General features: G+C 57.9%; 49 protein-coding genes and 1 riboswitch. Of the genes, 32 read left to right on the top strand and 17 right to left on the bottom strand.

Features of this window, described 5'->3' with window-relative positions; all coding sequences use genetic code 11:
* Positions 1-24: 24 nt before the first annotated feature.
* The gene (ettA, locus tag DW171_RS00250; protein ID WP_055251458.1) at positions 25-1,704 is read left to right on the top strand and encodes an energy-dependent translational throttle protein EttA; all 1,680 of its coding nucleotides are present in this window, start codon (positions 25-27) and stop codon (positions 1,702-1,704) included.
* 214 nt (positions 1,705-1,918) lie between these two features.
* On the opposite strand, the gene DW171_RS00245 is transcribed toward ettA, so the two are convergent.
* Together DW171_RS00245 and DW171_RS00240 are read right to left on the bottom strand one after the other, a co-directional pair.
* Positions 1,919-3,220 (bottom strand): hypothetical protein, encoded by a 1,302-nt coding sequence (locus DW171_RS00245; protein ID WP_118270137.1) that lies wholly within the window; start codon positions 3,218-3,220, stop codon positions 1,919-1,921.
* 136 nt (positions 3,221-3,356) lie between these two features.
* Positions 3,357-4,310: a hypothetical protein gene (locus tag DW171_RS00240; protein WP_118270136.1), complete on the bottom strand. Its 954-nt coding sequence runs from the start codon at positions 4,308-4,310 to the stop codon at positions 3,357-3,359.
* 493 nt (positions 4,311-4,803) lie between these two features.
* Here DW171_RS00240 and DW171_RS00230 point away from each other — a divergent pair, with 493 nt between their 5' ends.
* The 9 genes from DW171_RS00230 (at position 4,804) to DW171_RS00190 (ending at position 15,712) form a co-directional block, all read left to right on the top strand.
* Entirely contained in the window at positions 4,804-5,085 is a 282-nt protein-coding gene (locus tag DW171_RS00230) for a DUF2087 domain-containing protein (protein WP_055251466.1), read from the top strand.
* A complete protein-coding gene (locus tag DW171_RS00225) occupies positions 5,063-6,247 on the top strand; it encodes an MFS transporter (protein WP_118270135.1) in 1,185 nt (394 codons plus the stop codon). Before DW171_RS00230 ends, DW171_RS00225 begins: the two co-directional genes overlap by 23 nt.
* 7 nt (positions 6,248-6,254) lie before the next feature.
* Complete coding sequence (locus DW171_RS00220) at positions 6,255-7,094, top strand: hypothetical protein (RefSeq protein ID WP_147345491.1); 840 nt, start codon at positions 6,255-6,257, stop codon at positions 7,092-7,094.
* Between the two features lie 57 nt (positions 7,095-7,151).
* Complete coding sequence (locus tag DW171_RS00215) at positions 7,152-8,576, top strand: radical SAM protein (protein WP_118270134.1); 1,425 nt, start codon at positions 7,152-7,154, stop codon at positions 8,574-8,576.
* Positions 8,577-8,888: 312 nt separating this feature from the next.
* Entirely contained in the window at positions 8,889-10,889 is a 2,001-nt protein-coding gene (locus DW171_RS00210; RefSeq protein ID WP_117855750.1) for an NAD(+) synthase, read from the top strand.
* A gap of 117 nt (positions 10,890-11,006) precedes the next feature.
* The gene (locus DW171_RS00205; protein WP_006234344.1) at positions 11,007-12,170 is read left to right on the top strand and encodes a pyridoxal phosphate-dependent aminotransferase; all 1,164 of its coding nucleotides are present in this window, start codon (positions 11,007-11,009) and stop codon (positions 12,168-12,170) included.
* A 200-nt stretch (positions 12,171-12,370) separates the two neighbouring features.
* Positions 12,371-13,321: an L-lactate dehydrogenase gene (locus DW171_RS00200; RefSeq protein WP_118270133.1), complete on the top strand. Its 951-nt coding sequence runs from the start codon at positions 12,371-12,373 to the stop codon at positions 13,319-13,321.
* 114 nt (positions 13,322-13,435) lie between these two features.
* A complete protein-coding gene (locus tag DW171_RS00195) occupies positions 13,436-14,596 on the top strand; it encodes a DUF2974 domain-containing protein (RefSeq protein ID WP_118270132.1) in 1,161 nt (386 codons plus the stop codon).
* Positions 14,597-14,707: 111 nt separating this feature from the next.
* Positions 14,708-15,712, top strand: a complete 1,005-nt coding sequence (locus DW171_RS00190; RefSeq protein WP_022094136.1) for a nucleoid-associated protein — start codon at positions 14,708-14,710, stop codon at positions 15,710-15,712.
* A gap of 245 nt (positions 15,713-15,957) precedes the next feature.
* On the opposite strand, the gene dapD is transcribed toward DW171_RS00190, so the two are convergent.
* From dapD to dapA, 3 genes are read right to left on the bottom strand one after another with little or no spacing between them, the layout of a single operon-like run.
* Positions 15,958-16,677 carry a 2,3,4,5-tetrahydropyridine-2,6-dicarboxylate N-acetyltransferase gene (gene dapD / locus DW171_RS00185; RefSeq protein WP_118094523.1) on the bottom strand — a complete coding sequence of 240 codons (720 nt, stop codon included), beginning with the start codon at positions 16,675-16,677 and terminating at the stop codon, positions 15,958-15,960.
* Positions 16,678-16,716: 39 nt separating this feature from the next.
* Complete coding sequence (dapB, locus tag DW171_RS00180; RefSeq protein WP_233503837.1) at positions 16,717-17,457, bottom strand: 4-hydroxy-tetrahydrodipicolinate reductase; 741 nt, start codon at positions 17,455-17,457, stop codon at positions 16,717-16,719.
* Positions 17,450-19,759, bottom strand: coding sequence for a 4-hydroxy-tetrahydrodipicolinate synthase (gene dapA / locus DW171_RS10270; RefSeq protein ID WP_118270131.1), 2,310 nt, complete (start codon positions 19,757-19,759; stop codon positions 17,450-17,452). Before dapA ends, dapB begins: the two co-directional genes overlap by 8 nt.
* A 65-nt stretch (positions 19,760-19,824) precedes the next feature.
* Positions 19,825-19,993: riboswitch (Lysine riboswitch) on the bottom strand.
* Positions 19,994-20,138: 145 nt separating this feature from the next.
* Between dapA and DW171_RS00170 the strand changes: the two genes are divergently transcribed.
* The 7 genes from DW171_RS00170 (at position 20,139) to DW171_RS00140 (ending at position 24,912) form a co-directional block, all read left to right on the top strand.
* Positions 20,139-21,326 (top strand): N-acetyldiaminopimelate deacetylase, encoded by a 1,188-nt coding sequence (locus tag DW171_RS00170; protein ID WP_117779278.1) that lies wholly within the window; start codon positions 20,139-20,141, stop codon positions 21,324-21,326.
* Between the two features lie 102 nt (positions 21,327-21,428).
* On the top strand, positions 21,429-21,710 hold the full coding sequence (locus DW171_RS00165; RefSeq protein WP_117635415.1) for a type II toxin-antitoxin system RelE/ParE family toxin: 282 nt from the start codon (positions 21,429-21,431) through the stop codon (positions 21,708-21,710).
* A complete protein-coding gene (locus DW171_RS00160) occupies positions 21,682-22,023 on the top strand; it encodes a HigA family addiction module antitoxin (protein ID WP_117770129.1) in 342 nt (113 codons plus the stop codon). The genes DW171_RS00165 and DW171_RS00160 overlap by 29 nt, the downstream gene beginning before the upstream one ends.
* Before the next feature lie 24 nt (positions 22,024-22,047).
* Positions 22,048-22,371 (top strand): hypothetical protein, encoded by a 324-nt coding sequence (locus DW171_RS00155; protein WP_147343550.1) that lies wholly within the window; start codon positions 22,048-22,050, stop codon positions 22,369-22,371.
* A 164-nt stretch (positions 22,372-22,535) separates the two neighbouring features.
* The gene (locus DW171_RS00150) at positions 22,536-22,979 is read left to right on the top strand and encodes an FxLYD domain-containing protein (RefSeq protein ID WP_117637493.1); all 444 of its coding nucleotides are present in this window, start codon (positions 22,536-22,538) and stop codon (positions 22,977-22,979) included.
* Positions 22,980-23,011: 32 nt separating this feature from the next.
* Positions 23,012-23,434, top strand: coding sequence for an XRE family transcriptional regulator (locus DW171_RS00145; RefSeq protein WP_117637494.1), 423 nt, complete (start codon positions 23,012-23,014; stop codon positions 23,432-23,434).
* A 98-nt stretch (positions 23,435-23,532) separates the two neighbouring features.
* On the top strand, positions 23,533-24,912 hold the full coding sequence (locus DW171_RS00140) for a protein kinase (protein WP_158549329.1): 1,380 nt from the start codon (positions 23,533-23,535) through the stop codon (positions 24,910-24,912).
* 37 nt (positions 24,913-24,949) lie between these two features.
* Here the strand turns inward: DW171_RS00140 and DW171_RS00135 are convergent, their stop codons facing one another.
* Positions 24,950-26,083 (bottom strand): glucosaminidase domain-containing protein, encoded by a 1,134-nt coding sequence (locus DW171_RS00135; protein ID WP_117776421.1) that lies wholly within the window; start codon positions 26,081-26,083, stop codon positions 24,950-24,952.
* Between the two features lie 393 nt (positions 26,084-26,476).
* Between DW171_RS00135 and DW171_RS00130 the strand changes: the two genes are divergently transcribed.
* Both DW171_RS00130 and DW171_RS00125 read left to right on the top strand, forming a co-directional pair.
* Positions 26,477-27,733, top strand: a complete 1,257-nt coding sequence (locus tag DW171_RS00130; RefSeq protein ID WP_118270130.1) for an ATP-grasp domain-containing protein — start codon at positions 26,477-26,479, stop codon at positions 27,731-27,733.
* 84 nt (positions 27,734-27,817) lie between these two features.
* Positions 27,818-28,564 (top strand): aspartate/glutamate racemase family protein, encoded by a 747-nt coding sequence (locus tag DW171_RS00125; protein WP_233539053.1) that lies wholly within the window; start codon positions 27,818-27,820, stop codon positions 28,562-28,564.
* 125 nt (positions 28,565-28,689) lie between these two features.
* On the opposite strand, the gene DW171_RS00120 is transcribed toward DW171_RS00125, so the two are convergent.
* The 5 genes from DW171_RS00120 to DW171_RS00100 all read right to left on the bottom strand — a co-directional run bounded on the left by DW171_RS00120 (position 28,690) and on the right by DW171_RS00100 (position 35,513).
* On the bottom strand, positions 28,690-29,436 hold the full coding sequence (locus DW171_RS00120; RefSeq protein ID WP_118270128.1) for an energy-coupling factor transporter transmembrane protein EcfT: 747 nt from the start codon (positions 29,434-29,436) through the stop codon (positions 28,690-28,692).
* Positions 29,429-31,180, bottom strand: coding sequence for an ABC transporter ATP-binding protein (locus DW171_RS00115; protein ID WP_118270127.1), 1,752 nt, complete (start codon positions 31,178-31,180; stop codon positions 29,429-29,431). Before DW171_RS00115 ends, DW171_RS00120 begins: the two co-directional genes overlap by 8 nt.
* Before the next feature lie 212 nt (positions 31,181-31,392).
* Entirely contained in the window at positions 31,393-31,965 is a 573-nt protein-coding gene (locus DW171_RS00110) for a hypothetical protein (RefSeq protein ID WP_117803827.1), read from the bottom strand.
* Positions 31,966-32,382: 417 nt separating this feature from the next.
* Positions 32,383-34,185, bottom strand: a complete 1,803-nt coding sequence (locus DW171_RS00105; protein WP_158565508.1) for a C69 family dipeptidase — start codon at positions 34,183-34,185, stop codon at positions 32,383-32,385.
* A 410-nt stretch (positions 34,186-34,595) separates the two neighbouring features.
* Positions 34,596-35,513, bottom strand: coding sequence for a diacylglycerol kinase family protein (locus DW171_RS00100; RefSeq protein ID WP_117817808.1), 918 nt, complete (start codon positions 35,511-35,513; stop codon positions 34,596-34,598).
* A gap of 98 nt (positions 35,514-35,611) precedes the next feature.
* Between DW171_RS00100 and rnd the strand changes: the two genes are divergently transcribed.
* The 10 genes from rnd (at position 35,612) to DW171_RS00050 (ending at position 44,803) form a co-directional block, all read left to right on the top strand.
* Positions 35,612-36,745 (top strand): ribonuclease D, encoded by a 1,134-nt coding sequence (gene rnd, locus DW171_RS00095; protein WP_118270125.1) that lies wholly within the window; start codon positions 35,612-35,614, stop codon positions 36,743-36,745.
* Positions 36,746-36,983: 238 nt separating this feature from the next.
* A complete protein-coding gene (locus tag DW171_RS00090; protein ID WP_117800356.1) occupies positions 36,984-37,688 on the top strand; it encodes a zinc metallopeptidase in 705 nt (234 codons plus the stop codon).
* 115 nt (positions 37,689-37,803) lie between these two features.
* Positions 37,804-39,255 carry an exodeoxyribonuclease VII large subunit gene (gene xseA / locus DW171_RS00085; RefSeq protein ID WP_369832244.1) on the top strand — a complete coding sequence of 484 codons (1,452 nt, stop codon included), beginning with the start codon at positions 37,804-37,806 and terminating at the stop codon, positions 39,253-39,255.
* Positions 39,256-39,297: 42 nt separating this feature from the next.
* Positions 39,298-39,564, top strand: a complete 267-nt coding sequence (gene xseB, locus DW171_RS00080) for an exodeoxyribonuclease VII small subunit (RefSeq protein WP_006234311.1) — start codon at positions 39,298-39,300, stop codon at positions 39,562-39,564.
* Between the two features lie 49 nt (positions 39,565-39,613).
* Positions 39,614-39,949 carry a histidine triad nucleotide-binding protein gene (locus DW171_RS00075; protein WP_035137921.1) on the top strand — a complete coding sequence of 112 codons (336 nt, stop codon included), beginning with the start codon at positions 39,614-39,616 and terminating at the stop codon, positions 39,947-39,949.
* A gap of 41 nt (positions 39,950-39,990) precedes the next feature.
* Positions 39,991-40,881: a LysR family transcriptional regulator gene (locus tag DW171_RS00070; protein WP_118270124.1), complete on the top strand. Its 891-nt coding sequence runs from the start codon at positions 39,991-39,993 to the stop codon at positions 40,879-40,881.
* A gap of 119 nt (positions 40,882-41,000) precedes the next feature.
* Positions 41,001-41,432: an MFS transporter gene (locus DW171_RS00065; protein WP_118270123.1), complete on the top strand. Its 432-nt coding sequence runs from the start codon at positions 41,001-41,003 to the stop codon at positions 41,430-41,432.
* 75 nt (positions 41,433-41,507) lie between these two features.
* A complete protein-coding gene (locus DW171_RS00060) occupies positions 41,508-42,161 on the top strand; it encodes a hypothetical protein (RefSeq protein WP_147357328.1) in 654 nt (217 codons plus the stop codon).
* Positions 42,162-42,281: 120 nt separating this feature from the next.
* On the top strand, positions 42,282-43,460 hold the full coding sequence (locus DW171_RS00055) for an acetate/propionate family kinase (protein WP_118270121.1): 1,179 nt from the start codon (positions 42,282-42,284) through the stop codon (positions 43,458-43,460).
* 164 nt (positions 43,461-43,624) lie between these two features.
* Positions 43,625-44,803, top strand: a complete 1,179-nt coding sequence (locus DW171_RS00050; protein WP_118270120.1) for an acetate/propionate family kinase — start codon at positions 43,625-43,627, stop codon at positions 44,801-44,803.
* Between the two features lie 348 nt (positions 44,804-45,151).
* Here DW171_RS00050 and pta read toward each other — a convergent pair whose 3' ends face one another.
* A complete protein-coding gene (gene pta, locus DW171_RS00045) occupies positions 45,152-46,132 on the bottom strand; it encodes a phosphate acetyltransferase (protein ID WP_089573084.1) in 981 nt (326 codons plus the stop codon).
* A gap of 231 nt (positions 46,133-46,363) precedes the next feature.
* Between pta and glf the strand changes: the two genes are divergently transcribed.
* Together glf and DW171_RS00035 are read left to right on the top strand one after the other, a co-directional pair.
* Positions 46,364-47,566: a UDP-galactopyranose mutase gene (gene glf, locus DW171_RS00040; protein WP_117817796.1), complete on the top strand. Its 1,203-nt coding sequence runs from the start codon at positions 46,364-46,366 to the stop codon at positions 47,564-47,566.
* Positions 47,559-48,590, top strand: a complete 1,032-nt coding sequence (locus DW171_RS00035) for a glycosyltransferase family 2 protein (RefSeq protein ID WP_118270119.1) — start codon at positions 47,559-47,561, stop codon at positions 48,588-48,590. Before glf ends, DW171_RS00035 begins: the two co-directional genes overlap by 8 nt.
* A gap of 360 nt (positions 48,591-48,950) precedes the next feature.
* Here the strand turns inward: DW171_RS00035 and DW171_RS00030 are convergent, their stop codons facing one another.
* The 3 genes from DW171_RS00030 to DW171_RS00020 form a co-directional block, all read right to left on the bottom strand.
* Positions 48,951-49,952 (bottom strand): P1 family peptidase, encoded by a 1,002-nt coding sequence (locus tag DW171_RS00030; RefSeq protein WP_118270118.1) that lies wholly within the window; start codon positions 49,950-49,952, stop codon positions 48,951-48,953.
* A gap of 100 nt (positions 49,953-50,052) precedes the next feature.
* Entirely contained in the window at positions 50,053-50,634 is a 582-nt protein-coding gene (locus DW171_RS00025) for a nucleoside triphosphate pyrophosphatase (RefSeq protein ID WP_118270117.1), read from the bottom strand.
* A complete protein-coding gene (locus tag DW171_RS00020) occupies positions 50,631-51,173 on the bottom strand; it encodes a DJ-1 family glyoxalase III (RefSeq protein ID WP_118270116.1) in 543 nt (180 codons plus the stop codon). The genes DW171_RS00025 and DW171_RS00020 overlap by 4 nt, the downstream gene beginning before the upstream one ends.
* Positions 51,174-51,359: 186 nt before the next feature.
* On the opposite strand from DW171_RS00020, the gene DW171_RS00015 reads away from it, so the two are divergent.
* Positions 51,360-53,078, top strand: coding sequence for a zinc ribbon domain-containing protein (locus tag DW171_RS00015; RefSeq protein WP_147357327.1), 1,719 nt, complete (start codon positions 51,360-51,362; stop codon positions 53,076-53,078).
* Positions 53,079-53,272: 194 nt separating this feature from the next.
* Here the strand turns inward: DW171_RS00015 and rlmD are convergent, their stop codons facing one another.
* Complete coding sequence (gene rlmD, locus DW171_RS00010; protein ID WP_118270114.1) at positions 53,273-54,601, bottom strand: 23S rRNA (uracil(1939)-C(5))-methyltransferase RlmD; 1,329 nt, start codon at positions 54,599-54,601, stop codon at positions 53,273-53,275.
* Positions 54,602-54,699: 98 nt separating this feature from the next.
* Positions 54,700-57,096: a polyphosphate kinase 1 gene (ppk1, locus tag DW171_RS00005; RefSeq protein WP_118270113.1), complete on the bottom strand. Its 2,397-nt coding sequence runs from the start codon at positions 57,094-57,096 to the stop codon at positions 54,700-54,702.
* Between the last annotated feature and the right edge of the window lie 575 nt (positions 57,097-57,671).

Genomic DNA, 57,671 nt, shown 5'->3' with positions numbered 1-57,671 from the left:
AGGTAGAAAGGATAAAATAGGCAAATGGCGGAGTTTATCTACCAGATGTATCAGGCTCGTAAGGCCCATGGCGACAAGGTGATTCTTGACGACGTGACCCTGAGCTTCTATCCCGGTGCCAAGATCGGCGTCGTGGGCCCCAACGGCATGGGCAAGTCGACCCTGCTCAAGATCATGGCCGGTATCGAGGAGGTCTCCAACGGCGATGCAAGGCTTACCCCCGGCTACACCGTGGGCATCCTGCAGCAGGAGCCGCCGCTCGATGACGACAAGACCGTCATCGAGAACGTGCGCATGGCGTTTGGCGATATGATCGCCAAGGTCGATCGCTTCAACAAGATCGGCGAGGAGATGTGCGACCCGGACTGCGACATGGACGCCCTCATGGCCGAGATGGGCAAGCTTCAGGACGAGATCGATGCCGCCGATGGCTGGGATATCGATTCCAAGCTCGGCCAGGCCATGGACGCCCTGCAGCTGCCCGATTCCGACATGCCGGTTAACGTGCTCTCTGGCGGCGAGCGCCGCCGCGTGGCCCTGTGCAAGCTGCTGCTCGAGGCTCCCGACCTGCTGCTGCTCGACGAGCCCACGAACCATCTGGACGCCGAGTCGATCCTGTGGCTCGAGCACTTCCTGCACAACTACCAGGGTGCAGTGCTGGCCGTCACACACGATCGCTACTTCCTGGATAACGTTGCCGAGTGGATCTGCGAGGTCGACCGCGGTCACCTCTATCCCTACAAGGGCAACTACTCCACGTATCTGGAGACCAAGGCCGCGCGTATCGAGGCTCAGGGCAACCGCGATGCCAAGCTCGCCAAGCGCATGGAGGCCGAGCTCGAGTGGGTGCGCAGCTCGCCCAAGGCTCGTCAGGCCAAGAACAAGGCCCGTCTGGCTCGCTACGAGGAGATGGAGGCCGAGGCCCGCGCAAGCCAGAAGCTCGACTGGACCGATATCCGCATTCCCGTTGGACCGCGTTTGGGTAACAAGGTGCTCGAGGCCCATCACCTGCACAAGGAATTCGACGGTCGCGTGCTCATCGACGACCTTTCTTTCACCCTGCCGCGTAACGGCATCGTGGGCGTCATCGGCCCCAACGGTGTGGGCAAGACTACGCTCTTCAAGACCATCGTGGGCCTGGAGCCGCTGACTTCGGGCGAGCTCGAGGTGGGCGAGACCGTCAAGATCTCCTATGTCGATCAGAACCGTTCTGGCATCGACCCCGACAAGAACCTGTGGGAGGTCGTCTCGGATGGTCTGGACCACATGATGGTCGGCGAGACCGAGGTCCCCAGCCGCGCGTACGTGGCGAGCTTTGGCTTTAAGGGCCAGGACCAGCAGAAGCGCGCTGGCGTACTCTCCGGTGGCGAGCGCAACCGTCTGAACCTGGCGCTCACGCTCAAGCAGGGCGGCAACCTGCTGCTCCTCGACGAGCCCACGAACGACCTCGACGTCGAGACGCTGTCCTCGCTCGAGGCGGCGCTGCTCGAGTTCCCGGGCTGCTCGGTGGTCATTAGCCACGATCGTATGTTCCTGGACCGCGTCGCCACGCACATTCTGGCGTGGGAGGGCACCGACGAGAATCCGGGCAACTGGTATTGGTTCGAGGGCAACTTTGAGGCCTATCAGGCCAACCGTATCGAGCGCCTGGGTGAGGACGCAGCCCAGCCGCATCGTATTCACCGTAAGCTGACGCGCGACTAGATCGTTACGCGGTTTTCCAAACCGCGTAACTGCTCGACGCTGCGCGGGTCGCAAGCACCCCATCTTGCCGTTCAAGCCGTCGCTCGCGTACCGAAGTACGCGTCGCTCCTCTTTCACGGCAACCTGGGGCACTTGCGGCCCGCTCGCTGTTGGTTACGCAACATCAACAAATATAAACGGCTCAAATCCTGATTTGGATTTGAGCCGTTTGTCGTTACTGCTCGGGTTCTTCGACTTTATCGATGGTCCAGGTGGCTCCGAGACCGACGGTGGTGTTGCGGCGGATGCGCACGGCAACCTCGTGGCGCTCGCCGGCCTGCGTGTAGCGCAGGGGGAAGCTTGCGCGGTTTCGCGCGGCCTCGATGGTACCGCGCTCGCGGGCGATCCAGTAGTACTCGCCGACGATGCCGAGGGTATCGGCGCCGTAGGGGAGATAGGTCGACAGCTGGTGTAGCAATGGACCGGGGCAGAAGACCTCGGTTGCGAAATCGATGGGGAAGTCCTCGGGGATGGCGGGCGCTACGGGTGCGGGGGCCGGTACCATCGTCGGTGCGAAGGCCTGCTCATTGACGGGCGTCACCTCGATGACGGGCGCGGGTTCGGCGCCGAGTACTGATTCGGTGTCCGCTTTCGGCATCGCCGCGGAATCTGCGGGTTCGACGATGGCAGGTGCGTCTGCGGTCGCGGTGTCGAACTCGACTTGCGGAGCGCTCTGATTCTCGACGCTCGACTTTGTCTCGACCGGCGTGGACGCCATGGTGGTGATGCCGGCGTTGGCGTTTTCAGGGTCATAGACGACCGTAAGCGAGATGGCAGGCCGCGGCGTCTCGGGCTCCGGCGTCGACTCAGTAGCGTCTTGATCGTCGGGCTCGTCGGGCTGATCGTCCTCGGCCTCGTCGCCAAAGACATCGCTGTTTTGGAGCGCAGGCGCCTCAGGTTGGCTAGCGGCTTCTTCTGTTGTCGACTTGGGAGCCTCGTTGAGCTCCGCAGTGGCTTCCTGCTCGGATATGACTTCGGGATCGGTCGTGGCGGCGATTTCGGTTTCGGCTTCTGCCGTTACCTCAATAGCGACTTCGATCTCTGTCTCGGGCTCGGGCTCCGGCACAACCTCGGTCTCGGTTTCGGGCTCAGGACGCTTAACGTGCTTGGGGCGCACGGCCTTGAGGTCCTTCTCACCGCGCTTTTTCTTTTTGTAGGACTGCTTGGCGCCCTTGGCGGTCTTGGGCTTGTCCTCGCCCTTGGCAAGTGCGGCATCCCAGGCCTCGTTGGCGATGACGGTGGCATACAGGCGACCGCCCTTAAAGACGGTCAGCTTAATGCAGTCGTCAAGCTCTTCGAGCAGCTCGCGCGTGGATTCGAAGCCCAGGTCATAAGCGGTCATGTCGCCAGCGGTGAGCGCCTCCTCGACCTGTGTCATAAACGTTTGCTTGCCACACCCAATCGCATCGCGCAGCAGGCGATACAGATAGATGTGGTTGCCCAGCGATAGCGTGGGCCTAACTATTGTCTTGCTCATGGCAAATCTCCTCTTTACACATGTAAAGCATCTTACCATCGCATGGCACTCGCCATGGCGGCGCCCAAGGCAAACGGGCGCGAACCGCTGTCGGTTCGCGCCCGTTGTACAGGTTGCCTATCTGGGGATGCAGTGCCTAGTTGCCCGATGTCGTGCCTTGGCTTGAACTGTCAGATGCCGTGCCGGACGCGGTTCCGCTCGAGCTGTTGGTGTTGCTGTTGTCGGTGGATCCCGTACTCGGTGTATTGCCATTCGCCTGGTCGCCCGTGCTCGGTTGAGAGCCGTCAGTCGTTTGGCTTGAGTCAGTCGTGCCGGATTGCGTGCCGCTGTTGTTCGCAGAGGAATCGACGCCCTGCGATTGGTTTTGGGTGTTCGAGGACGAATTGGCAGAGGTAGAACTGTCTTGCGTATCGTCCGTCTGTGCCTGCTGATCCTGCGACTGGGTGTTGCCATTTGCATCGCTCTCGGTCGTGCGCGACGACAGGATTGGCTCGGGATGCTCGCCCAGACCCTCACCGGCAGTGGTGATAAGGATGGCGCCGGCGCAGGCGATGACCGCGACGATGGCGATAGCGATCGAGAAGACGATGACCTTCTTTTGCGTCTGGCTGCGCTCAGCCGCCGCCTTGGCGCGCAGGCTGTTGGGAGCGACGCGCGCCGTGGTCGCGCGTCCCGCAACCTGGCGCATCTCCTGCGTGGTTGCGGCGCCACCTAGGTGCTCCTCGACATTGGGCTCAACGGGCTCGTAGGCGCCGGTAGGGTAGTCGACAGCGGCATGCGTGCCCTTGATTGCTTCGGCGCTGGCGGTGATAAAGTGGCGATAGACCTGCGAAGACACAACAGTGATGACTGAGCTCACAGCGGCACCAATCACCGAGCCGGCAATGCCGATCTTTGAAGCAAGCGCCACGCTCGTGGCGGCAGCTGCGGCGCCGGCGATGATCTGGGGAATGGAAATGTCGTCGAACAGGCCTTTTTTGGGCGCGATGGCCATGGTCTGGCCGATGGAATGGTTTTCGTGAACGCCGTTGTTCAGTGCGGCGGGAGTCATGACGCGTGTACGCGGCGCGTCGGTGTACTTGGTTGTCATACGGGGTCCTCCCGGTGTAAATCTGCTTCGTTTCGTGTAGCCATCAGGGTACCCACCAGATGTGAATCGTGCGTGACATTTAACAGATACCATCAACTCATCAAGGGGGCTTGCTGTCTTTGGTGCAATAGCTTGATGCTAAACTGGATTTATATTTGCGAGGTGGTTTACGTGATGTACCCGTATATGACATTCGAAGATGGAACCGAGGTCATTCATTCTGACCTGATTACAGATGGCGATATCGAAAAGGTTATCGTGCATTTTGAACGACCGACGGCAGAGGGTTTCGACTCCGCTCGTTGTGAGTTGCCTTCCTGTTCGTGGACTGACTGGGAAGGGCATTTTACTCAGAGTGAAAAAGGAGCTTTCGAAGAGTGTCTGAGCAAATAATTTAGATTAGTTCGAGTTTAGTTCGAATAAAGAAGCTGAATGCGATGACCTAAAGCGTATGCATTTTTAGTATTAGATGCGTATGAAATGGAGGATGTGAATGGATGAGCTAATAGACTTTAAAAAACGATTTCTCAAGAATGGCGAGCTGGTTTCAATTCCAAAAAAGGAAAGCTATAAAAGAATCATGCTGCTATGGGCCGTCTCTTTCTTTGAATTAAATACAAGTTATACGGAGCTTCAGGTTAATCGTGTGCTGTCACAGCTCTATCCTGATTATGCCGTGTTGAGGCGGTACTTGGTTGATTATGGATTCCTATTAAGGGATGAACGAGGCCTGAAATACGAGGTTAATCGTGATGTTCACGGTATTGAGAGCTAGCCGTCCGGTTCGGGTCCTATATATTGCTAGAGGGATAAGCGAAATAGGCAATTGGTGTGCGAATATTGCTTTGCCAATGCTGATTTACGAGGTAACTCACGATGTTTCTGCAACTGCTTTGATGGTCTGCTGCAGATTTGCCCCCTCTCTGTTTTCAGTTGCGCTCGCGCAGCTGCCTCAGAAGATGGGTATCGGGACACTGCAGGCCATGAGATTGGCAGACTTAATTCGCGTGGGATTATTCGTTTGCTATATTTTTGTTGATAGTAAATGGAGTATGTTTGCTATTACGTGCGCGGTATCGCTTTGCCGAACGGTAGAAATGCCCTGCTTTTACTCGTTGTTAAGAGCCAATACGAATAGTATCAATCGCGACGTAATTAATAATTCGTTTGGGTTCCTGCAGAATTTGATGATGGTTCTGGGGCCAGTTGCCGGCGGTTTTGTTGTCGCTCAATTTGGGGCGGAGGCTGTTCTTGCATTAGACGCGCTTTCTTTTGCCGCGTCGTTCTGGTTGCTGCGAGATGTTCCGTCGGTTATCGAGGTTAATGATAAAGAGGGAATAAGCAAAAATGAAAAAAACAGGACTGCATTTAGTGATCTTAGCGCGAAGCACTTGGCAATTGGTTTCCTATTAATCGATATTTCTAGTGGCGTGGCATTCGGCTCTCTGAATTCTCTTTTGCCAGCTATAGCGCAATTGCAATTTGACTCGTCATCGATACAATACGGATTCCTTCAGAGTAGTCTTACAATCGGACTGTTGTTCGGAAATACAATATATGGTCGTTTAATCAGTGGTTCCGATTGCGTTAAATCATATTGTTTTGTGACGTATCTTGCGCTCGGTGCGTATCTGGCGTTTGGCTATCGCTATGCGTCTGGGATATCGTTTATTTTCCTTTTTATCGTCGGTGCCGGAAACGCCATTCAAGATGTGCTTCTCATAACATCGCTGCAGGATTTGGCGAGAGACGGATCTGAATCGATAAGCCTGTTTTCAATTAGGGAGTCTTTGCAATCGGTTGCTGTTGTTATTTCAACACTTCTTGTTTCGCTGTTCACGAGCATCGCGATGTTCTCAATTCTCGTTACAGGACTTGGCGTATTTTCAATTATGATGGTAGTTGTGTTTCAATTGAATTATTTGCGAAAGATGTGACGTTGATATGCCTAAAACACTTTTAGTATTTCCCCCAGGATGGAGTCCAGTGGGGCCGTATCTTGCCTTGCCTGTTTTGAAGTCATATCTTCAAGAGGTTGAACAATACAAAGTTGACATTGTTGACTTAAACGTGGAATTTTACGATGACCTCCTATCTTTTAGACATGTCGAAGAGTGCTGTAAAAGGTATCGGGAATCAAAGGATTCGTTTAGTTCGAATGTTCAATTAACAATCGAGTTGATACAAAAGTCGGCACTTAATGTTGACGAGGCAAAAGATATTTTCAGATCGAAGAGATACTTTAATCTAAAAGAAAGACAATATGCTGAAAACATTTTTAGAAATGCACTCTATATCATAAATCACGTCTCATATGGAGTTAAATACACGTTCAACTCCATAGATCTGCCCTATGATTATTATTCGACACCAGAAATAATGAAATCGCTTGCGGATACCTTGCATAATCCGTTTATTTCCTTCTATGAAACTGCCTTTCTTAAGCGAATTCAGAGGGAAAAAATCGAGTTTATTGGGATTTCGGTGAGCGGCTGTTTCCAATTGATTTCTGCAGTTACGTTAGCGAAACTGATTAAAGAAGAATGTCCATCTGTTAAACACGTCTCATTGGGCGGCAATTACATTACTCGTTTAGCAGATGACTGCATGAAAGAATGGCATCCCTTTTTTGAATACATTGATTCGATAATGATGTATGACGGCGAAGAGCCGCTTGCACGTCTTCTTGAGGCTCTTGACTCTGGTGATGACAACCTCGACTGTGTTCCAAACCTTTGCCATGCTAAAGGTGGAAAGATATATAAAAACCATCGGATTGAGTAAACATTTATCAACGATACAGTTCCCGATTTCGATGGCTTCGCCCTTTCTAAATACTTCATGCCTGAGCTAATATTGCCGGTTTATTCCTCTAGGCAGTGTTTTAATCATTGCGCCTTCTGCACCATTCCCGGTGCTACCGGTGGTTGTTACCGAAAGATGCCTATATCGAGAGTATTTGAAATAATGTGTCGGTTAAATGAAAAATACGGCACGAGAGTTTTCTCTTTTGTGGATGAAACATTCGAAGGCAAAAGAATGGAGCAACTCGCGGATGAAATAAACGCATCGGGAAAAACGTTTTTCTGGCATGGAGAAACGAGGTTCTCTCCAACCCTAAGTACAGACGTTTTTAATAAGATATACCAAAGTGGATGTAGGCAGATTCAGTTTGGCCTCGAGTCATACAACCAAAGAGTTCTTGATCTAATGAAGAAGAACACGAGAGTTGATTGGATTGATCGCAATATCCATGATTGTCTCAATGCGGGTATTCCTGTTCATCTATTTTTTTTGATTGGCTTTCCGACCGAAACTAAAGAAGAGGCTCTGAACACCTTAGCTTATACAGAGAATGTTTTGAATTATTCAAAACAGGTATGTGGTGTTCCATATTCCACGAGAGGATTTACGAATTTTGGTCTCGTTATGGGGTCGGATGTTTGGAATCATCCCGATAAGTATGGTGTCTCTGTAATGCCGAAGTCCCAATATGAGGATTTGCGCCTCGAAGTGGATTATGTTTCAGGCACTGGTTTAACTTTAAATGAAGCAAAATCCTTATCTGATGAGCATCATATTGATTTTTATATGCAAGAGGTCATAAACGGTAGCGACACAATTGACTTGCCCCAGCGGCTTCATATTTCAGAGGTGACCTGGATCCTAGATTCTATTCACGCTGTCAGGTATAAGGGACATTTGACCAAAGTAAAGCGACGGCTAACTAGTCTAAATCCAGCTGATCGAATCTGGCTGGATTCCAAGACCTCTGTCGTGCTCGTTGAGCCATTTGCCTACTTCTATAATTCTGAATACCATCATGTCTATGCTGTTTCCCAGTTGGTATACCTTAAGTTGGCCCGTTTATTGGAGGCCGATTGTAGCATTTCTCTTATTCTTGATCAGGGCGACCTCGAGCTGACAAGGGCGATAGAAGAACTGTTGCATTATGGATTGCTGAATACAAATATCGATGCCGATTATGTAATGCACGATAACGGTTTTCAATTGGTTAAAAGTTCGTTTGTTAAAGAAGTCGGACGCTCAAAAGAGGGGTTAAGAGTACTGCTGAGTTGTGCCACCCATAGAATGTGTGCGGTTAATGATTTTTCGTTCGCTTTGCTTTCGTTGTTTGAAAAGCCGATTACTAAGAACGAGGTGCGCGACATTTTGAAAAAAGAGGGACTATCGACAAACGAGGAGCAATTAAACAAGTTGGTTGATAATTGCATGAAAGCAGATATACTACAATTGATTAGATAGAGGAGGTTTCTGCATGGACGTTATTAACAAAGATCTCTTGGAGCAACTGAAAGAGTCTCAGGAAGAGGGCGTCGTGGTAGAAGTGTTCGACTTTGAGGACTACATGGATAAATTCTGCCATTAGTTTCGGAATTAACTTGCCTCGCTTAAAGGAGAAGTCGATTATCGATTTCTCCTTTTTTAATTAAAGATATTATTGGAATACATGCTCTTAGCACAGGTTGGCGTCTCAGTAAACTGAGAGGTTGCTTTGGCTAGTTAGAGATATGTGAACGTCCGTTAGACTGAATCTCAGGGTAGAAGGGGCCTCCAGTGTCCAGATCAACAAGGCAATGCTGCGTTTCGGCTAATAAGAACGATGGCTTTTTGCGTGTGGCGGCGGCGTCGCCGCAGATTCGCGTGGCCGATGTCGAGGGTAATGCCGAGGTTGCGCTGGCAGCTGTTCGCAGAGCTGCCGAGCGCGGCATTCGCGCGTTGGTGTTGCCCGAGCTTAATCTGTGCGGCTATACCGCGGCCGATCTGTTCCATAACCGCACACTGCTGCATGCCTGCGAGGCGGCACTTGTGCACATCCTTGATGAAACCCGTGAGTTGCCGGTCGTCTTTACCATCGGTCTTCCCGTTGCAGTTGCCGAGAATATCTACAACTGCGCCGCCGTGTGCTGCGCGGGCGAGCTTTTGGGCCTCACGGCCAAGAAGTATCTGCCCAACTATGGCGAGTTCTATGAGCGCCGTTGGTTTGCTCCGGCGCCTGCGGATCCCGTGTGGGTTGAATTTGCCGGTCAGGGTCCGGTCCCGCTGGGTTCGGGGCTTGTCTACCGTTGCTGTGATGAAGGCGCCGAGGACCTGGTGCTGGGCGTTGAAGTCTGTGAGGACCTGTGGGTGCCGGCACCCCCTTCGACCGAGATGGCGCTTGCCGGTGCGACGGTGATTCTCAACCCGTCGGCCTCGGACGAGATTATCGGCAAGGCGGATTACCGCCGCAGCCTTATCTCCAATCAGAGTGCGCGCCTGTACTGCGCCTATGTCTACGCCGATGCGAGCGAGGGCGAGTCCACGACCGACATGGTCTTTGCGGGCGAGAACCTGATCTACGAAAACGGCTCTAAGCTGGCCGCCACCAAACTGCTTACCTGCGACATGGCCGTCGCCGATGTTGACCTTGACCGCCTGGTTGCCGAGCGCCGCCGCTCGACGACGTGGACACGCGCGGACGATGCGCCGGAGGACACGACCGTTGAGTTTTCGTTTGAGGGTGTGTTGGCCGAAGAGCCTGTCCTGCGCGATGCCTGCGATATCGACCGCGTTTTCCCGCGCGCGCCCTTTGTGCCGGCCGACCATGGCGACCTGGCCGAGCGCTGCGAGACCATCCTCGACCTGCAGACTGCGGGCCTCAAGACCCGCCTTGCCCATACGGGTACCAAGGCGGCTGTCATCGGTCTTTCGGGCGGCCTGGACTCCACGTTGGCACTGCTTGTGACCGTGCGTGCCTTTGATGCGCTGGGGCTGCCGCGCACAGGCATCACTGCCGTGTCCATGCCCGGCTTTGGCACGACGCATCGTACCAAGTCGAATGCCGAGTCGCTCGCTCGCGACCTTGGCGTGAGCTTCCGCGAGGTTTCGATCCACGCGGCCGTGGAGCAGCACTTCAAGGACATTGAGCACGATTCGGCCGTGCAGGACGTGACCTACGAGAACAGCCAGGCCCGCGAGCGCACGCAGATTCTGATGGATCTGGCCAATCAGGCTGGCGGCTTTGTCATCGGCACGGGCGACCTGTCGGAGCTGGCACTCGGCTGGGCTACCTATAACGGTGACCATATGAGCATGTATGCCGTCAACGCGAGCGTGCCCAAGACGCTTGTGCGCCATCTGGTGCGCTATGCGGCTGATGTCTTTGGCGGGCGTATTGCCGAGGTCTTGCTCGACATCCTCGACACGCCGGTGTCCCCCGAGCTTCTGCCGCCCACGGGCGACGGCGAGATTGCGCAGAAGACCGAGGATTTGGTGGGTCCGTACGAGCTGCACGACTACTTCCTCTACTACCTGTTGCGTTTTGGCTTTGAGCCGGGCAAGATCTACCGCATGGCGCTCAAGAGTTTCGAGGGCGTCTACGATGCCAAGACCGTCCACACGTGGCTGCGTACGTTCTATCGTCGCTTCTTTGCCCAGCAGTTTAAGCGCAGCTGCCTGCCCGATGGTCCCAAGGTGGGCTCGGTGACGCTCAGTCCGCGCGGCGATTGGCGTATGCCGAGTGACGCCAGCTCGCGTCTGTGGCTTGCGCAGATCGACGCGCTTAATGCAATTGACTAAGGTTGGCTAAATTGAACCAATACGGGGGTTGCAAGCGTTACACTTTTGCAATCTGATGGCCCGTATCGCGCGGCGCTCTTGTCGGAGCGCCGCTTTTTTATATCGGAAGGTGGCACCATGCAGGCATCGCAGCGTCTCGACCGCTTTGGCGCGGAGGTCTTCGCCTCGCTCAACAACAAACTGCTTGCGCTGAAGGCTCAGGGCAAGACCATTTACAACATGAGCGTGGGCACGCCCGACTTTAAGCCGTACGACCACGTGGTCGAGGCGCTCACGCAAGCGGCCCAGGACCCCGAGATGTGGAAGTATGCCCTGCGCGACCTGCCCGAACTCAAGCAAGCCGTGTGCGATTACTACGAGCGTCGCTTTGGCGTTTCGGGCATTACGCCGTCTATGGTGCAGTCGTGCAACGGCACGCAGGAGGGCGTTGGCCATTTGGGCCTTGCCCTGCTCGATCCGGGTGACACCATTCTGGTTCCCGATCCGTGCTACCCGGTCTTTGAGGCAGGTGCCAAGATCGCCGATGCCAAGCTCGAGTACTATCCGCTGGTGGCGGAGCACAATTACCTGCCCTATGTGGCGGGTATCGATCCCGAGGTGGCCGATCGTGCCAAGTACATGATTGTGTCGCTGCCCGCCAACCCGGTGGGCTCGGTGGGCACGCCCGAGGTCTACGAGGAGATCATCGCTTTCGCCCGCGAGCACGACCTGCTCATCGTTCACGACAACGCATACTCCGACATCGTGTTCGACGGCGAGCCGGGCGGCAGCTTCTTGCAGTATCCCGGCGCGCTCGAGGTGGGCGTTGAGTTCTTCTCGCTCTCCAAGTCGTTTAACGTCACCGGTGCGCGTATCGGCTTTTTGGTCGGTCGCGAGGATGTGGTCTCGGCCTTTGCCAAGCTGCGCGGCCAGATCGACTTTGGTATGTTCTTCCCGATCCAGAAGGCTGCTATCGCCTGCCTGAACGGTCCGCGCGATGAGGTCGAGGCGCAGCGTCTGAAGTACCAGGAGCGCCGCGATGCCCTGTGCGACGGTCTTGAGGGCCTGGGCTGGGAGCGTCCCAACGCGCATGGCTCTATGTTTGTGTGGGCCAAGCTTCCCGGTGGTCGCACCGATTCCATGGCGTTTTGCGAGGAGCTCATGGAGAAGGCCGGCGTTGTGGTGACGCCGGGCGCGAGCTTTGGTCCTTCGGGCGAGGGGCACGTGCGCATGGCGCTGGTCTTGCCGCCCGACCAGATTGCTTTGGCTGTCGAGGCCATCCGCGAGGCGGGCCTGTATTAGAAAGCTATTCCGCTCGTCAATAGCTCGAAACCGATTTCGTGCAGTTATTTTACGATTTCTGCAAACAATTTCGGTAAACGGTCGATTTTTGGCTGCGAATAGGAGCATAATCAAAGTCCCGATTGGATGTATTGGGATTACGGCAAGCCGCTCGGGTCGTTCCCGGGCGGCTTGTTTGTGGAGAGAGATGGGAGTTTCTAATGGTTAACGAGAAGAAGGTCGCTATTGTCGGCTGCGGTTTCGTTGGTTCGTCTTCGGCGTTCGCGCTGATGCAGAGTGGTCTGTTCTCCGAGATGGTCCTCATCGACGTGGACAAGAGCCGCGCCGAGGGTGAGGCCCTGGATATCGCGCACGGCATGACGTTTGCCGAGCCGATGAAGATCTACGCCGGCGATTATTCCGATGTCGCCGACGCCGCCATGATCGTCGTCACCGCTGGCGCTGCCCAGAAGCCCGGTGAGACTCGCCTGGACCTGGTCAACAAGAACGTCAGCATCTTTAAGTCCATTATTCCCGAGATTAAGAAGTCCGGCTTCGACGGCATTCTGCTCATCGTCTCCAACCCGGTCGATGTTCTGACCTACGCCGCCATCAAGATGTCCGGCCTGCCCGAGGGCCACGTCATCGGTTCCGGTACCGTGCTCGACACCGGCCGTCTGCAGCAGATGCTTGGTGCCCATGTCGAGGTCGACCCGCGCGATGTCCAGGCCTATGTCATGGGTGAGCACGGCGATTCCGAGTTTGTCGCTTGGTCCAGCGCTCAGGTTGCCGGCGTTCCGCTGAACACCTTCTGCGAGCTTCACGGTCATCTGGAGCATGAGGCTGCCGAGAAGCGCATCGCCGAGGACGTCAAGAACTCCGCCTACACCATCATCGAGAAGAAGCACGCCACCTACTATGGCGTCGCCATGGCCGTCAAGCGCATCTGCACCGCCGTCATGCGCGATGAGCAGACCGTTCTGCCCGTCTCCTCGCTCATGGTGGGCGAGTATGGCCTGTCCGATCTTGCCATCTCCATGCCGACGGTCGTTGGCCGCGACGGCGTTGTCTGCCGCGTCCCCGTGCCGCTGAACGATGACGAGCAGCATGAGCTTACCGCCTCCGCCAAGGCCCTCAAGGACATCATCGACAGCGTCGACTTCTCCTGCTAAATCCAGCTCTTTTGGGCAACAGGCTACAATGAAAGGCGTCCGGTCCACACGGTCCGGGCGCCTTTTTGGTGCAAAGTAACCTGACCCCAATGCGCCATAGTTGATGGGAGCGCCATGTCGGATTCGCCTAATTTTTTGACCTATGCCCAGACGGTGTTTGACCCGTTTGAGGAACGGCCGTTCTGCGCGGTGGATAGCCTGGTCTTTGCGTGGTTGTCCTATTTGCGTTTGCCGGGTGATATGGCGGAGCTGACGAACTGGCAGGGCCTAGACGTACGCGAGCTGCTTCGTGCCGAGTGCTACCGGGACATGATTGGCGACCTGTGGGATCCAGAGGGGAGCAGGGCCTTGTTGGAGGCCGTGGCGGCAAGCCCTCGCTACCGTGGCGTACGCGTTTGCGGCTATCGTGCCGTGAGCGATGTGGTGGCGACAGAGCAGTTTGCAGCCATGGCGTTCCGGTTTCCGGCGGGGTTTAGTTATCTTTCCTTCCGGGGGACCGACAGTACGATTGTGGGCTGGAAAGAGGACTTTAACATGGCATTCCGGTGTCCTGTGCCGGCCCAGGAATCCGCGGCGCGTTATGTGGACGAGGCGGCGGATGCGATTGACGGGCCGCTTTTGTGCGGAGGTCATTCCAAGGGTGGAAACCTTGCGGTGTACGGTGCGGCGATGTGCTCCGACGTCGCCCGTGAGCGAATCGAACGGGTGTATTCCCATGATGGTCCGGGCTTCGTCGAGGAGTTTCTGAACGGCAACGCCTTTGCCGATCTTTCCGGTCGAATCGACAAGACGCTACCTCGGTCGTCGATCTTTGGCATGATGTTCGAGACACAGGAGGACTATGCCATCGTTGAGAGCACCGAGTTCAGCCTGCTGCAGCACAATCCCTTTAGCTGGGTGGTTGATGGTCGCGACTTCGTGTACTGTGAGCGCCTGTCCGCCGGTGCTCGATACGTTGATGGCTCCATTCGCGAGATGCTGCTTGCAGTGTCGCCTAACGAGCGCGAGCGTTTTGTAGATGCATTGTTCTCCGTGTTTGAGGCTACGGGTGCTGAGCGGTTTGCGGATATCGTTGGAAATCTGCGCGAGAGCCTGCCCGTGATGCTCCAGGCTGCGCAAGGCTTTGACAAGGATACGCGACGTTTTGTCTCGCAGACCATCGTGGCAATCCTTAAATGCGCGCTGCTGCCCAAACGACCCCAGATCGACATGTCCGCTGCCGGTAAGAGTCTGGCAGAACAGCTCGAGGCTTGGCAGTCCGAGCTCCTGCGCTAGCCATTGGTGCAAAGCAACCTGTCCCCGATGCACCAATCTTCGATGCGCCTGGGGCGGGCTTGACCGCTATACTGATTCGTGCTCAATTCGATCTAGAACGGAATGCCGTATATGAAAATCAATCACGCGATTCTGCATATCCTGGACTTTGACTCTGCCGTCAACGTTATGAGCCAGCGCGAGCTCGATATCGAGAGTCGTACCGTGCGCAACTTCGTGACCACGCATCTGCGCCGCGCACGTACCTCGGCCGACAATAAACGCGCCACGTTTGCCGAGAACTCTGCGTTTGGCGGCGAGCTCAAGGGTTATTTCTTTGGCGAGCGCGAGTTCGTGGACCTGTCGCAGCAGATTGCGGAGTTTATCTCCTCCGAGCTCACCAAAGCCGAGAAAGCCGAGTCCACCGACGTGCTCGTGGCTGATTTTGACGACGATGAGGATGCCCGCTGGTTTGCCGTGATGCTGCTGGGCTCCAAGCAGGCTTTTATGCACGAAGTGGGCCGCGAGGAGGGGGAGGTGCGCAACGACATCGCGCGCCACTACGCTATCCTGCCGAACCCCTCACAAAAGGTGCCGAGCTATGCCATCGTGCGCGCGAGCACCATGGAGATCGGCTACGTAGACAAGAAGCGCAAGATTGCCGGCGAGGACCGCATGCTCATCCCCGATGGCCTGTTGCAGTGCGACACGGGCGTGTCGGGCAAGGAGGTCATCGACACCGTGACGCGCGTGGTCGAGGAGGTCGCCGAGGAGCACGGTGCCAACACGGCCGTCGCGCTCGCCAAGGTCAAGGCCGCCGTCGCCGAGAAGGTCGAAGACGACGAGGAGCTGCCGCCCTGGGATATCGTGGACGAGGTCTTTGAGGACGAGCCGGTCATCAAGGAAAGTGTGCGCGCGGCACTGACCGAGGAGAAGGTTCCCGAGCGCGTTCCCGTGGAGCGCAAGCAGGTCGAGCGCGCGGCGGTGCGCAACCACAAGATCCGTACCGACACGGGCATCGAGATCAGCTTCCCGGCCGAGATGGGTTCGAACTCCGAGTACATCGAGTTTGTCAACGAGCCCAACGGCCTCATTTCCATCGAGCTCAAAAACATCGGCAGCATCGAGAATCGATAAACTGCGCTTGGACGCTGCAAAAAATAAAGGCCGAAGCCTCGGATGAGGGCTTCGGCCTTTTTACTTGGGGCTTAATTACGCTACTGGTTGAGCATAAGTCAGCGAAAACGCCCCAGAGCGAGCAAGGTGACGTGAAAGAGGAGGGCATTGACCTTTTGGTCATGCCCGACGATTGAACGTCAGATTGCCGCTCTGGGGCGTTTGCAGCGTCGAGCCGTTACGCGGGTTGGTAAACCCGCGTAACCCTACAGCTGGCGCAGACCTTCCTCGAGGCCGGTCTTGCTGTCGGTCTTCTCGTCGCGCATCTTGATGACGCGGGCGGGGACACCGGCCACGACGGCGCCGGCGGGGACGTCCTCGACGCACACGGCGCCGGCGGCGACAACAGCGCCCTTGCCCACGCGCACGCCTTCCAGGACCACGGCGTTTGCGCCGATCATGACATCGTCCTCGATGATGACGGGCGTGGCGCTGGCGGGCTCCACAACGCCTGCCAGCACGGTGCCGGCGCCGATATGGCAGTTCTTGCCCACGGTGGCGCGGCCGCCCAGCACGGCGCCCATATCGATCATGGAACCCTCGCCGATAACGGAGCCGATGTTGATGATGGCACCCATCATGATGACGGCACGGTCGCCGATCTCGACGCGGTCGCGGATGATCGCGCCCGGCTCGATGCGGGCGTTGATGCCCTTAAGGTCGAGCATGGGCACGGCGGAGTTGCGGCAGTCGTTCTCTACGTCGTAGTAGTCGATAGAGTCGGCGTTGGCGTCGAGGATTGCCCTGAGCTCATCCCAGTCGCCAAAGACGGTCTTGCCGCGCCGCCCGCCGTAGACATGCGCGTCGCCCCAGGCAACCTTCATGCCGGGCTTCTCGCGCACGTACAGCTTGACGGGCGTCTTTTTGGGCGCGGTGGCGATGTAGTTGATAATCTCCTGTGCGTCCATCTCGGCTGCGTTGCTCATATGCTGTCTCTCCTTTGAGGGGGTATGGTTGATAACTAGTTAGGCGAACATGACCTGGTCGAAGGTGTAGAAGCCGGGTTCGCGGGTGATGAGCTTCTGCGCGGCTGCCAAGGCACCGTTGACGAAGATCTGACGGCTCGTGGCGCGGTGGGTGAGCGTGACCTCCTCGTCCTGGCCAAAGAAACTCACCTCGTGCACGCCGGCGACGGTGCCGCCGCGCAGCGAGTGCATGCCGATCTCCTTGGGGTCACGCGCGCCGCACATGCCCTCGCGGCCATAGACGGGGTGGTAGCCTGCCTCGGGCTCGGCCTCGACTACGGCGTCGAGCAGCAGCTTTGCGGTGCCGCTGGGGGCGTCGACCTTTTGGTTGTGGTGAGTCTCGACAATCTCGCAGTCAAAGCCGGGCAGCTCACGCGTGGCCTGGGCCACTAGATGACGCAGGGCTGCGATGCCGATGGAGTAATTGCCGGAGTGCATGACGCGGGCGTTCTGGCCCAGCTCACGCAGGCGGTCCATCTGCTCGGGAGTGTAGCCTGTGGTGCCCGAGACCAACGCCGCGCCCGTGCGCTCGACATAGGCGACGACGGCGTCAAAGGTCACGACGTTCGAGAAGTCGATAATCACATCGGCAGCCGGTGCGTTCTCGAGCTCGCTCAAATCGAAGCCAATCTGGGCCACAATGTCGAAAACGGGCTGTCCGGCGGTATCGACAATACCCTCGGCGGTAGTGCGGATGAGCGAGCCCATGCGGCCCGTTCCCATAATGACGGTCTTAATCAAGCAGACCAGCTCCCTTCAGAGCATCGGTAAGTGCGGCTTGCGTGTCGTCTGCCATGGGGCACAGCGGCATGCGGTAGTTTGCCTCGATCATGCCCATCTGGGCGAGCGCTTCCTTAACGGGGATGGGGTTGACCTCGCTAAAGAGGGCGTTGATGAGCGGTTGTGCGGCAATCTGGATATCGCGGGCGCGCGCTACGTCGCCGTCCAGATAAGCGCGGCACATGTCGTGCACGAGCTGCGGCTGTACGTCGGCCCACACGCTGATGGTACCCGAAGCGCCTAGGCTCATGAGCGGCACGGTGAGTGCATCCTCGCCCGAGTACATGCGGAAGTCATCGGACAGCAGGTGGGCGATCTTGGCCGCGTAGGCGACGTTGCCCGAGGCCTCCTTGATGCCGATGATGTTGGGGTGCGCGGCCAAGCGCTCTACGTTGCGCTCGCTGATACCGCAGCCACAGCGGCCGGGGATGTTGTACAGGATGCAGGGGATGTCCACGGCATCGGCGACGGTCTTAAAGTGCTGGTAGATGCCCTCTTCGTTAGACTTGTTGTAGTAGGGGGTAATGAGCAGCAGGCCGTCGGCGCCCAGGCCTTGGTAAGTGAGCGACTTGGTGAGCATGGTTTGCGTGGAGTTGGAGCCCGAGCCGGCGATGACGGGGACGCGTCCTGCAACATGCTTGACAACGGCGGCGACGACGGAGTTGTCTTCGTCATCGGTCATCGTGGCGCTCTCTCCGGTGGTGCCCAGGGTGAGGATGGCGTCAGTGCCATTTTGCAGGTGGAAATCGATAAGGCGCTCAAGCGCGTCAAAGTCGACACTGCCGTCCTTTTTAAACGGCGTGACAAGGGCGACGATTGAGCCCTCGAGATTGCGGATATCCATGTTCTTCTCCTTCGCTTCCGCGATCTGGACGCGTTTGTTCCATTGGGCGGTGACTGCTAGGCGCTCGTCCTGAGCGCGACGGCGGGCGGCATCGGCGCGCGATTTGGCCAGCAGCTCGCGGCCGCACGGCAGCACGTCGAGCGTGGCAAAGTAATCGCCCGGGCGCTCGGCGCGGCGGATGAGGTCTGCCGAGCCATCGGGGCGCAGCAGGACCTCGGCGGAGCGCAGACGGCCGTTGTAGTTGTAGCCCATGGAGTAGCCATGCGCGCCGGTGTCGTGAATCACGAGCAGGTCGCCCATGTCGATATGCGGCAGCTCGCGGTCGATGGCGAACTTATCGTTGTTCTCGCACAGATTGCCCGTGATGTCGTAGGTGTCCGTAGCGGGCGCTGTGGTCTTGTCGTCACCACCCGGTTGGCCCATCACCGTAATGTGGTGGTAGGCGCCATACATGGCGGGACGAATAAGGTCAACGGCACTGGCGTCCACGCCGATATAGTCCTTGTAGATCTGCTTCTCATGGATGGTCTTGGTGACCAGGCACCCATAGGGGCCCATCATAAAGCGGCCCATCTCGGTACAGATTGCCACATCGCCCATGCCGGCGGGAACCAGAATCTCGTCGTAGGCCGTGTGCACCCCTTCACCGATGGCGTGGATGTCGTTGGCCTGCTGCTCGGGCAGGTAGGGGATACCGACGCCGCCGGATAGGTTGATGAAGGCGACGTGTGCGCCGGTCTCGCGCTCCAGGCGCACGGCAAGCTCAAAGAGGATGCGCGCGAGCTTGGGGTAGTAGTCGTTGGTGACGGTGTTGCTGGCAAGGAATGCGTGGATGCCAAAGCGCTCGGCGCCCTTGGCCTTGAGCGTGCGGAAGGCCTCGAAGAGCTGCTCGGTGGTCATGCCGTACTTGGAGTCCCCCGGATTGTCCATGATGCCGTTGGAGAGCTGGAACAGGCCGCCTGGATTAAAACGGCAACTGACCGTCTTGGGGATTGGCCCCGCAACGTGCTCAAAGAACTCGATGTGGCTGATGTCGTCAAAGTTGACGATGGCACCCAGTTTGTCGGCGAGCTCAAAGTCGGCAGCCGGCGTATCGTTGGACGAGAACATGATGTCGTGTCCCGTGATACCCAGCGAGCGGGCGATCATGAGCTCGGTATAGCTCGAGCAATCGCAGCCGCAGCCGTATTCGTTGAGAATGGAGATGAGCGCCGGGTTGGGGTTGGCCTTGACGGCAAAGTATTCCTTAAAGCCCGGGTTCCATGCAAAGGCGTCGCGCACTTCTTGCATGTTGCGGCGGATGCCCGCCTCGTCGTATAGATGAAACGGCGTGGGGAACTGCTCGACGATATGCTCGAGCGTCTCCTTGTCCACAAACGGCTGCTTGGCCGCATATGCCTCGTTGGGGGTCAATGCCATGTCCCGTAAACCTCGCTATCCAGACGGCGCCATCTGCGCATCGAATCCGCATAGCGTGGACCCAATGTCCGGATAGCGCTCCCGCATTGCTGCAGACAGTCCTGTGGGTGTTTCCCACAGGCCCACCAGGTTGTTCGTGCCCGAAAAACCCAGTTCGGCGGGTTTCGCCTCCCCACGGGGTCAAAGCCTGCCGGCTCGCCCGCGGTTCTTCGTGCCCGCGCCTCTATCAAGTGGTAACGACCCTACCACGTTGCACTTTACCAAACAAGAGTATTCGTATATAACGTTTAAAAAATGCAGGGATATGCTGGAAATAAGGGTATGGCAATCTTGCGGCACAATAGATAGCAACCGGCGCACACCAATGAAAGGAACCTCTATGACCGAGCTCCAAGAACTCCGTCGCTATCGTCGCGACTTGCACAGGATCCCGGAGCTCGACTTCGATCTTCCGCAGACTATTGCCTATATCGAGGGCGTGTTGGCGTCGCTTGCCTGCGAGGTGACCCATCCGTGCCCCAGCTGCGTCTGCGCTTTCTTTGACGCTGGCGTTGGTGCCACGCATGCCACGGCGATTCGTGCGGATATGGATGCGCTGCCCATTGCCGAGGCGACGGGTGCGGCCTTCGCCTCGTCTCATCCCGGCAAGATGCACGCTTGCGGGCACGACGGACACATGGCCATGGCGCTCGCCGCCGCGACGTATGTCGACCGCACGATTCGCGAGCAGCCGGGTTCACTTAAACGCAACGTGCTTTTTGTGTTCCAGCCGGCCGAGGAAACGACCGGTGGTGCCAAGACGGTATGCGAGAGTGGTGTGTTCGAGCGCTATGGGGCCGACCGCATTTTTGGCTTCCATGTGTGGCCCGATCTGTCTGCCGGCACGCTGGCGAGTTGTTCTGGTCCGCTGCTGGCGCGTTCGAGCGAGACGCATATCCATATTCACGGTGCGAGTATCCATATTGCTAAGACTTATGGTGTGCCGGTTGAGGAGTCACACGATGCCGCGTTGGCGGCAGCGAAGTTTTTGGTTACCGAGCGCGAGCTGATGGACGAACTGGGCACCGACGAGCCCTGTATCGGCAAGTTTGGCCTGCTGCAGGCCGGTACCGTCTGCAACGCGGTGGCGGGGGAGGCCCATGTGGCCGGCAGCTTGCGTGTGTTTACGGACGGCATGTTCGACCGTGCACGCGAGGGTGTGCGCCGCGTGCTTGATGAGGCATGCACTGCAACGGGCTGCACGTACGATCTCGACTTTGCCGAGGGCTATCCGCCGGTCGACAACGATCCCGAGTTGTTTGATCGAATCGCGCCTGCTCTGCCCGAGTTACAGCTCGTGGACGAGCCGCTGCTGATTGCCGAGGATTTCGCGTTCTATCAACGCCATCTGCCGGGCGTATTTTTCCTGCTGGGCACGGGTATGCCAGAGGACCAAGACAACCCGAGTGATTCGGATGGCTGCCCCGCCTATGCCACAAGCGCTCTGCATACCGATAGCATGCTCTTCGACGAGGAAATCCTACTCAAAGGCCTCGATGTCTACAAACGATTGCTTTTGCTTGACTAAGGCGTGAAGGACTATTTGTTCTAGAAAATACGAACAAACGTACGATATAATAGAGATGTAAGTCTATAGAAACGTTTGACGTTACTAACGTAAGGCGATACTATGATTGCATCGTATAAAGATGAGGATACCGAACGCTTTGCCATGGGTGTGCGGGTCAGGAAGTTCGTGCCCTTTGAGCGTGTTGCGTTGAGGAAGATTCGCCAACTGCAGGTTTGTGCTTCGCTTGATGATCTTCGCGTTCCACCGGGCAACCGCCTGGAAGCTTTGAAGGGCGATCGTGCCGGGCAATATAGCATCCGTGTTAACGAGCGCTATCGGGTCTGTTTTGAGTGGAGACAGGAGATGGCTTGGAATGTCGAAATCGTCGATTATCACAAGTGATGAGACTTCGGCCGATTTGCTGTCGCCGGTGACTCCTGGTGAGCTTCTCAAAGAGGAGTTTCTTGTTCCCATGGGCATTTCTCAATATCGCCTTGCGAAAGAGACCGGGATTCCTGCTCAGCGTATCGGGCAGATTGTCTTGGGAAAACGTCGCGTGACGGCCGACACCGACCTCCGTCTTTGCCGTTATTTTGGCCTGACGGATGGTTATTGGCTGCGTGCTCAGGTGGCGTTTGACCTTGAGGCCGAGAAAAGGCGGATCGAACCGGAACTCGATAAGATCGTTCCTGTTCAGCGGGCCATCGCACTGTAGTGCTCAAAGATGATGGGGGCGACGATGAGGCGACGCCGACAGTCTGCCGTATATAGCCCGGGTGGATGCGGGTGTGGCTTGCTACTGCTCCCGGTTATTGCTGTGAGCATTGGCGTGATGTTTGCGCTTGCCGGGGTGGCAGCAGCGGCACTCGTGTTGCTGATTGTGGCCATTGGCGTGACGGTCTGGCTGTGCCGTTCTCGCGAGCAACGTCGTGCCGATGGTAAGACCAATGTTGGATGGACTATCTTTTTAGTCGTCGCCTACCTATTGAGCATCAGCTATTTAGTTTTCTTTATCCTGTTGCTTGTGAGCACCTTTACCGGGGAATCCGTCACGGTGGGTTGATGCGCTGCTAGCAGACGGTCACGCAAAGTGCGTTTGCTCGGCGTCTGGATAGCTGCATTGGCCGTTTACCGCAACCTTAGCTCTCAGCTAATGAATTCAAGTTCAATCCTTTCTACGATGTGCTGTGTGCCGGCGCGGTAGCCGGATCGTAGGAAGGATGAATAATGGCAAAAGAGGGAAAGAAGCCGATCGGCAAGATTGTCCTAGGCGTCATCGTGGTGCTGGTTATCGTCGGTGCCGTGGGCTCTATGGGTGGCAATTCAACCGATTCGTCTGCGAGCGATTCGGCAAAACCTGCCGAGGCGACACAGCAGGCTGAGGAGCAAAAAGAATCGCAAGAACCGTATACCATTGCTGACGAGGCTGAAGACACCTCCAGTCAGTTTGCCTATAAGATCACGGGCACGCTTACCAATAACACGGACAAGGAAAAGAGCTACATTCAGATTGAGTATGTTCTGTATGATGCCGATGGCAACCAGGTTGGAACGGCTCTTGCAAACACCAATCATCTGAAGGCGGGCGGCTCCTGGAAGTTCGAGGCGCTGGGTACGGTGTCTCCCGACCAGGTTGCTAGCTGGGAGCGTTCGGACGTAAGCGGTTTCTAGCATGTTGCATGCACTGGGGGAGGTGAAGTCGTATGCCCGATAAAAAGCTGACCGAGGAGCTGCTCAATGAGCTTCTCGATGCGCCGAACATCGATGGCTATATCAGGGAGCACGACTTTGCCGCCCCGTCGCTTTCGGACTACCTGAAGCAGCTGCTGCAGGAAAAGGGCTTGGAGCGCTCGCGCGTGGTTCGTATGGCCGATCTCAATGAGACCTTTGGCTATCAGATCTTTACCGGTGCGCGTCACCCGAGTCGCAATAAGGTGCTGCAGATTGCCTTTGCGATGGCGCTGACGCTCAAAGAGGCCAACCGTGCACTGACGGCTGCCGGGGTAAGCGTCCTCAACTGCAAGGATCGCCGTGATGCGATTATCATCTTTTGCATCGATCGCGGGTGCAGCCTCCAAAAGGTCAACGAGGAGCTGTATCGCTTTGGCGAGGAGACGGTGAGTTAGCGGCTGATATCTGAGCCGGCGGAGCTGCCGAACAACGATGCAAGCGAACGGGGCGCGGATGCCATGGGGTGTCTGCGCCCTGCGCTATGATGGAGGCTATGGATACTCAGACCACAACATATTCCGATGACGAGCTGACCGCAGCGCTTGCCGAACATCTGGCGTCGCTCGATCGCGACGACAGCTATCGCGTGGAGCGTGTACTTAAGCGCTCGTCCGTTGAAACAACCGAGCTCGTGTACTTTGAAGGAACCGGCGGTGGTTCGCTCGGCCCCTTTGTCCGTAAACGCATCGATGCTTCGGCTCAAATCGGCGGGGCATACGAGCGTCTATTTGCCGCCCAGCGGGCAGGCAGGCGTTTTGAGCACCTGCCCAGAATCGTCGATTGTCGTCGTGTGGGCGACGAGCTCAACGTGGTTATGGAATACATCGAAGGGGAGACGCTCGGGGTGCTGGTGGACCGTCTGGGAGCCACCCCCGATTATGCGCGTGAATTGTATCCTGCCCTATGCGATGCCGTGGGCGAGCTCCACGCCGGTTTTGCAATGGCGGGGGAGACGTCGGCGCCGGTGATCCATCGCGACCTCAAACCGTCGAATATCATCGTGACGGGTGCGAACTGTACGCTCGATGAGGGCCTGACGTTTTCGTCGCTGGTGATTATCGACTTGGGGATCGCGCGCGTATGGCGCGATGGCGCCGATGCCGACACCGTCAAGTTTGGCACGCGACCCTATGCGCCGCCCGAGCAGTATGGGTTTGGGCAGACGAGTGTGCGCAGCGACGTCTACGCACTTGGCGCCCTGTTGTTCTTCTGCTTGACGGGAGTCGACCCTAAACCAGGGCTCGACATGCGCGAGCAATGCGAGGCGCGTGGCATTCCCACTCCACTTGCCGATGCCGTCTGCATGTCGATGGCGCTCGACCCGGCCAAGCGTTTTGCGAGTGCGGAAGCGTTGGGACGGGCGACGCGCTCGGCATACGATCTGAGCCGCCCCGTGCGGCCTTCTACACCTGCGCCTGTCCGTACTCCGGCCTCGGAGACGGTGTTGACGCTCCAAGGGCTCCAGAACCCCGCAGGGCTTCCTAGGCCTGCCGCCTCCGCTGCATGCGGTCCGCTCTCTCGCGTTCCGGAGTCTCTGGGGCGCATTTGGAATACGCTTGTCTGCTTCTCCCTACTTGTGTTCTTTGCCGGAAGTCACTTTGCCGTCTTTCACCCCACGGGAGCAAACCAAAGCTACCCGACGTGGTTTCTCATAATCGAGTATTTTTTCTTTGTCGATGGCCTTATGGTGCTTATGCATTTTGCGCTGCTCGATAAGCGCCGTCTTCGTCGGCGATTCGCACTGCTCGACAGCTATCGCGGCAAGAAACTCGCGAAACTTTGGCTCAAGGCATTGGGTGTGCTGCTCCTATGCATGATCGTCATAGTCGCGGTTGCCAATGCGACCGGCGTCGTCGATACCTCCGCTACCTAAAAGAAAAGGGCCCCATTGGGGCCCTTTGCAGTTGCACCTAGATGCGGTTCATCTGAGCGGCGACTTTGTTGTACCAGTCCTGCCACGTGGGCGGGCAGTACTTTTTGGCCGCTGCCGGGGTAAGGGTGGAGCCGTAGTTGGCGCCCAGATAGGCAACGTGAGCGGAGATGCCCTCGCTCCAGCTGCCAAAGCTGCGCCAACCGCCGCCACGGGCACTCCAGCCCCAGGCGTTGTAAGAATTGGCGCAATAAGCACCCTTGGTGCTCTCGATGCAGGCGATGGCGGGGGACCAACGGGGGTCGACACCGGTATTCCAAGCGGCGACGGCAAAGTTATAGCCCTGGCCTGCCATGGGGGAGCCGGCGAGATAATTGTCGATGCGGCTCGTCCACTCATTAATGAACGAATCGTAATCGGAGCTACCGGTATTGGCGTTGTTCACCGTGGTGTCGATGGTGGTGTTGGTGTTGGTGGCCTGGCTGCTGGAATTGTTGCCGCTTACGCCCTCGCCCGAGATCTTCTCGGCGGCAGCGGCCTTATCGGCCTCAAGCTTGGCAAGCTCGGCGGCATTTTCCTGCTCGGCTTTTGCCTGCGCCTCGCTGCGGAGCTGCTGGGCCTGAGCCAACGCATCCTCGGCGTTTTTCTGCTCTGCCTCAAGCTGAGACTTGGCCTGCTGGAGCTCAGCCTTGTTCTGCTCGAGTTCGGTTTGCATGTTATTGAGCTGTTCGATCTCGTCGACGCTCGAGCTCGTGATCTGGTTGGTGTATTTGCAGGTCGTGATGAACTCACCCAGGCTCTGCGCGTTGACCAGGAAGCTCACGATGGGGTTGGTGCCCTTCTGATACTTGTACAGATCGCGCATGGCGGAGCTTGCCTTGGCCTGCTGCTCGGGAAGCTTGGCCTCGATTTCCTCGATGCTTGCTTCATTGGAGTCAATCTGCTTTTGCAGGTCATCGAGTTTGGTGCGGGCGTCGTTGTAGGCGCTCGTGGCGGCTTCGATCTTTTGCTGGGCTGCTGAAAGCTGGTCCTGCGTTGCCTGCGAGGCGGCATACGCCGCAACGGGGGAGAGCATCGGCGTGGCCGTCAGCGCAACGGCGAGCGCGGCGCTCGTGATGATACGAGCCGGCTTCGACGCAATGAGCGCTGCGGCGCGATGATTCGAATGCTGCATCCAGTCCCTCTGCAATCAATCGTAGGTTATGGTTCGAACGGTATTCTACTACTGCTTTCGACCTCAACTTGAACCTTAAAGGTTCCAAAGGGTCAAGTTGAACTTGACCCTTTGGCTTTGACCTGCAGTTATGATGAATTGTTGAGAAACCATAGAGTTCAACTTTAACGTTACGGAACCCTGTCGAGAGGGTTTTTGTTTATCAAAAGTCGCCTCATGTGGGGTTTTGCAACTACAGGGTCCCATCACGGCGAGGGCGGATTTCATGCTGGATAATTGCGCTGATTGCCATAGATACGGTGGAGCTTTGGGCACCGGCGGCTCGGCACGCTAGAATAAATCAGTTGCGCAAAGACCGCCCGTTGTGTGGGCAGTTCATGTTAGGAAGTTTCCATGGCATTGCAATTTACAGAGCGCGAGTTCATTCCCGTGCTGCTCGGTGGCGACATCAACGCCTATTCGGTGGCGCGCGCCTTCTACGAGGAGTACCAGGTCATGAGTCTGGTCTTTGGCAAGTATCAGACGGGTCCCGCGTACCGCAGCCAGATTATCGACTACACGCCCAACGTGGATATCGACACCATGCCCGTGATGCTCAAAACCGTCAACGGCATTGCCCAAGCGCATGCCGATAAGACGATTGTCCTTGTGGGCTGTGGCGATAACTATGTTGCCCTTGTGGCTCAGGCCAAGGATGCCCATGAGTTGGCGGATAACATCGTCGCGCCTTACGCTCCCTATAGCATGCTCGAGCAGTGCCAGAAGAAGGAGATCTTCTACGAGCTGTGCGAGAAGCATGGCGTGCCCTATCCGCATACCTTTACCTTCACCATGGCGATGCTGAATGCCCAGGGCGAGGCACCTGCCGAAGTGCTCGACCAGATCGATTTTCCTTACCCGATGATTCTGAAGCCTTCTGACGGCATCATGTGGTGGCAGCACGAGTTCGAGGGCCAGAAAAAGGCCTATGAGATTGCCGACCGCGCCGAGCTGGAACAGGTCATTCGCGACTCGTATGCCAGCGGCTACACCGACGACCTGATCTTGCAGGATCGCGTGCCCGGCAACGACGAGTACATGCGCGTGCTCACCAGCTATTCCGACCGCAACGGCAAGGTCCGCATGATGTGCCTGGGTCACGTGCTGCTCGAGGAGCATCAGCCCCATGGCGTCGGTAATCACGCCTGCATCATCACCGAGCCCAATGACGAGCTTATGGGTGGCGTGCGCAAGTTGCTCGAGGACCTTCACTTTGTGGGCTATTCCAACTTTGACGTTAAGTACGACGAGCGCGACGGCTCGTTTAAGTTCTTCGATTTCAACACGCGCCAGGGTCGCAGCAACTACTACGTCACCAACAGTGGCTTTAACGTTGCCAAGTATGTGGTGGACGAGTATGTGTTCAACCGCCCGTTTGAGCCGGAGTTTGTGACGGCGCAGGACGAGGCGCTGTGGATGGTCGTCCCCATGGGCGTCGTCGACAAATACGTCAAGGATCCCGAGCTGCGCGCTAAGGTGCATCGCCTGGACAAGGAAGGCAAGGGCGCCGACCCTTCGTTTATGAAGGGCGACTTTGTCTTTAACCGCTGGCTGCGCATGTGGCACACCAAGCTGCGCCACTTTAAGCTGTTCAAGACGTATTACAAGTAGATGAGTGCGGCGCCCGTCCGGTTTACATCGGGCGGGCGCGGGTATGATACGCGCAATTGCGCAAGCGTCACCAAGGAGGCGGCGATGGAAAAGCTGGGAGTTATCGGCGGCATGGGCGCCGAGGCCACGTCGTATTACTACGACCAGGTAGTGCGTCATACGGCTGCTGCCTGCGATCAGGATCATATCGACATGGTGGTGCTCTCCAAGTCGACCATGCCCGACCGCACGCTTGCCATTAAGACTGGCGATCACGCCAAGCTGCTGGCGACCATGAAAGAGTGTGCCCAGGCACTCGAGTCGCTGGGCTGTGCGCACATTGCCATTCCCTGCAACACGTCACACTACTTCTACGACCAGATCCAGTCGTTTACGAAGGTGCCGATTATCCACATGCCGCGTGAGTCGGTGCGCTATGCCCTTGCGGGTGCGGTGATGGGGGAGTGCGAGTTCGACCCCAACCTGAGCATGCCGGCCGAGCCGGTGCGCAAGATTGGCATCATGGGCACCGACGGAACCGTGGGCGCGGGCGTCTACGGCCGCGAATGCGAGGCTGCGGGTGTTGAGGTCGTCTATCCCAGCGAGAAACGTCAGAACGATGTGATGTCGCTTATCTACGATGATGTGAAAGCCGGACGTGAGCCCGATATGGATAAGTTCGACCGCGTGATGTGGGAGTTCGCCCGTAGCGGCTGCGACCGTGTCATTCTGGCCTGCACCGAGCTATCGGTGCTGCAGAAGTATCGAGAGATGCCCGAGATCACCCTCGATGCTATGGATGTCCTGGTGCGCGAATCCATCATCCGCAGCGGCGTCCCCTACCGCCTCTAGCTTCCGACCCGTCAAAAAGGGACAGGTTAATTTTGGTAGGTTTTATCTGGTGAAACAATAAAGGCCTCGGCTCGTTTGGTGCGAGCCGAGGCCTTTTGCGTTGGGCGGTTGCTGTCGGTGGCGAACTAGAACAGGAAGCCGATGGCGATGAGGGCGATGCTGACGATGAGTACGGCGATGTCCAGGCCCTTGATGGGGTAGCGCTTGTACGAGCTGGCGCGCGTGCGCAGATAGAAGCCGCGCTGTTCTGCCGCCAAGGCCGTGGCATCGGTCTTGCCCACGCTCGAGATGAGCAGTGGCACACACAGTGGCAACATGAGCTTAAGCTTCTTGATAGGGTTCTTGGTGTCGTACTCGACGCCGCGCGTGGTCTGCGCTTCCATGATGGCGTTCATCTCCTGACCAAACACCGGCACAAAGCGCAGCGCCGTGGTAAAGGTGAAGGCATAGCGATACGGTACGTGCAGCACCTCGACGCAGGCGTTGGCAAGGTCGTTGAGCTTGGTCACCATGAGCATGAGGATGAGCGGTAACGCCACACCCAGCAGGCGCAGACAGGCCTTCGATCCTGTGATGAGGCCCGTGTCGGTGATAAAGCCCCACACAACGTTGCCATCGCGCATAAAGGCCAGCTGGAGCACCAGCATGATAAGCGCGAGCGGAATCAGCAACTTGAGCAGCGAGAACAGACGGTCGACGACACCGGCATAGGCGCCCAGCGCAAGGGTGAGTGCCAAAAAGCCCAGCAGCGCCACGTAGGTGTCGGACAAGAAGATGCCGACGATGATGGCGGCGGCGAGGCCCAGTTTGACGACGGGGTTCAGGCGATGCAGCAGCGTATCGCCCGGCATGTAGTCGATGACGTTAACCACGGCGGACCATCTCCTTGGTAATGCGAACGACATCGGTGACCTCGCTCACCTGCGCAAAAGCGGGCGAGACGGAAGATGCCAGACGGCGCGAGAGTTCAATAACCTGGGGAGGCTCCACGTAGGCACGCCGCATGAGATCGATGTTCGAGAATAGCTCGTGCGTGCGGCCGCGGTCGAGGATGCGACCGTCGGCCATTACTACGATACGCTCGGCAAAGTCGGAAACAACTTCCATATCGTGGCAGACCATGATAACGGCGCAGCCGCGCTCGGCCATGGTGCGCACCGTTTCCATGACGGTCATGCACTCGCGGTAATCAAGGCCGCTCGTGGGCTCGTCGAGCACGACGATCTTGGGCTCAACAACTACGACGGAGGCAAGCGCCACCATTTGTCGCTGGCCGCGCGAAAGCGAGAAAGGTGCCTCATCGGCAGGCAGGCCAAAGCGGTCGATAACGAGTCGAGCGCGACGCAGAGCCTCGGCACGGTCGATGCCGGCAAGCTCCAGGCCAAAAGCGACCTCGTCGAGTACGGTATCCTTGCAGATCTGGCGGTCGGGGTTTTGGAAGAGGGTTGCGACTTCGCGGGCGATGCGGCTCGTGGGAACGGCTGCGGTATCCAGTCCCGTGACGCGCACGCTGCCCGAGGCGGGCTTAAGCAGGCCTGTGAGCAGCTTGGTGAGCGTGGTCTTGCCGGCACCGTTTTGGCCGACGATGCCCACGAGCTCGCCGGGATAGAGCGTCAGGTTGAGGTCGTGTACGGCGGCGCCGCCATTGGGATAGGCAAACTCAACATGGTCGAAGGTGAGTACGGGTTCGGCGTCCTTGGCATGAGGGCGCAACGACGGTGCATGCGGGGAGCCGGCGGGCGCCTGGGCTTCGCTGGCCGCGCGTGCGGGGTCGACGATGCCCGAAATCAGGCGCTCGGCCTCATCGACATCCAAGCAAGGGGTACCGCTTACCAGGCCATCGGCCTCGAGGCTATTGAAGATACGCGTGACGCGAGGGCAGTCGACGCCGATGGCACGGAGCTCGTCGGTATGCGCGAAGACCTCGTGTGGTTCGCCCTGCAGCGCGATTTCGCCATGGTTGAGCACGAGCACGCGGTTGCAGTACTCCGAGAGCAGGGCGACCTTTTGCTCAACGACGACGATGGTGATTCCAAGTGCGCGGTTTGCCTCACGCAGCGTCTCGAAGACCAGCGTGGAGCTGGCAGGGTCGAGTGCCGCGGTGGGCTCGTCGAGAACCAAGACGCGCGGACGCATGGCGAGGATGGCGGCGATGGCTACCTTTTGCTTCTGTCCGCCCGAGAGGGTGGCGATCTCGCGGTCGCGCAGGTCGCTGATGCCGACGGTCTCGAGCGTTTCGCTCACGCGCTGCTCGATCTGGTCATGGGGGACGCCAAAGTTCTCGAGGCCAAAGAGCATCTCGTCCTCGACGACCGAAGCGACCATCTGCGTGTCGATATCCTGCAGCACACTGCCGACGATTTGCGATACGTCGGTGAGCGAGGCTTCGCAGGTGTCGTGGCCGTCAACCATGACGGACCCAAAGAACGTGCCGGTGTAGTGGTGGGGCACGGCGCCCGACAGGCAGGCGGCAAGCGTGGACTTGCCGGCGCCCGAGGGCCCGATGATGCCGATGAAATCTCCCTTGTTCACGCCGAGTGAGATGTGGCTGAGCGCCTGCTCGGTCTGCGTGCCATAGGAGAACGAGACATCGTCGACGTTGATGATCGTTTCCATGGATACCTTTCATAGTCATTGGGGACGTTCTTACATGACTAGTCGTTTAAGAACGTCCCCAAGAGCTAGTTGTTTGGGACAGTCTTTGTTGGTGGAGTGCGGAGACGGCTTTACGAGGGGCCCCAGGTTGGCGCGAAAGAGGAGCGAAGCGTACTTGGGTACGCGAGCGACGAATGAACGCCAAGATGGGGTGGCTCGTAAAGCCGAGCGGGTTAATTGAGCCTAAGGGCCTTCTGGATGGGCAAGTAGAGGGCACCGACCAGAATGGCGTTAAAGACGGCGGTCATGGCGACGACGGGCAGCATGGCGGCGGCGAGCTCGCCAACCACGCCGAGCATGGCCATCTTGATGACCATGAAGATAACGCCGGAGACAAAGGTGGTCAGGAAGGTTGCGACAATGGCGATGGCGGGCTTGACCTGACCGTTCTTGCCGGCGCCGTTGACGATGCCGGCCATGAGCATGGCGGCGATGCCCTCGGCGGCAAAATCGATGAACGGCGAAGTGGTGGTGATCTGGATTACGGCAGCCGAGATGAGGCCAATGACGAGCGCCTGGCCGATGTTGGGGCGAACGACCAGGATGGTGAGGCAGAAGGCCGAGATGATGAACTCGGGGCTGATCATGCCGCCCGAGATGCCCGAGATTGCCTTGCCGACGGTGAAGTTGAGGATGAAGCCGGCGGCGAGCAGGATGGCGAGCAGGACGAGGGCGCGGACATCGAGTTTGCCGCGGTCGGCGGTCTGGACGGTGCGGGGCTGGGTGGCGGTGGTGTTCTGAGACATGGTGAAAATCCTTTCGGAAGGGGATTGCAAGAGAAAAGCGGAGGCGCGTGATGCGAATGCGATTGGGCTCGAGATAGAAAAAGGCCCCCGGTCGAAACCGGAGGCCTTCCAATCACCTAGAGCGCAAAAACAGGCGTGAGGGACTCACTGTCGACCGATCGTATTCGCATCACGCCACCACCAGTTGTTGAGAGATTTCATCGTGTTCTTCATGTTGGTGGCTCCTTTCGTGATGCCGTGGCGCGGTCGCACCTAGTTGCTGTTGCGCTGCACTATAGCACAGCGAAGTGTGTGCGGGGAAATCTTTTTTAAAAAGATTTCAAGCGGGTTTCCCGGGTTTCCCGTCGGTCAAAAGAGCGGGCTAAGCGGGCGAGGCTGCCATGGCTGCCTTGTCCGCTCAGCTAAGACATGAGGGCCTTAGGCCTTCTTGCGACGATAGATCACGTAGACGCAGACACCGATGATGACGACGGCGCCAACGGCCATGGCGGCCATGTTGTTGCCCTCGGACTTCTCCTCGGTGACCTCTTTCTTTTCGGCCTCGGGCTCGGCCACGTCCTCATCGGAAAGGGCCTCGTCGGCGTAGGTGATGGACTCGACCAGGCAGTCGTTGTCAGCATCGTAGTCACTCGGGACGAACTCCTCGGAGAAATCGCCCTCCTGGAGGTAGTCGCGCATCTCCTCGAGCATGGCCTTGCACTTAACATAGGTGTTCTTGGTTGCAGCCTTGCCGGCCTTGTTGGCCAGGGCGGTGCGGGCTTCGGTGCCTTCTTCGGCCTGCATGGCCTCGTCGACGGTCAGGTTCTGCTCGATGAGTTCCTTCTGCAGGGCGTCGAGATAGGCGCGGACGCCGGCGGCGCAGTGGTCGCGGTTCTCATAGGCGAGCGTGTTGATGTCCATGAGGACGTAGTTGATGGAGTTCTTGGGCTCCTCGTTGTTCACGACGTCTTCCTCTTCGCAGTGATCGAAGGAGACATCCTGATCGCTGAAGTAGGGGCTGACCTCGGTGAGCAGTGCGGAATAGAGGGGGATGGCGACGGAGAACTCGGCGTTGGATAGCATCTCCCACTGGATGGTCGCGATCTCGGGGTCCATGCCGTGACGGATCTGGAAGGTGTGGATTTCGGTGTTGCGGTTGGAGCCGATGGCATAGGCGCCGTCGGTGTTGGCGTTGAGGCCGGCGACATTCTCGCCGCGAGCGGCGAAGGAACGAATCATCTCAAAGGTGTTCCAGTCGGACTTGCCGGGCGTAAAGAACAGCGGCTGCATTTCGTGGACCAGGGCGCCGGTCGTCGCGCGAGCGTCTTCGCGCTCGTCCTTGACGATCTCGTAGTCGGTGCCCTCGGCAAGCGGAGCCATGAAGTAATCGCGGCCCTGGATATAGCGCGACCACTGGTGCATGCCGGCCTCGCCAATCTCCTCGCCGTAGGTCTTGGCGACGTCGAACTTGCCGTCGGTGTACTCGGCAAAGCCCTTCTCCTTAGGCATAGACTCGATGCCCTCGGAGTGGAGGCAGTTCTCGGTGTCGTCGAGGTCGACGTCATAGGTGAGGTTGCCGATGTTGGGGTTGAGCGAGGCGATATCGTCAGTGAGCCTCATGGCGATCCACTGATGGCCGGAAAGCGCTGCAAACAACCAGGTCTCGTTGTTGTCGGCAATGATGATCTGGTCGTTGGAGCAGACGCCCTGCTCGTCAATCAGGCTGCCGAGGAGCTCGACACCCTCGCGGGCCGTGGCACTCTCGCCCAGAATGACGCTGGCGTAGTTGTATTCGCCAATGCCAGTCTCCTCGGTGATGGGGTCGGCCTCTTCGGCCTTCTCGTTATAGGAGGTGCTCAACGTGGCAGAGCAGGAGACGCCCTTCTCGTTGATGCCTGCCTCGGAATATGCGTCGTAGCGATCTTCCCACTGCGAGGGGTTGTCGCGAACGAAGGTGTAGCGGTAGGTTGCGCCCTTGGACTTGTACTCAAAACCGGACTCGACCGAGGTGTACTCGTTGCCGTCCTTGTGTGCGGGCTCAATGCCAAAGTGCTTGATGTAGCGCGGACCGAAGTCCTCGGAACGGCCGTAGTACGTGTTGCCGTCTGCCGTCAGCTTGCTGCCCATGTAGATCTGGGTGCAGGCGAGTGCCGAAGTCGGCATGGCCATGATAGCCGCTGCTCCAAACGCAAGGCCGCAGCCGAGCTTCTTGAGCGTGTTGACAGGATGAGTAAACCTCATAATCCCTCCCAACTGTTGAGACCCCGCAAAGCTATGTGGAATCTCAGCTAATAAATACATCTATTAGCCTATAGGAAGTCTAAAGAGTATTCATCTATTTCGATGAAATACTCGATGAGCGTCCTAAAATATGCGATGAACGGATAAGAATACTCATTATGTAGCTTTACTTAAATAAAGGCACCCTGCAATTACTCTACCTGAATAAAGCACCTTGCACGGGGCGCAAAGAAAAATCCCCCGCTGTTTGGCAAATGCATAAACAACGGGGGAGACGATGATTGGATGAATATCATACCAATGTGGAATTACTTCTTCCGGCGGTGGATAACGTTAATCGCATAGCCGATGAGCATGGCCAAAACGATGACGATAAAGCCGAGCAGGGGATTGTCGTTCATGGGGTCCTCCTATTTTCCGAGTGGGGAGAATTCGTCGACGATGAGGTCGAGGCATTGCGGAAGTGCGCGGGCTCCAAAGACGCCCGAGTTGCTGGAGATGATTTCGCCATCGAACTGCATGCCCAGCGACGGGGTGCAGGTGATCTTGGCTTCTTTGGTCTGGATGATCTTAAACTGCGGACGGCCGAGCACCTTGCCGGCGGGGTCGAGCGCGGCGGTGATCACGGTCGGGAGCAGCTGCACGGTTTTTACGGGCTCGATGACCGCGATGTCGACCATGCCATCGTTCATGCGACAGTCGGGGAACAGGTTGATGTCGTTTTGGATGACCGAGGTGTTGCCGGCCATGCAGCAGATGCCATCGAGCTCCTCGACAATGCCGTCATGTTCAATCGTAAAGTGCGCCACCGTGGGGTTGGGCGTAGCGAGCGCGGATAGGAAGTAGGCGATCTCGCCGATGTCGTTTTTGGTGGGGGCGGCCTTCATCATGATCTCGGCGTCGTAGCCCGATCCGGCGATGATGATGAAGCCGTGGCGCTTTTCGTTGCCGTTCTCGTCGAGCCAAAAGAGCTCGCCCATGTCCGCCTTGACGGTACGGCCGACGCGGCAGGCCTTGGCGAGCGCCGCGGCCTCGGGGGCATTGCCAATGTTGTTAAAGAACAGGCAAGCCGTGCCGGAGGGGAAGACGAGCGTGGGGACGCCGCATCCGCGCATTTGGTCGAGCACGTTGGAGACGGTGCCGTCGCCGCCCGAAATCACCACGCGATCAAACTCGCGCACGTCTGCCACGGCGTCCTCGGGTTCCATGCCATCGCCGATAAAACGCATCACGACCTCGTCGCCGCCCTGCGCGAGGGCGTGCGTGAACGCGTAGATTTCATCTGAGCTGGGGCCCGATGCCGGGTTGTGGATGATAAGGCAGCGCATACTTACGTTCCCGTTCTGTGACTAACCGAGTATAGTTGTAGGGCAATGCCGATATCCTACCCGTGTTTTTCGGGCCTAACCTTATTCGATGGGTTGATATGTACATTTCCACACATCAGGCTCTGCTCGACTTTTGTCAGCGCGCCCTCGAGTTCGACGCGATTGCCGTCGATACCGAGTTTTTGCGCGAGCGCACGTTCCACCCGCGCCTGTGCTTGGTTCAGATTGCCACCCCTGCCGAGAGCGTCGCGGTCGATCCTCTGGTGATCGACGACCTGTCTCCCTTGGCCGAACTCATGGCCGACGAGAGCGTGACCAAGGTATTTCACGCCTGCTCGCAGGATATGGAGGTTATGCTCCATACCGTGGGCGCGCTGCCGCGTCCCATTTTTGACACGCAGGTGGCCGCCGCCTTTTTGGGCGAGCGCCAGCAGATTTCCTACGGCGCGCTCGTGCAGACGTTTTGCGGTGTCTCATTGCCCAAGACCGAGTCGCTGACCGATTGGTCGCGCCGCCCGCTGACCGATAAGCAGATTGAGTACGCGATCGATGACGTCAAGTATTTGATCGTTGCCTATACCGAGATGATGAGTCGCCTGCGCGAGCTGGGCCGGGTGGACTGGGTGCTCGACGAGTTGCGTCCGCTGGCCGACGAGTCGCATTATCGCGCCGATCGTCACGAGGCATTCCGCAAGGTCAAGCGCATCAACTCGTGCAGCCGTCACCAGTTGGGCATCGCGCGCGAGCTCGCCGCCTGGCGCGAGGACCGCGCCGAGCGCCGCAACATCCCGCGCAAGTGGGTCATGTCCGACGATACGCTGCTGGCGCTCGTCAAGCGCAATCCCGTGCGCGTCGAGGAGTTCCGCAGCATCCGCGGCACCGACCAGCTGGGGGAGCGCGATGTGGACGGCGCGCTCATGGCCATCAAACGCGGCGCGAGCTGCCCGCACGACCGCCTGCCGCTCATGGTGCGCGGGCATCGCCAGATTTCGCCGGAGTTGGAGAGCGTGACCGACCTTATGTATGCGCTTATTCGCTTGGTCTCCGAGCGCTCGGGCGTGGCGACCTCGGTCATTGCCTCGCGCGATGACCTGGCCGACTACATTGAGCATCCCGAGCAGAGTCCCCTGCGCGAAGGCTGGCGCTTTGAGCTTGTGGGCTCGCGCCTGGACGATCTGCTTTCCGGCAACATGGGCCTCACCGTGAAGGACGGAAAGATTGAGTTGTTATAGGTATATAGTTACGCGGTTTTACCAAACCGCGTAACAGCTCGACGCTGCAAACGGCCGAGAGCGGCAATCTGACGTTCAATCGTCGCTCGCGTACCAAAGTACGCGTCGCTTCTCTTTCACGTCACCTTGCTCGCTCTCGGCCGTTTTCGCTGACAATGCCTAAACATCGATGCTGACTTGCCTGCTGGGCGAGTGGGTAGAATGCCTCCAACGTGTAACTCGATTCGGAGGAATTCGCATGCCCTATTACTATGGATATGGCTTTGGCATCGACCCGCTGTACCTGCTGGTTGTTCTTGTCTGCACGGTACTTGGCCTTGCCGCACAGAACTATATCAACTCGACGTACAAAACCTGGTCCAAGGTTCGCTCAGACGGTGACACGGGTGCCACGGTCGCTCGCCGCATGCTTGACGCCAGCGGTTGCAATGCCGTGGGTATCAAGGGTGTCGCCGGTGAGCTCACCGACCATTACAACCCGCAGGATAACAACCTGTATCTCTCGGACGCCAACCGTTCGGGCGGTTCGGTCGCAAGCGTTGCCGTCGCTTGTCACGAGGCGGGTCACGCCGCTCAGCGTCAAAGTGGTTATGCCATGATGAAGGTGCGCACCGCTTTGGTCCCCGTCGTCAACTTTACCCAGAACACCTGGACGATCGTGCTGCTCATGGGCCTGTTTATGAACATCGCGGGACTCACGACCCTCGCACTGATCTTCTTCTCGTTTAGCGTGCTGTTCCAGCTGGTTACGCTGCCGGTTGAGATTGATGCCAGTCGGCGCGCCGTGGCGTATATTGAGCAGTCGGGTATGAGCTCCAAGCAGGTCAACGGTGCCAAGAAGGTCCTGACGGCCGCTGCGCTTACCTATGTTGCTGCAGCGCTCACTTCGATCATTCAGCTGCTCTACCTTATGGCTCGTTACAACAGAAACTCCAACCGATAACAAATGGGACCGACGGGCGCCGTGGGGATTTGTGTCCCCGCGGCGCTGTACTATGTGTTGGACTTGAATTTGCGCAGGGCCGAAGCCCTTGTGCACGATGACGAAAGGGGGCTGCGTGGCAGGCTGGAATCTGACCGGCAATACCGTTTCCGCCGAGTTCGACGGATCGGAAGAGCAGGAGCGCAAAGAGCTCAGCGTGAGCCAAGCGGTAGAGATCGCCGCCGGCGCGCTCGATGCCATTCCGCAGCTGAGCGTTTTGGGTGAGGTCACGGGTTTCCGCGGTCCCAATGCCCGAAGCGGCCACTGCTACTTCCAAATCAAGGACGACTCGGCCGCCGTCGACTGCATCATCTGGAAGGGCGCCTACCTTAAGCGTACCTTCGACTTGCGCGACGGCATGCAGGTGAGCTTTAAGGGTAGCTTCAATCTTTACAAGCCTACGGGTCGCATGAGCTTCGTTGCCCGCTCGTTCTCGCTGGCGGGGGAGGGCCTGCTGCGTCAGCAGGTGGCTCAGTTGGCCGAAAAACTGCGTCGCGAGGGCCTGATGGACGAGGCGCGCAAACGTCGCATTCCGGTGTTTTGCTCGCGTGTGGCAGTCGTCACCTCGCTTTCGGGTGCCGTGATCGACGACGTCAAGCGCACACTGCGCCGTCGCAACCCGCTTGTCGAGCTTGTTTGCGTGGGTGCCAAGGTGCAAGGCGAGGGTGCGCCGGCAGAGCTTATTGAAGGCTTGCGCCGCGCCGCTGCCATTACGCCGGCACCCGATTGCATCTTGCTGGTGCGCGGCGGTGGCTCCTTCGAGGACCTCATGACCTTTAACGACGAGGAGCTTGCCCGTGCGGTGGCAGCCTGTCCCGTGCCTGTGGTGACGGGCATTGGGCATGAGCCCGATACCTCGATCTGCGACATGGTGAGCGACCGTCGCGCCTCCACGCCAACGGCAGCGGCAGAATCGGTGGCGCCGGCTATGACGGAGTTGGCCGACGTGCTCGAGACGCGCCATCAGCGTCTGGGCGCCGCGATGGCTTCGATGATCGGGTCGGATCAGGTCGATCTGGAAATGCTCGACCAACGCGGCCGTCGTGCCTGGGACACCTATACGGCTCGTCTGGGCGACGCACTCGATGCAGCCGCGTGCCGCCCGTGCCTCAACGACCCCACATTTATGGTCGAGCGTCGCGAGTCTGAGCTTGCCCTGACGGCCGATCGCCTGTCGGGCGCCATAGCGCGCTCGGTCGGGACATTCCGCTCCAACTTTGAGCACCTGCCCGAGCGTCTGGTTGCAAGCACCTCGGGGCTCGATGGCAAGCGCCATGCGCTCGCGCTTGCGAGTTCTCGTCTGGAGCATCAGGGGCGCACGATGCTCAACAAGCCAGCGTCCGACCTGGGCCGTGCGGCAGCCTCGCTCGATGCCCTGTCGCCGCTCAAGGTGCTTGCTCGTGGTTATTCCATCGCGTACAGCGATGATGGGGTGGCCACGAGCGCCAAGACCTTTAAGCCCGGCGACGCCATCCGCGTGCGCATGGCAGACGGCAACGTGGCGGCAACGGTCGATACGGTCGAATAGACCGCGTTTCATAGCGATAAACCTTTAGGAAAGGAAACAGATATGGCAGAGAAGACCCCGGTCGAGCAGCTTACGTACAAGCAGGCCTCGCAGGAGCTGGAGCTCATCATTCGCAGCTTGGAGTCGGGCGATATGGAGCTCGAGGAGTCGCTCGAGAGCTATACCCGCGGCGTCGAGCTCCTCAAGAGCCTGCGCACCCGCCTGTCCGATGCCGAGCAGAAGGTCTCGGTGCTTCTCAAGGACGTCGACGGCAACGACGTGCTCGCCGACGGCGAGGCCGCCAACACCGACGACAACCTCTCGTTCTAACCATCCTGACCAAATATAATTACCTTGGTCTGTGAGAAAGGAACCAACCATGTGTGATTGCATCTTCTGCAAAATCGCCAACCACGAGATCCCCTCGACCGTTGTCTATGAGGACGATCAGGTCATCGCGTTCGACGACCTCAATCCCCAGGCGCCGGTCCACACGCTCGTGATCCCCAAGAAGCACTACAGCGACATCGCTGACAACGTACCGGCCGAGACCATGGGCGCCATGGCTCACGCCATCCAGGAGGTCGCTAAGGCCAAGGGCTTGGAGGACGGTTTCCGCGTCATCTCCAACAAGGGCGTCAACGCCGGCCAGACCGTCATGCACTTCCACATGCACGTCCTCGGCGGCAAGAACCTGGGCGAGAACCTCATCTGAGGGCGCGTAGCCCGTCGACTTGGCTGCCTTTGGAGTAATCTATGCAGCTTTCTCAACTCGAATACCTTCAAGCGGTAGCGAACTATGGCGGCGTGCGCAAAGCAGCTCGCGCCGTTCATGTGAGTCCGCAGGCCGTTTCGTCGGCAATCAAAAAGTTGGAATCTGAGTATCAGATTGTTTTGCTCGACCGATCGGCGGGGGAGGCTGTTTTGTCTCCGGCGGGCAGAGAATTTGCACGTCGTGCACGCGTGATCTTGGCACAAGTCGACGATCTCAAAAAGTACGCTCAATCGAGGGGCGACGGCGTTTCGCCCGATGGCCACTTTCGTCTTTACGCCCCCTGCCTTCATGGACGGGGGCGCCTTTTTGCCGAAAAATGGTATGACTCGTTTGAACGCTCGCACCCTCAGATTCATCTTGATGTGTGGCATCAGCCAACGGCAACATGCTTTGAATCACTTATACTTGGAATTTCGGACGCGGCTATCTCATTCGAGGAACCACGGGACAGCGTCCTTTCTTCAAAATATTTGGGTGAAAAAGAGCTCAAGGTTCTTTCGTGCCCAGCGGGTCATCAATCTGTGGGCGCCATGACCATTCGCGAGTTACTGGGCGGCAGGCTCGCTGTTCCCATTAATTTGTCACCCTGTCTCAATGCAATCAATCAATGTCCCGAAGCCCAGCTCGTCAATTTTCGCTTCCGTGATGTTGAATACGGAAGCAGGGCTCAGACTGAGTTTCTTCAAGCCGGGGGATTGATATTGAGTTTGTCTGGGTCCTCTCTCGCATCGGATGGGTCAGAAGTGAGTGAGTGCTCCATTGAAGGTTCGCGTGATGTAACCTTGCCTATCTACTTTTGCTATCGGCAAAATTCCTGGACTGATCGACACCAGACGGTTTTTCTGCACCTATTGCGTCATCTTGCTTCGTGAAATTAATTGGCTTCGAGACGTCAAGTGATTATTGACGCCTTTTAACACATAGCTGACAGCTTTGCCCTCATGCTTTTCCAAGATTCCGATTTAGATTGCTGACTCTTGGAGGGCGGAGCATGAAAAACCGTACGGTTTTGTTTTATATGACGTTCGTTTTTCTGCCGAACTTCAGCACCATCTTGTATTTTCTAACTGTCTACCTTGAGTTCGTCGGGCTTTCGATGGTAGCGATTTCTAGCATGATGATTGCATATCAAGTGAGCAAGTTCATCCTCGAAGTTTCCACTGGCTATATTGCTGATAGGTTTGGACGAAAGACTGGCGGTCTCGTTGGCGTTGTGGGAATGCTTGGATACTACGCCGCCCTGCTTCTCGTCCGTTCTCCTCTGCTTTTAATCGGCGCGTTTGCTCTCAAAGGTTTTGCCGTTGCATGTGTGAGCGGATCCATAGAAGCGATTTACATTGACAGCGTCTCTCAGGACCAGCTCGTAAGACTTAATGTCGTTGAGCGATTTGTTTTCTATGCCTCTTATGCCATCTCCGCTTGAGTGGGCGGTTTCATTTCGTCCGTCGGTGCATACCTCATTGGTCTTTCGGCAGATATCATCGCAATGGTGTTGACGTTGGTTGTCGTTGTCTGCATTCCTGAGATGCGAAGAGGGGGCACTGCGGCGACACCTGAGCGTGGGATTGGCCCGAAGATGATCGGTGCCGCTATTGCCTGTAGTGGCGTTCTTCGGTCAGCGTTTATCATGGACTGTTCTCAGGCATTTGCCTTCGTCGCCCTGGAAGACTTTTTCTCACTGTTGCTTGCAGGCCGCGGAATGAATGCCGTCGCTTCGGGCGTGACCATTGCGGTCCAGCTCCTTGCCTCCGCCTCCATAGGGTTTATTGTTCCCAGTGTGATTGCTCGTGTCGACAAGGGCCGTTTTGCGCGTATTTGCGGCATCATTCGCTTAGTATTGACAGCTTTGTTTTTGATTCCCCTTACTCCGGTTAATTTGCTGCCCGTGTTCTATGTGCTGCAGACGGTTGCGTACTCGTTGTTTGCCCCAATCAAATACTCAATTTTTCAAAATGCTGCCGATTCTTCGATGCGCTGTTCACTGATTTCGGTTCAAAGCCAGATGGTGGCGGCGGGTGCCGTTCTTTTCTATCTGCTCAACGCTGTGTTGAGTAGCGTTGCGGGCATTCGAGTCGTATTGCTTGTTGCGCTCGGGATTTCTTCCCTGGTGTATATCCCCGCGCTATTTCGTCTTACAAGTCAAAGGCCGTGAGTATTTGGGCATCGATAACTTATATATCAACGCAATAAACCCGAGCGCGAGGGCGTTTGGGTTTATTATTGAAGCGTATGTAACCTGGCGGCGCCACACCGCCTGTTAGTAGGGAGACACATGAACGTTCTGGTCGTCAACGCAGGATCTTCGACCCTTAAGTATCAGGTCATCGATACCAAGTCCCACAAGGTGTCCGCAAAGGGCTCCTGCGAGCGCGTCTGCTTTACCGGCGGCACCTTCACCCACGCTGCCAACGGCTCCAAGAAGGTGACCGAGAACATCGAGTTCCCCGACCACAAGGTCGCCATCGAGGTCGTCCTGAAGGACCTCGAGGCTAACGGCGTCAAGATCGAGGGCATTGGCCACCGTATCGTTCAGGGCGGTTGGTACTTTGGCGATTCCTCCCTCGTCGACGAGGACGTCCTTGCCAAGATCCGCGAGGTCGCTCCGCTCGCCCCGCTGCACAACAACCCCGAGGCCAACGTTATCGAGTACTGCCTGGAGCAGTATCCCGACCTGCCCAACGTCACGGTCTACGACACCGCTTTCCACTTCAACATGCCCGAGGTCGCCAAGACTTACGCCCTGCCCAAGGACGTCTGCGACAAGCTGCACATCCGTAAGTACGGCGCCCACGGCACCAGCTACCGCTACATCTCCAAGAAGGTCGCCGAGATGACCAACGGCGAGGCCCGCAAGGTCGTCGTGTGCCATATCGGCTCCGGCGCTTCCCTGTGCGCCATCGAGGACGGCAAGTGCATGGACACCACCATGGGCTTGACGCCGCTCGACGGCGTCATGATGGGCACCCGCTGCGGCTCCATCGACCCGGCTACCGTGTGCTACCTGCAGCGCGAGGGCGGCTACACCTTCGACGAGGTCGACGAGATGATGAACAAGAAGTCCGGCCTTTTGGCTGTGACCGGTGGCAAGACCAACGACTGCCGCAACGTTGAGGAGCTCGCCGCCGCTGGCGACCCCGAGGCTCAGCTCGCCTTCGACATGTTTGTCTACAAGATTGCCGCCAAGGCGGCCGAGATGGCTACTTCTATGTGCGGTATGGACACCCTGGTCTTTACCGCCGGCATCGGCGAGCATGCTCCGGCCGTCCGCGCCGGCGTTGCCGACCGCCTGGCCTTTATGGGCGTCAAGATGGATCATGTCCGCAACGCCCTGCGTGGTGACGGCGCTTGGTGCCTGTCTGCCAAGGATTCCAAGGTCAAAATCTTTGTCATCCCCACGGACGAGGAGTTCATGATCGCTTCCGACGTCGAGCGCATCGTCAACGCCAAGTAATTACAAGAGGGGAGGGGCTGGACGGCAACATGCCGTTCAGCCCCTCTTTTGAACTCGTTGGGCGATATGCCTGATAGCTATTTATCAAGTTGTGATAACTTCTTATTAACATACGGCCGCCTTGAGCGGTCTGCGCCGACCGTATCGCACTGCAAAGGAGTCTCATGAACGTACTTGTTGTCAACGCCGGTAGCTCAAGCCTTAAATATCAGCTTTTGGATACCGATACCCGCGAGGTTTTCGCCAAGGGCAACTGCGAGCGCATCGGTTCGGACATGGGCATCTTTGGCCACACCGAGAACGGTGGCGCCAAGCAAACCGAGGAGGTTCCCTTCCCGGATCACCGTTCGGCTATCGCACGTGTGCTCGAGGAGCTCGAGAAGACCGACTTTACGATCGATGGCATTGGACATCGCATCGTTCAGGGCGGTTGGTACTTCGATGATTCCGCTGTCGTCGACGACGAGGTTATGGCCAAGATTCTTGAGGTGGCTCCCCTGGCTCCGCTGCACAACTACGGCGAGGCCGCGGCGATTGAGTATTGCCGCGAGAAGTATCCGGAGCTGCCCAACGTGGCCGTCTTCGACACCTCGTTCCACATGACCATGCCCGAGGTTGCCTACACCTACGCCCTGCCCAAGGACGTGTGCGACAAGTATCACGTGCGCAAGTACGGCGCTCACGGAACGAGCCACCGCTACGAGTGGATGATGGCCAAGGAGATCCTGGGTTCGCGCTGCCACCGCCTGCTTTCGTGCCATCTAGGTAACGGTGCCTCGCTTGCCGCTATCGAGGACGGTGTTTGCCGCGATACCACGATGGGGCTCACGCCGCTCGACGGCTTGATGATGGGAACCCGCTGCGGCTCCATCGATCCGGCCACCGTGTGCTACCTGCAGCGCGAGGGCGGCTACAGCTACCAGGAAGTCGACGACATGATGAACAAGCAGTCTGGCCTGCTTGCCATCTCGGGCATCTCCAACGACGCCCGTGACATCCGTACGCGCGCCTCCGAGGGCGACGAGCGCTGCCTGCTCGCCTTCGATATGTTCGCCTACAAGGCCATGCAGCAGGCCGGCTCCATGATCGCTTCCATGGCGGGCGTGGACACCATTACCTTTACCGCCGGCATCGGCGAGAATGACTGGTCGATCCGCAAGGCCTTCTGCGACTGCTTCGAGTGGCTGGGCGTGCGCATCGACAACAACAAGAACCGCGAGGCCGTGGGCAACGGTCCGCAGGTCATCAGCGCCGCCGGTTCCGCCGTCACGGTCATGGTCATCCCCACCGACGAGGAATACATGATCGCCCACGACGTCGAGCGTCTGACCGCGAATAACTAGTGCGTTCGCTTGCGATTGAACGAAAGGCCTCCTGAGCAGCAGCTCAGGAGGCCTTTTTGCTAGCAGGCGGAAATTCCAGTCCCAAAGTGATCACCGCCAGCAACGCCTGCGCTCCCAACAACGGCACCCATCCATTCAGATCCTCAGCCCCAGCTCGTAGCCAAGCCGCCGTCCACCCCAGATGCCCTGATTGCCACGTGGCGGCAGGGACCCTACAGGGTAAAGCTCTGAAAACATTCCGCAGGACGCATGAAGCCCCCGCCGCACGTAGTGCGCAGCGGGGGCTTCATGCATGTCCGAGGACGTTTTCAGAGCTTTACCCTGTAGGGTCCCGAGGGGATACGTCCGCTACTCAGCCATCTGAGCCTGGACGGCGGTGATGGCTACGACACCCACGATGTCGTCGGCAGAGCAGCCGCGCGAAAGGTCGTTAACCGGCTTGGCGATGCCCTGCAGGATGGGGCCGTAAGCGTCGGCGCCAGCGAAGCGCTGAACCAGCTTGTAGCCGATGTTGCCGGCCTCGAGGTCGGGGAACACGAGCACGTTGGCCTTGCCGGCAACGGAGGAGCCGGGAGCCTTGAGCTGGGCGACGGTGGGGACGATAGCGGCATCGAGCTGCAGGTCGCCGTCGATGGCGAGCTCGGGTGCCTTCTCCTTGCAGAACTTCACGGCCTCCTGGACCTTCTTGGCGACCTCGCCACCGGCGGAGCCCATGGTGGAGTAGGAGAGCATGGCCACGTGCGGCTCAACATTGCCCATGAAGGTGGACCAGGAGTGAGCGGAGGCGATGGCGATCTCGGAGAGCTCGTCGGAGGACGGGTTGATGTTGAGGCCGCAGTCGGCGAAGATCAGCGTGCCGTCGGTGCCGAACTGCGGGGTGTCGGTGCACATCACGAAGAAGGCCGAGACCAGCTTGGTGCCCGGGGCGGTCTTGAGAATCTGAAGCGCGGGGCGCAGGGTGTCGGCGGTGGAGTGGCAGGCGCCGGAGACCAGGCCGTCGGCGTCGCCCATCTTGACCATCATGGTGCCAAAGTAGGTGGCGTCCATCACCTGGGCGCGAGCCTGCTCGATGGTAACGCCCTTCTTGGCGCGGAGCTCGGCAAACTTCTGTGCGTACTCCTCGTGCTTCTCGGCATTGCGCGGGTCGATGACGGTGGCGCCGGGAACGTTGATCTCGTTGGGATCGCCCAGGATGACGATGTTGGCCAGGCCTTCTTCGATGATCTTGTTGGCCGCGACGATGGTGCGCGGATCCTCGCCCTCGGGCAGGACGATGGTCTTAAGGTCGGCCTTGGCGGCAGACTTCATACGGTTTAGGAAATCGCTCATGTTACTCCTTGCAAGCGTTTCGCTAAGCTCCAGGCGCCCGGCTGTTCACGAATAAACCCGCTGCTAGCGGGTTTACCTTTCAATTATGTACGCCGCGGTGCTTGAGCTTTCCTTGTGTGGCAAGCTCATTATAGGACGCATTAGCGCTATAATCGCTCTGATAAATATGTCTCGAAGAATGTTCGAGAAAAGCCCAGCTAACGAGCCCGTGGCTTTTGACAAGGAGTATCGATGCAGATTACCTCAGGCCTGCCTGAAGGCTTTAACGCCGGCGCGTACGACATGATTGTCGTCGGTGCTGGATATGCCGGTGCCGTTTGCGCCCGCCGTCTTGCCGAGACCATCGGCTATCGTGTTGCCGTTTTGGAGCGCCGTAGCCACATTGCGGGCAATGCCTATGATTGCACTGACGAGGCCGGAATCCTGATCCACGAGTACGGTCCGCATATCTATCACACCTTTAACGAGCGCGTGCACAATTTCCTGTCGCGCTTTACCAAGTGGACGGATTATCAGCACAAGGTGCTCGCCAACATCAACGGCACCCTTATGCCCGTGCCCTTCAACCATGCGAGTCTCAAGCTCGCCTTTGGTGATGAGCGCGGCGAGGAGCTGTATCAGAAGCTCGTGGAGACCTTTGGCAAGGATGTCAAGGTGCCCATTATGGAGCTGCGTAAGAAGAACGACCCCGACTTGGCCGAGGTCGCCGATTACGTCTACGAGAACGTCTTTTTGCATTACACCATGAAGCAGTGGGGCCAGACGCCCGACCAGATCGATCCCTCGATCACCGGTCGTGTTCCCGTCTTTGTGGGCGACGATGACCGCTATTTCCCGCAGGCTCCCTTCCAGGGTATGCCGCAGGACGGCTACACGGCGCTGTTCGAGCATATGCTCGACCACGACCTGATCGACGTGTTCTGCGACGTGGACGCCCGCGATCTCTTTGAGATCGACGAGACCACCGTCAAGATCGGTGGCAAGGTCTACGGCGGCGAGATTGTCTATACCGGTCCGCTCGATGAGCTGTTCAACCTCGACCTGGGCGCGCTGCCGTACCGCACGCTCGACATGAAGTTCGAGACGCTCGATATGGACCAGTTCCAGCCCGTGGGCACCGTCAACTACACCACGAGCGAGGATTACACGCGCATCACCGAGTTCAAGAACATGACCGGTCAGGTCCTGCCCGGCAAGACCACCATCATGAAGGAGTACTCCAAGGCCTATACGCCCGGCTCGGGCGAGACGCCGTATTACGCCATTCTTGAGCCCGAGAACCGCGAGCTCTATGAGCGCTATCTTGAGCGCGTCCAGAACCTGACAAACTTCCACCCGGTGGGTCGTCTGGCCGAGTATCGTTACTACGATATGGATGCCGTGACCAATTCCGCCCTCGATCTTTCGGATGAGATTATCGCCTGCCATGCATAAAGTCATAACATTCGGTATTCCCTCGTATAACGCCGCTAAGGACATGGACCATTGCATCACCTCCATCTTGGAGGGGAGCAATTATGCCACCGATATCGAGATTATCATCGTCGATGACGGTTCCAAGGACGAGACGGCCGCTAAGGCCGACGAGTGGGAGGCGCGTTACCCCGGCATTATCCGCGCGGTGCATCAGGAGAACGGCGGCCACGGTATCGCCGTCCTTTCGGGCTTGCGCGAGGCGCAGGGCACCTACTACAAGGTTGTCGACTCGGACGACTGGCTTGACGGCGCTGCCCTTTCGACCATGCTGTCGATTCTGCGTGGCTTTGAGGAGCGCGACCAGCGCGTTGACCTGTTTATCTCGAACTACGTGTATGAGAAGGTTTACGAGGGCACGCATACCGCTATCGGTTACAAATTTGCCCTGCCGCGCAAAAAGATCTTTTCCTGGGATCAGATCGGTCATTTCCGCCTGGACCAGAACCTACTCATGCACAGCCTGTGCTATCGCACGGATGTGCTGCGCGAGTCCAACCTTCCCATGCCGCCGCACACGTTCTATGTGGACAACATCTACGCCTACGTGCCGCTGCCGCGTTGCAAGACCATGTACTACGCCGACATCGACCTCTACCGCTACTTTATCGGTCGCGAAGGCCAGAGCGTCAACGAGGCAACGATGGTCAAGCGTCTGGACCAGCAGTTCCGAGTTACGCGTATCATGATGGAGTCGTACCACCTGAACAGCGATGTTGAGTCGTCGCGTCTGCGCTCGTACATGATGGGTTATTTCACTATGATGATGGCGATCTGCTCGGTGCTCACCAAGCTTTCCGACGAGGATTGCGCCGACGAGCGCCTGAAGACGCTGTGGGCGGACCTGAAGGCCTATGACGAGCGTATGTATCGTCGTGCACGTTACGGTGTGGTCGGCTTCTTCACTAACCTCCGCGGTCGTGCCGGAGACAAAACCACACTTGGCCTATACCGTCTTGCCTCAAAGATCTTCAAATTCAACTAGGGCAGAAACGCTCGGGTAACGGGGACCCCTGGTCCTTAACTTGCTACTTCGAACAGTCCTGCGCAAGACGGAGGCGCCACTGGCGCCTCCTTTGCGTGCGGAACTCGTATCAAGTTAAGGACCAGGGGTCCTCTGTTATGTCTTGCTTTATGTCAGCAAGCTGAATTTGAAGACCTTGGACGCGCGGTATACATGGGCCTGGGCTGAAAAGACTTGGTTGGTAGGTTGCCCGGTGGGTCTTGGTCATGTTTGTCGCGAGTTCCGCACGAGCCGAAGAGCACTTAATGTGCTCTTCGTGCGAGCCAGGACTGTAGAGCAGCAAACATAACCAAGACCCACCGGGCAACCGGACGAGCTAGTTTACTTCGCGGCGCCGGGGATGCCGTGGGAGGTTTTGGCGGTTTTGGCTCCGTTTACGATGGCGGTTTGCAAAGCCCTTACGGCGAGCATGCCCAGCAGGTCTAGGGGAACGGCGGCGCTTGCCTGGGCGCCCAGTTTGCCGCTGGCGAGGGTGTAGATGGTGTCGCCGTCGTTGGTGGTGTGCGTGGGACGGATGGCGTGTGCGTAGGCGTCTGCGGCCATCTGGGAGACCTTGGTGGCTTGTGCCTTAGTGAGTTCCACGTTGGTGACGATGCAGCTGATGGTGGTGTTGGTGCGGTCGAGCGGCATCTGCATGGATCCGGCGGCAGCAAAGGCTGCGAGTTCCATGTCGACGATCTGGTCGCTATCGGCTGCGGCGCGCATGCCGGCGACCCACTCGCCGGTGAAGGGGTCGACAACGTTGCCGCAGGCGTTGACCGAGACCACGGCGCCCACCTTGACGGGGCCGAGTGCCACGGCGGCGGCGCCAAGGCCGGCCTTCATGCAGGTGGCGGGGCCCATGAGCTTGCCCACGGTGGCACCGGTGCCGGCACCTACATTGCCCTGCTCGAGCGTGGTGGGGGTGTTGTCGAGTGCCTCGCGCACGGCGGCGATGCCGGCCTCTATGTCGGGGCGAACGGTGGGGTTACCAAAGGCGAGGTCGAAGATACAGCTGGAGCACACGATAGGCACCTGCGTGGGGCCGACGGGAAGGCCGATGCCGCGGCTCTCGAGTTCGCGGGCCACGCCGCTTGCAGCCTCGAGGCCAAAGGCCGATCCGCCCGAAAGGCAGACGGCGTGGACCTTATCGACGGTGTTTTCGGGACGCAACAGGTCGGTCTCACGCGAAGCGGGGGCGCCACCACGTACGTCAACGCCACCGGTGGCACCCTCGGGCGCCACGATTACGGTGCAGCCGGTGCCAGCCTCCTCGTCCGTATAGTTGCCAAAGCAAAAGCCATCGACATTGCAAACATCGATGGCTTCGAGCAGTGTGTCCATGTGTTCTCCTATCGGTTTTCCGCCGGGCCTTATGCCCAGTCGGGATCCGTACGGTACGGCAAAATTGTAGGCGCTGGGGGATACCCAGCGCCAGATGCAATTACGAGAGTTTTTGAATCGCGCGTGCGACGCGAGCGATGGGCAAGCCCACCACGTTGTAGAAGTCACCCGAAATATCGTGCACAAGCATGCGGCCGCCTGTGCCTTGGATGCCGTAGGCCCCGGCCTTGTCCATGGGTTCGCCGGAGGCAACATAGCGCTCGATCTGCTCTTCGGTAAGCTCATAGAACGTCACGTCGGTCACATCGACAAACGACAGGCTCTCGGCGGCATGCGGAGCTGTAGCGTCGCCGGCTTTAACGATGCAGACGCCGGTTGCGACCTGGTGCGTGCGGCCCGAAAGCTCGCGGAGCATGGTGCGCGCCTCGTCCCCGTCTGCCGGCTTGCCCAAAATTTGGCCGTCAAAGGTGACAATAGTATCGGCCGCGACGGTCAGTTCGTTGGGCTCGGCATGCTCGGCGGCAACGGCGGCAGCCTTAGCGCGAGCTAAGCGCTCGACAAGCGTAAGCGGGGCCTCGTCATCAAAAGGAGTCTCGTCGATGTCAGCGGGAATGACGCGGATGTCGTAGCCCGCTTCGCGCATCAGCTCGATGCGGCGCGGTGATTGCGAAGCCAAAATCATAGCTGAATGCCCTCGGCAACCTTCTCGACAGCCTTGTCGCCGGCGAGCGTACGCAGCAGCTCAAGCGCAAAGGGGAGCGACTGGGCCATGCCGCTGGCGGTGATGATGTTGCCGTCGTGCGTGACCTTGTCGCCGGTATAAGTGCCCTCGGGGAAGCTCTTCTCAAAGCCGGGGAAGCACGTGGCATGGCGTCCCTCGAGCAGGTCGAGCTCGCCCAGGATAAACGGGGCGGCGCAGATGGCGGCAACATGCTTGGTCGCGGCGAACTCACAGACTACGTCGCAGACGCGCTGGTCGGCGCGCAGGTTGGTGGCGCCGGGCAGGCCGCCGGGCAGCACGACGCAGTCATACTCGTCAAAGTTAATCTCGTCAAAGAGTGCGTCGCAGGTTACGGGAATCTGCAGCGAGCTTACGACCTCACGCGTGGGCATGATCGAGACGAGCGTGGCGCGCACGCCGCCGCGACGCATGACATCGACCATGGTCAGGCATTCAATCGTTTCAAAGCCATCGGCGGCAAGAACGGCAACGCTGGGCATAAGGGTTCCTTTCAAAAAGCGGCATACAATTAGCCGTCTTATACCCCGAAGGCATACGCTTGCCACGCTCGATTTCCCAATGTTTAAAAAGGGACGGGGATTTGATAATCATTCGGCGCGCAATGATTATTTAATCCCCGTCCCATTCCGTTGTGCGCCACCGACTTTTTTGCACGTTGAGAATTGTTGCGCAACACATTTGGTTTTTTCAGGCTTAGCGTAGCCTCAGGTCATATTCACTTCTCGATTGAAAGGGGAAACCATGCCAAATACGAGAAAAATGAAATGGGGGGGCTTCTAATAGCCGGCCTGGCGCTGGCCGCTAGTCTTATTGTCGCGCCGCTGGGCGCCTACGCTGCCGACGTCCCCACGCCGGAATTCAAAGAAACATATACGGTGGAAAGCGCTGAGCGTGTTGTGTGCCGATCTTTATCGGGGAAGTACATCGTCTTTAACGAGGATAATAATGGTGACCCCGGCGATTATGGAACGGTTTTAAACGTTGAAGACGGAACGCAGAAGCGTGTCAAAATGTCCCTCGAGAACAGCTGGGATGGCTACTGCTGCTTCTCTTCCGATGAAAAGACGTTATATGCGTACGACGAGGATAGCCTGTCGGTTACCGCCTATGATTTGAGTTCAAATAAATCAAAGACTTATAAGCTTGGAAGTTCCGTTATTGCAGATGGCAGTGCGCATCGTTTTCAGCTGTCTGAAGACGGAAGATCATTTCTATTTCTTTCGGGATCTCGATCGATTCAGTTTTGCAAGTACAATTTCGAAAAAGATGAGATTGAGGAGCAATTTGCTATAGATGATGATGCTCTTGGCGTTGAGCCCTCTTTTGAGGTAATACGAGACGACTACTGGCTGTCTTCGGATGGTATGTACGGATACATAGTGTTCGATGGGTCTGAAGATGGCAAAAGTTGCAATAAAATAGTTACCTATGACTTGGGCACAGCTTCGATTGCGAATATCGTTAGCGTTGAACTGGATACGGATAACAGTTATGGAGCCGTCTATCCTCTGGGCCTTTGTTTTTCCGGCATTCCAATTACTTCGGACAAAGGCACCTTCCTTAACAACGGCGCTCTGTTGTCGAAGAATGGCGAAATGACAAATGATGCTGTTTGCGGTCTTTCAGAGCCTGACTACCCGAATGAAGATGATGGCATCTGCTCGGTTAATTCGAGCGGTTCATTGGCTTTAATTGCGCAAGGTAATGCTACTTCTTCTGACGAAGTCGCGGTATATGATTGTGCTTCGGGCAAGCAGGGGGAGAAAGTAAAGCCGTCTAGTCCGGTTGGCGCTTATGGTTCATTGTCCAATGATGGTCGATATGTGCTCGGAATTAAAACTAATTCTGATAACAATGACAAGATGGTATTGCTTGATTTAAATAAGAACGTTGCTTCTAAGACGCCTTTAAAGAGCGGAAGGAGTGTGGTCGAGCTCTGGTTTGCTGATGACGATACGCTGGTTTGTTGTATGGGTCCTGCTGAAAAGGGCATTCGGGTTGATGTGTACAAGTCGAACATTGCACGAAGTCCTCTAAAAACAGCGTCATCTGAAAAGGCAGAAGAGTCTTTCTTGCACAGTCCTGTTATTTTCGGCGCAATTGCCGTTGCATTGGCTGTTGTTGTTATCGTCGTTGTTTTTGTTGTCCGAAGGAAGATGGCGTCTTGTGTAGCCACCGATTCTCAGTCGACCCCTCTGGAATCCGCTTCCGACTCGCATATTAACCTAACGCGCCAGCAGGACTCGCCTCGGTTTAGGGGCGAGCAGCAATTCCAGCAGGCTGCAACCTCTATGGATGGACCGCGCTTTTGTGCCTTATGTGGCACTCCGCTCGTTCCCGATGCAAAGTTCTGTCCTCATTGCGGCACCCCGATAAAACGTTAACTGCGATACAGTACCAACGTGCATAGTTAAACAAAAGACCCAGCTGATTGCATTATGAATATGAAATCAGCTGGGTTATTGTTTGATGGTTTGCACTGCTTTCCAGTCTCGTCTGTTTCGCCTTACATGACAAAAAAGAGATGGGAATGATTATCTAAGCCCCAAAAAGGCCATCCTGGGCAATGATCATGCGGTTAGTTGCGCTTGAGGTGGACGACGGTTTCGCAGTGGAAGGTTTGCGGGAATAGGTCGACCGGCGTGATCTTGACGGGGGAGAAGGTGCCCTCCTCGACAAAGCGCTTGAGGTCGCGTGCCAGGGTGGCGGGGTCGCAGCTCACGTAGGCCACGTCGCGCGCACTCGTGCTGGCGATGAGGTCGATGGCCTCGGGCGCCAGACCTGCACGCGGCGGATCGACCACCAGGACATCGGCATCCTGGTCGGGGAACTCGCGCACGGCATCGCCGCCGATGACGTCGACGTTATCGAGCTTGTTGATCTCCAGGTTGCGACGCAGGTCGCGCACGGCCGGGCCATAGGCTTCGACGGCGGCGACAAAATCGCAGCGGCGGGCGAGCGGCAGGGTAAAGGTGCCGGCACCGCAGTACAGGTCCACGGCCAGCTCGTCTTCCTGCGGGTCGAGGGCGTCCATAACGAGCTCGATCAAAATCTCGGCACCCTTGGTGTTGACCTGGAAAAACGATGGGGCGGACAGGCGCATCTGGCCTTCGGCGATATTCTCGGTCCACGAGCCCTCACCGGCGAGCATCTCCACCTTGGAGACGCGGCGGGCCTTCTTCTCGCCCTTGCTCATCACACGCACCACGCTCGTGGGATGAGCGGCGTCCGCCAGCACACGGGATACCTGCGAGCGCGGAAAAGAGCCTGTGGGCGTCCAGAGTGCGACCTCGAGTGCCTTGGTGCGGCGCGAAGCGCGAATGCCCACGCGCTCCAGACCCAGGTCGTGGCTGCCGCTTAGATAGTTGAGCGCGCCGACGACCGACTTGAGTGCTTTGGGAAAACGCTTGTCGAACAGCGGGCACGCATCGACGGTCACGATTTTGCTGGGGTCGACACCGTGCATGCCAAGGCGCACGCGACCGTTGACGACGGTCGGTTCGAGCTCGATTTTATTGCGGTAGCCCCAGTCGTCCTTGGTGTGGCGGATGGGCTGTACCAACTCATCGACCTGCTCGGGAGCGAACTTGCCGATGCGCTCGAGCGTGGAGCGCAGATTTTGCTCCTTGGCGGCGAGCTGTGCCGTGCGTGAGAGATTGCCCCACGAGCAGCCGCCGCAGATGCCCACGAAGGGGCAGGGAGGCTGAATGCGATCGGGGCTTGGCTCCAGAATCTCGGTGGTGCGGGCGCGCATGAACGACTTGCCGTCCTGTACGACCTCGGCCTCGACGGTGTCGCCTGCCACGGCACCCTGCACAAAGACGGCTTTGCCGTTGTCGGCGTGCGCCAGCCCGTCGGCGCCGTAGGTCATCGATTCTATGGTGAGCTTCATATTCCTGCCTGTCATTCGTGTTGTTGTTCGCACCATGGTAGCAGGGAAAAGCGCCCCGCATCCGAGGCTTTCCTCAAATGCGGGGCGCTTCTACAAACCGCTTCTACAAACGACTATTTCGTCTTGCCGGTAATGAGCGTCTTAAGACCCAGGCCGATCAAGCCCAGGCCCATGCGCACGCGACCGGGGCGATGGCGCTCTATGGCCTTGGTCTTGCCAGCGGGCTTCTCGCGGCGGGCGCTCGTCTCGGGTGCGGGCTTGGTGACCTGCGGCTCGGGCTGAGGTGCAGGTGCAGGCTCGGGCTCAATGACGGTCGCCTGGACCTTCTGGACCTCGGGTGTGGCCGGCTGCGGCTCAGGAGCAGGGGCGGGCTTTGCCTCGACGGCGGCCTCGGCGTTGCGATAGGCACGCTCCAGCAGAGCTTCCTGCGAGTTGAAGGGCTTCTCGCCCTCTGCACGCTCGACGGGAACCCAGGTGCCGTCACTCGTCAGGCTGCGCGCTTTCACGTTGTCGCGCAGCTGCATGCCCATGTACTCGTGCACCAGGGCGCGGCAGGTGGGGTCGAGCACAGGGAAGGCGATCTCCACGCGGTGCTCGGTGTTGCGCGTCATCATGTCGGCCGAGCTCAGATAGATCATGTCCGAGTCCACGCCAAAGGCGTAAACGCGTGCATGCTCCAAAAAGCGTCCGACGATAGAACGGACATGCACGTTCTCGGTCTTGCCCGGAACGCCCGGCTTGAGGCACGAGATGCCGCGGATGATCATGTCCACGCGGACTCCTGCGCACGATGCTTCGGCGATCTTGTCGATGACCTCGCGGTCGGTGAGCGAGTTGAGCTTAAAGAACACACGTGCGGGCTCGCCAGCGAGGGCGCGCTGGATCTCGCGATCCAGGCCGCGTATGATGAGCGGCTTGAGGCCCACGGGCGCCACGCCCAGGAAGCGGTAATCGCCGTGCAGGTTGCCCAGCGACAGGTTGCGGAAGAACAAGTTGGCGTCCTCGCCGATGCCGGGATGGGCGGTCATGAGCATAAAATCGCTGTAGAGCTTGGCCGTCTTCTCGTTAAAGTTGCCGGTGCCCAACAGCGTCAGACGGGTAAGCGCCATGCCCTCGCGATAGGTGAGCTGGCAGATCTTGGAGTGGCATTTAAAGCCTTCGGAGCCGTAGATGACGGTGCAGCCTGCCTCTTCCAGTCGCTCGGCCCACTCGATGTTGTTCTGCTCGTCGAAGCGGGCGCGGAGCTCCATGAGCACCGTGACCTCTTTGCCATTCTCGGCGGCATCGATCAGCGACTCGCACAGGCGGCTCTGCTTGGCCACGCGGTAGAGCGTGATGCGCAGCGAGATGCACTCGGGGTCGTAGGCGGCCTCGTGCACCAGATCCAGGAAGGGGTTCATGGCCTCATAGGGATAAAAGAGCAGCTTGTCGTGCTGAAGTACCTGCTCGCGGATGGAGCGGGCCATATCGATGGTGGGGTTGGGCTGCGGCTTAAACGGCGTAAAGAGCAGCTCGTTGCGCAGGTGCTCGGGAATCTTGCCCTCAATGCCAAAGACATAGCCCAGGTCGAGCGGGATATCGCAGGTAAAGACCGAGCGACGCGAGAGCTCGAGCGCCTTGCGGATAGTCTTGAGCGTTGACTTTTCGAGCGAGCCCGATACGGCGAGTACCACCGGCTGCAGACGCAGGCGCTTCTTGAGGATACGCTTCATGTGCTGGCGGTAGTCCTCTTCCTCCTCGACGCCCTCGCCGTCCGGATCGATGTCGGCGTTGCGGGTGACGCGGATGAGTGCGCGGTCGAGCGGCTTATAGGAGCCAAAGCAACTGTCCAGGCAGGCGAGGATGACGTCCTCGAGCAGAATGTAGGAGTAGGTGCCGGTGGGCGAGGGGATCTCGACCACGCGGTTCATCGAGGCGGGAATCTCGATCAGGCCCAGCAGACTTTCCTCGTCGGTGACGCCGTCCAGGCCGCAGGCCAGGTAGAGCGCGCCGTTGCGCAGGTTGGGGAAGGGGTGGCGCGGGTCGATCACCAGCGGTGAGATGACCGGCGACACGTAGGCCTGGAAGTAACGGGTGACAAAGGTGCGTTCCTCGGGCGTAAGCGAATCGACACGCGCGCGGTGAACGCCCAGGGTGTCGAGCTTGCCTTCGATGTTCTTAAAAATGGACTCCCAACGGGTAAGGAGCCCGGGCATTTCGTCCATGACAGCATCGACCTGTTCGGAGGCGGTCATATTGCTCTTGTTGTCGACAGGTTGCTTTTTGAGCTCGGCCAGGTCGGACAGGCCACCCACGCGCACCATGAGGAACTCATCGAGGTTTGACTCGAAGATCGAGACGAACTTAAGGCGCTCGAACAGCGGCACGGACTCATCAAAAGCCTCGTCGAGCACGCGGTTGTCAAAGCGCAGCCAGCTGAGCTCTCGGTTCTGCGTGTACGAGAAGTCGCGCGGCGGTTTGCGCAGCTTTGCGGCGGCTTGCTTTTTTTCGATTTTGCTCGGCATATTCATCTGTCCGTTCAGTCCCCGCGGGGGACGGTAGCCTAACACTATTCTCTATTGTCTCAATTTAGTCGACTTGCGGCACGGACGTATTGTGCGAACGGTATCTTTACCTACTTCTAACGCTGACGAGCCGAAGCACTAACGTCCGGTGCTTTGAGTAAGCGATCTATATCCTCACTCAACTGGTGAGAATGTATGAATAAGAATGATAGCAAGCTGAATATAATCGAATGTAGGTCGAATCGAGGGCAAGCATCATTTATATGCAGAAAACCGTTTTCGCTATGCAATTTTGAATCATGGATAACTTTGAGTGTTTCGTCTTGAATTACTAGAAAAAAATAACGTTTACCTAGGAAAATCTGCTTTACGAAACTGAAGTGCATCATGGGGGAATCATATGCGATATACCGTTCATCGCACTTTGCTGACCGTTCGGGGGCGAGGTGGAATTGCGGGTGATTTTTGGATATAACTAGAGCTGTCAGCAAGCAGCGTCCCATATGGAGGGGCGCTGATACATTCGGCCAGTAAGGCCCGAAAGAAAGGTAGGAGGCCATGACGAAAGGTCTGCACGTGCC

This window comes from Collinsella sp. AM15-2, assembly GCF_003471985.1.
Classification (GTDB): domain Bacteria; phylum Actinomycetota; class Coriobacteriia; order Coriobacteriales; family Coriobacteriaceae; genus Collinsella.
This window is presented reverse-complemented; position numbering and strand designations above follow the sequence as displayed.

Coding starts and splice junctions, on each gene's coding strand:
- dapD (WP_118094523.1), bottom strand. CDS start 16,677: ATGAGCAACGCAGCCGAGATGGACGCACAGGAGATTATCAACTACATC.
- DW171_RS00230 (WP_055251466.1), top strand. CDS start 4,804: ATGGATGAGCTAATAGACTTTAAAAAACGATTTCTCAAGAATGGCGAG.
- DW171_RS00220 (WP_147345491.1), top strand. CDS start 6,255: ATGCCTAAAACACTTTTAGTATTTCCCCCAGGATGGAGTCCAGTGGGG.
- DW171_RS00020 (WP_118270116.1), bottom strand. CDS start 51,173: ATGCCCAGCGTTGCCGTTCTTGCCGCCGATGGCTTTGAAACGATTGAA.
- xseB (WP_006234311.1), top strand. CDS start 39,298: ATGGCAGAGAAGACCCCGGTCGAGCAGCTTACGTACAAGCAGGCCTCG.
- DW171_RS00065 (WP_118270123.1), top strand. CDS start 41,001: ATGAAAAACCGTACGGTTTTGTTTTATATGACGTTCGTTTTTCTGCCG.
- ppk1 (WP_118270113.1), bottom strand. CDS start 57,096: ATGAATATGCCGAGCAAAATCGAAAAAAAGCAAGCCGCCGCAAAGCTG.
- DW171_RS00160 (WP_117770129.1), top strand. CDS start 21,682: ATGTCGAAATCGTCGATTATCACAAGTGATGAGACTTCGGCCGATTTG.
- glf (WP_117817796.1), top strand. CDS start 46,364: ATGCAGATTACCTCAGGCCTGCCTGAAGGCTTTAACGCCGGCGCGTAC.
- DW171_RS00145 (WP_117637494.1), top strand. CDS start 23,012: ATGCCCGATAAAAAGCTGACCGAGGAGCTGCTCAATGAGCTTCTCGAT.
- DW171_RS00105 (WP_158565508.1), bottom strand. CDS start 34,185: ATGAGGTTTACTCATCCTGTCAACACGCTCAAGAAGCTCGGCTGCGGC.
- ettA (WP_055251458.1), top strand. CDS start 25: ATGGCGGAGTTTATCTACCAGATGTATCAGGCTCGTAAGGCCCATGGC.
- DW171_RS00055 (WP_118270121.1), top strand. CDS start 42,282: ATGAACGTTCTGGTCGTCAACGCAGGATCTTCGACCCTTAAGTATCAG.
- pta (WP_089573084.1), bottom strand. CDS start 46,132: ATGAGCGATTTCCTAAACCGTATGAAGTCTGCCGCCAAGGCCGACCTT.
- DW171_RS00155 (WP_147343550.1), top strand. CDS start 22,048: ATGAGGCGACGCCGACAGTCTGCCGTATATAGCCCGGGTGGATGCGGG.
- DW171_RS00205 (WP_006234344.1), top strand. CDS start 11,007: ATGCAGGCATCGCAGCGTCTCGACCGCTTTGGCGCGGAGGTCTTCGCC.
- DW171_RS00135 (WP_117776421.1), bottom strand. CDS start 26,083: ATGCAGCATTCGAATCATCGCGCCGCAGCGCTCATTGCGTCGAAGCCG.
- DW171_RS00050 (WP_118270120.1), top strand. CDS start 43,625: ATGAACGTACTTGTTGTCAACGCCGGTAGCTCAAGCCTTAAATATCAG.
- rlmD (WP_118270114.1), bottom strand. CDS start 54,601: ATGACAGGCAGGAATATGAAGCTCACCATAGAATCGATGACCTACGGC.
- DW171_RS00150 (WP_117637493.1), top strand. CDS start 22,536: ATGGCAAAAGAGGGAAAGAAGCCGATCGGCAAGATTGTCCTAGGCGTC.
- rnd (WP_118270125.1), top strand. CDS start 35,612: ATGTACATTTCCACACATCAGGCTCTGCTCGACTTTTGTCAGCGCGCC.
- DW171_RS00115 (WP_118270127.1), bottom strand. CDS start 31,180: ATGGAAACGATCATCAACGTCGACGATGTCTCGTTCTCCTATGGCACG.
- DW171_RS00165 (WP_117635415.1), top strand. CDS start 21,429: ATGATTGCATCGTATAAAGATGAGGATACCGAACGCTTTGCCATGGGT.
- DW171_RS00200 (WP_118270133.1), top strand. CDS start 12,371: ATGGTTAACGAGAAGAAGGTCGCTATTGTCGGCTGCGGTTTCGTTGGT.
- dapA (WP_118270131.1), bottom strand. CDS start 19,759: ATGGCATTGACCCCCAACGAGGCATATGCGGCCAAGCAGCCGTTTGTG.
- DW171_RS00110 (WP_117803827.1), bottom strand. CDS start 31,965: ATGTCTCAGAACACCACCGCCACCCAGCCCCGCACCGTCCAGACCGCC.
- DW171_RS00130 (WP_118270130.1), top strand. CDS start 26,477: ATGGCATTGCAATTTACAGAGCGCGAGTTCATTCCCGTGCTGCTCGGT.
- DW171_RS00030 (WP_118270118.1), bottom strand. CDS start 49,952: ATGGACACACTGCTCGAAGCCATCGATGTTTGCAATGTCGATGGCTTT.
- DW171_RS00090 (WP_117800356.1), top strand. CDS start 36,984: ATGCCCTATTACTATGGATATGGCTTTGGCATCGACCCGCTGTACCTG.
- DW171_RS00140 (WP_158549329.1), top strand. CDS start 23,533: ATGGATACTCAGACCACAACATATTCCGATGACGAGCTGACCGCAGCG.
- DW171_RS00035 (WP_118270119.1), top strand. CDS start 47,559: ATGCATAAAGTCATAACATTCGGTATTCCCTCGTATAACGCCGCTAAG.
- DW171_RS00170 (WP_117779278.1), top strand. CDS start 20,139: ATGACCGAGCTCCAAGAACTCCGTCGCTATCGTCGCGACTTGCACAGG.
- DW171_RS00245 (WP_118270137.1), bottom strand. CDS start 3,220: ATGAGCAAGACAATAGTTAGGCCCACGCTATCGCTGGGCAACCACATC.
- DW171_RS00215 (WP_118270134.1), top strand. CDS start 7,152: ATGCCTGAGCTAATATTGCCGGTTTATTCCTCTAGGCAGTGTTTTAAT.
- DW171_RS00070 (WP_118270124.1), top strand. CDS start 39,991: ATGCAGCTTTCTCAACTCGAATACCTTCAAGCGGTAGCGAACTATGGC.
- DW171_RS00240 (WP_118270136.1), bottom strand. CDS start 4,310: ATGACAACCAAGTACACCGACGCGCCGCGTACACGCGTCATGACTCCC.
- DW171_RS00190 (WP_022094136.1), top strand. CDS start 14,708: ATGAAAATCAATCACGCGATTCTGCATATCCTGGACTTTGACTCTGCC.
- DW171_RS00100 (WP_117817808.1), bottom strand. CDS start 35,513: ATGCGCTGCCTTATCATCCACAACCCGGCATCGGGCCCCAGCTCAGAT.
- DW171_RS00025 (WP_118270117.1), bottom strand. CDS start 50,634: ATGATTTTGGCTTCGCAATCACCGCGCCGCATCGAGCTGATGCGCGAA.
- DW171_RS00125 (WP_233539053.1), top strand. CDS start 27,818: ATGGAAAAGCTGGGAGTTATCGGCGGCATGGGCGCCGAGGCCACGTCG.
- DW171_RS00195 (WP_118270132.1), top strand. CDS start 13,436: ATGTCGGATTCGCCTAATTTTTTGACCTATGCCCAGACGGTGTTTGAC.
- DW171_RS00075 (WP_035137921.1), top strand. CDS start 39,614: ATGTGTGATTGCATCTTCTGCAAAATCGCCAACCACGAGATCCCCTCG.
- DW171_RS00225 (WP_118270135.1), top strand. CDS start 5,063: ATGTTCACGGTATTGAGAGCTAGCCGTCCGGTTCGGGTCCTATATATT.